Here is a 57,671-nt window from a genome sequence, read left to right on the forward strand (position 1 = left end):
CAGAATGCTCAAGGCGGTAGCGGGTTGAGACTTGCCAACACTCAGTTACTAACTGATGCCACGGCATCAACGCAGACGTTTCAACTCCAACCTGTCGGTCTGTAACCTTAAGCAGCATTTGAGCGGCACTTACTTCTAGCTGCGCTTGTCTGACTCGAGCCAGTAAATCGGCCTGTCCTTCATCATTCAAAAAACCGATGTCCTCATTTTCAAGCAAATGTTGCGATCGCCCAAACCAATACTGAAAATCGTCTAAAAGAGGCTCCAATACGGTTTTTAGTAAATCGGTATCAGGTGAGTTTGAATTAAACATGCATCAAAATAGAATTCTTTGATGCCCCAATTTTAACCTAATTTACGTTTCTTAACACTTTACAGCCTAATTTTCAGGTAAGGAAACCATAAGCGATCGAGTTGCGGTACGCGAATTCACGCCAGCTAGGTAAGATAGAGGCTAGTACATGGCACCGTTGTGTCATGCTGATTCAGCATTCAGGCCAATTTCAGTCATTCTAATCTCGTTAATCGATGCCTAAGTCAGACGCTTCACTCTCTCCAGCACCCGCTCAAAAAATCCATTTGCCGCGCACCAGCGAATCAGACACGCTGAAAAAGATTCGCCATACCACGTCTCATGTGATGGCAATGGCAGTGCAGAAGCTGTTCCCAAAGGCGCAAGTGACCATTGGCCCTTGGATTGAAAATGGCTTCTACTACGATTTTGATAGCCCGGAGCCATTTACAGACAAGGATCTGAAGGCGATCAAAAAAGAAATGATCAAGATCATCAACCGCAAACTGCCCGTAGTTCGGGAAGAAGTAAGCCGGGATGAGGCCAGGCAGCGGATTGAGACGATTCAAGAACCTTACAAGCTAGAGATTCTCGCAGATATTAAGACCGAACCCATTACGATTTACCATCTGGGAGATGAATGGTGGGATTTGTGTGGCGGCCCCCATCTGGAAAATACCGCAGAGTTAAATCCAAGCGCGATCGAATTGGAAAGCGTCGCTGGTGCCTATTGGCGTGGCGACGAAACCAAGGCTCAACTTCAGCGAATTTATGGCACGGCTTGGGAAACCCCAGAGCAGCTCGCTGAGTATAAGCGCCGCAGAGAAGAGGCGCTGCGACGGGATCATCGCAAGCTGGGTAAAGAACTAGGATTATTCATTTTCTCGGATCAAGTTGGGCCTGGATTGCCCTTGTGGACTCCTAAGGGAACCGTGTTGCGATCGACCCTGGAAGATTTCCTCAAGCAAGAGCAGGTCAAGCGTGGTTATCAGGGTGTTGTAACTCCCCATATTGCCCGTGTGGATCTATTCAAAACCTCCGGTCACTGGCAGAAATATCAGGAAGATATGTTTCCGCTCATGAGCGAAACGGATGCCGATCGCCTGGGAGAGCAGGGCTTTGTGATGAAGCCAATGAACTGCCCCTTTCACATCCAGATCTATAAGAGCGAGTTGCGTTCCTATCGGGAGTTACCGATCCGGTTGGCGGAGTTTGGGACGGTCTACCGCTACGAACAGTCGGGGGAGTTGGGCGGCCTAACGCGAGTCCGAGGGTTCACAGTCGATGACTCTCACCTGTTTGTGACACCGGAACAACTGGACGACGAGTTTCTCAAGGTGGTAGATCTCATTTTGAGTGTGTTCGACAGCCTGCAACTGAAGAACTTCAAAGCCAGGCTCAGTTTCCGCGATCCCGATTCTGACAAGTATATTGGTTCAGATGAAGCCTGGCAGAAGGCCGAAAACGCCATTCGCCGTGCCGTAGAAACGTTGGGAATGGAGCATTTTGAGGGTATTGGCGAAGCCGCCTTTTACGGACCAAAGCTAGATTTTATTTTCCAAGATGCGCTAGACAGAGAATGGCAGCTAGGAACCGTTCAGGTCGATTACAACCTGCCCGAACGGTTTGACCTGGAATATGTGGCTGAAGACGGTTCCCGCAAACGGCCTGTGATGATTCACCGGGCACCGTTTGGCTCGCTGGAACGCTTAATTGGCATCCTGATCGAGGAGTACGCTGGAGACTTCCCGCTGTGGTTATCGCCAGTGCAAGCTCGATTGTTGCCCGTAACGGAGGAGCAGGTATCCTACGCTGAGGACGTGGCAGGGAAGATGCGATCGCTCGGTCTGCGAGTTGAGGTCGATCGCAGCGGCGAACGGTTAGGCAAACAGATCCGCAATGCCGAGAAGGCGAAAATTCCAGTGATGGCCGTTGTGGGCGCAAAAGAGGTTGAGTCAAATGCGCTCAGCATTCGCGTTCGGGCCGCAGGGCAGGACACGCAAGACTTGGGCGCACTATCCGTAGCTGAAGTGCTGGAACGGATGCAGGTTGCCAATCGCGATCGCACTCATTTCAGCAACCAGTAGGTCATCGACGATTCAGTCATCAACAACTCAGTAAAAGGCGGGAGCGACTGACATCACTCCCGCACATCTGGCGCGATCGAATTGACTTAGACAGCGTGCTGCCGATACCAATCGATCGTATTCTTTAGCCCTTGTTTGAAATCGACTTGAGCCGTAAAACCAAAGGTCTGCTTGGCTCGTTCTGTATCCAAGCAACGGCGAGGCTGACCGTTGGGCTGGTCGGTTTCCCAAACAAGTTCCCCCTCATAGTCCATCAACTCGCAGATCAGGGTAATCAAATCCTTGATGGTAATTTCATACCCCGTACCCAGGTTCACCGGTTCAGCATCACTGTAGTGCTGAGTTCCCATCACAATGCCCCTCGCCGCATCTTCGGAGTAGAGGAATTCACGCGTAGGGCTGCCATCACCCCACACTGGAATTTGCTTGTCTCCACGCTGTTGGGCTTCATGCACCTTACGAATCAGGGCAGGAATAACGTGAGAGCTCCGAGGGTCGAAGTTATCTTCCGGGCCGTACAGGTTTACCGGTAGCAAATAGATGCCGTCGAACCCATACTGCTGACGGTAGGCTTGCAACTGAACCAGCAGCGCTTTTTTGGCAACCCCATAGGGCGCGTTGGTCTCCTCAGGATAGCCGTTCCAAATATCGTCCTCTTTGAATGGAACGGGAGTGAATTTGGGGTAGGCACAGATGGTGCCCACACACACAAACTTCTGCACTCCAGCTTCATAAGCGGCATGAATGAGCTGGGTGCCCATCATCAAGTTGTCGTAAAACAACTCGGCTGGCTTTTCACGGTTCAGGCCGATGCCGCCCACGTGAGCTGCCAGGTGAATGACAACATCTTGCTGATCGACCGCTCGCTGGCAACTCTCCATTACCCGTAAGTCGCAATCGCGCGATCGCGGCACGGTAATTTTTTCAGCAGTTGCTCCGGCTTTTTCTAGTTGAGCAATCACTTGCCGCCCCAGAAAACCAGCGCCACCCGTAACTACAATCCGTTTGTTTGAAAGATCTAAGGTTTCCATGCTCGATTATCCCCATCTGAGGCAGCAGAACTACAATGATTCCAAATCAAGCAGATATACCACTTAACGCCTGGCGAATAGTGGCGTGATCCAAAAGAAGCTGGCCTTCAGGGGTCTTGCCAGACTTCAACCCGATCGCCTGTAAATCCGCTTCAACCATCAGTTGAACCAGTTCTTCAAAGGTGACAGACGGTTCCCAACCGAGTTTTTCCCGTGCTTTAGTAGAGTCGCCAATCAGCAAATCAACTTCAGCAGGCCGGAGATAGCGATCGTCGAACTCGACATAATCCTTCCAGTTTAAGTTGACATACTGGAACGCGATTTCCAGGAATTCGTGTACCGAGTAGGTTTCGCCTGTAGAAACGACATAATCATCGGGCGTGTCCTGTTGCAGCATCAGCCACATTGCCCGCACATAATCTTTGGCATAGCCCCAGTCGCGCTTAGAATCGAGGTTACCCAAATACAGCTTCTTCTGCTGACCTGCAACAATCCGAGCCAGTGCCCGAGTAATTTTGCGAGTCACAAACGTTTCACCTCGACGAGGAGACTCGTGGTTAAACAAGATGCCATTGCAGGCAAACATGTTATAGGACTCCCGGTAATTTACCGTTTGCCAGTGAGCGTACACCTTGGCGCAGGCATACGGACTACGAGGATAGAACGGGGTGGTTTCTTTTTGAGGCACTTCCAGCACCTTGCCATACATTTCCGAAGAACCCGCCTGGTAGAAGCGAACCTCAATACCCGTTCTATGCTGATAGTCGCGAATGGCTTCTAGTAGACGCAGAGTGCCCATGCCAACCGCATCAACTGTGTATTCTGGCGAGTCAAAACTGACTCGCACATGGGATTGCGCCCCCAGGTTGTAAATTTCGGTGGGCTTAACCTCTTCTAAAATCCGACGGAGGGTTGTACCGTCCGTTAGATCACCATAGTGAAGAAAGAGCCGCGCATTTTCGTTGTGAGGGTCTTCGTAGATATGATCGATCCGATCAGTATTAAATGTTGAAGTTCGACGAATAATACCGTGGACTTCGTAGCCTTTTTCCAACAAAAACTCACTCAAATAAGAGCCATCTTGACCTGTAATACCAGTGATCAATGCTCGTTTCTGTTGCGTCATCCTTAGTTTTCCTCATGAACTGAAATGGATCGAATCGGTAACACATGCTACCTGAATTGCGACATACAGCCATCGCAATAGTTTGATACCTTGAGCGTGCCCCCAACGCTAAAGTATTTATTCAATTCATACAGAACCTTAACCCGAAAGTTTTTGTAAAAATATCAAGAAGCAATATAGCACTTGCAAAGAGTTCGGATGAGGTTCGAGTTGTCTATTCTCTGGAATAGCTCAAAAGTCCGGTTGCCCCAGCAAACAGGCTCAACACAGTCAACCGCATTTTAAGCAACTCTAAGCCCTAGATGGCTTGAACGCTAATTTGGATATTCCTAACACAGACAAAAACAGCAGAAATTGGACTAAAACGATACTTGGCCCCGAAGCTACGTTCCACAAACCGGAGACGAGCATTCCGAGCAAGCTGCTGCATACGCCTAAACCAACTGAAAGCCAGAGAAAGCGGCTGAAGCGGTAGCTCAACAGTTTAGCCGTGGCAGCAGGAATTACCAAAAAGGCATTGACCAGCAAAATTCCTACAGCCTTGATAGAAACGGCAACAGCCAAAGACAGCAGTACAACAAACAGGTAGCGGTGAAGTTGCACTGGAATCCCTTGAACCTTTGCAACCGCTTGATTCAGGGTCAGCAAAATTTGTTGGGGTAGGGTGGATAGCAGGAATACGGTGCTGGCAACAAGAATGATCAGGGTCAGGATTAGATCGGTATAGCTAACAGCAAGAATATCGCCAAACAAGATTCCCATCAAATTGCCTCGGTAGCCTTGAATGAAGCTAGTCAGGATGACTCCGATCGCCAATGCTCCCGACAACACAATATTCAGGATGCTGTCGCTCCAAAGATCGGTTTGGTCGATCAAATAGAGAACCGCCAAACCAAAGGCTAGTGTAAACGGCAAGAATGTCCAGACAGGAGGGATTTGAAGCAACACGCCGAGGGCAATGCCCACCAGAGCCGCATGACCGACCGCATGGCTAAAAAAGGAGAGTTGCCGCAGCGTTACAAAACATCCCAATAAACCTCCCAGCAAGCCTAAAAGAATACCTGCGGCGATCGCCCGTTGCATAAAGGGAAACTGAAGTAGCTCAAGCAAATTGGCCATAGGAGGGGGGTAATAAATCGAATCAGGATGATTTTAATGTCGGTGTTGATAGCGGCTAAAGGCAGGCCCATAAGCATCTAGCAAGTTTTCAGGCGAAAGCGCCGTTTCCGGTTGACCATGACAAATTAACCGACGGTTCACGCAAAGGACGCGATCGCAATGACGGCTCACCATATCTAAATCGTGGGAGATCTGTAGCACCGTCCATTGCTGCTCATGCTTCAGTTGATGCAGCAACTTGTAAAAATCGGTTTCGCCTTGAATGTCAACCCCTGCAAACGCCTCATCTAGAATTAGCAACCGCCGAGGAGCAACAAGGCAGTAGGCCAACAACACCCGCTTTAACTCGCCACCGCTGAGGTTGCCGATCGCTCGGTGACGCAGGTGATAAGCACTGACCCGTTCTAGCGCCTGGGCGATCGCGGCTGACTTAGCAGGATTTGAATGCCACGGCCATCTGAAGCGCTGTAGCCTTGATTGATCCAGCTTTTGCGGACTCGAATGAAGCAGGTTAGAATCCACCCAGCCCAAACCCACTAACTCACTCACCGCCAGGGGAAAACTGCGTTCAAAAATAAAATTCTGGGGAATGTAGCCGATCTGATGCCGCAACCGCCCCAACCGTTCCAGGGGGCGACCAAAAATCCGTACATGTCCCTCAGCCACCGGAATCAGCCCCAGAATAGCTTGAACTAACGTACTTTTACCCGCGCCATTCGGCCCCACGATCGCTGTATCCGTTCCGGTAAAAACCTCAAAGGAGACGGTTTGGATCGCTGGATACGTGCCCTGATAGACCGTGAGATCTTCGACTTGCAGAACAGGCACATCAGATAGGGGAGCAATGGGTTTCATCTGTATGGTTGGTGCATCTAGGGTCATGGGCACCTACTGGAAGGCAGACTCAAGAGTCTGTAAGTTCGCTTCCATAGCGGTGAAATAGTACTGCGGATCGAGATCGCCTGCTTCCAGCGGATCTAATTCCTTCAGGTCAAGGTTTAAGTCTTGAGACAGGCTCTCTAACAAGCGGTTGTCGGTGCCAGGTTCAGCAAACAGCGCTTTCACGTCATACGCTCGCACGGTGGCAATCGTTTTTTGCAGATCGTCTGGTGTGAGGCTGTCCTCTGGAAGGGCAACGATCGCCACTTGTTGCAGGTTGTAGCGATCGGCCAGGTAAGGATAGGCATCATGGAAACTAATAAAGGTGCGATCGCTAAACGGTTGCAACCGCTGCTGAAACTGGTCGTCCAACGCTTGCAGTTGCTCAATATAGGCAGCCGCATTAGCTTCATAGGTTTCGCTATTGGCTGGATCGGCAGCGGCAAGGCCATCGCGAATGGTTTCAACTTGCTGAATTGCCAACACTGGGCTAAGCCATACATGCGGATTTTCGGCATGGACGTGGACGTGGCCAGCGGCGGTTTCTGCTGCATGGTCGTGGTCATCATCATGGGCGTGCGCTTCGTCCTCATGATCGTGGTCATCCACGCCAGCCGCAGGAGCAATAACCGGAGCTTCGTCCTCTAAGGGAGTAATGCCAGCGCTAGCGTTAATGATCGTCAGTTCGGGGTTTTGAGCGCTTTCAAGGGTGCTATCTAAAAACTCTTCCATCCCCAGTCCGTTTTGTACCAGCACGTCGGCTTGAGCGATCGCCCGCACATCCGCCGGGGTCGATTGATACTCATGCACTTCGGTTCCAGGCTGAATCAAAATTGAAACATCGGCAGCTTCTCCGGCAACGGCCTTGGTAAACAGATACATCGGCAAAAACGTTGCAATCACCTGCAATTGCTCATCCGACGTTACGGCATCCGCCTCTTGAACTGGGTCAGAACTCGATCCGGTACATCCAGCAACAGCAAAAAATGGCAGCAACAGCAATGTCACCAGCAGTTGGCGTGGGTTGAAATGCATTCCTGGCTTCTCCGTGTCTCTCAGGTGGTCAAGGCAATCGTTCAAAAATGAGAATGACTCTAATCCTCATTTGAGAATGACTCTTATTCTAATACACCTCTTGAGTCAGTCACCTACCCCCAGTGCAGTTGTTTTCAAATTTCCATGACGATTACAGTGCTGTAGCTGCTGAAGTGAGTCTTCTTCGCGGTGTTCGAACGCTCCACACTGCGAACAGATGCCGTGAATAGACTGGGTACCGCTGCAATCATCCATCGGTTTTCTCGATGTACAGTCGGGCACGCTACCGTAAAAATAGAGGTGTGCACCTTAAGATATGCGCGGACTCAATACACCATCATCTTGAGCGGGTGGATGGCAAGGAGCAGAGGTACATTTGTCAAGCCAGCATGGTTGGGTTGAGCGCTTGGAATGTTGCAACGCCACCCCATACACTCAGATGATGAACCGCTTCAAACGTGGAAGACCTCACACCATTTGCTAGTCCCTGGAGAACGCTGAAATGCTCGAATTGTATCGTCAACATGTTGCAGAACGAACCGCTTTGGGGATTCCGCCCTTACCGCTGAATGCCGAACAAACGGCTGCGCTCTGCGATTTGCTTAAGTCGCCTCCGTTGGGCGAGGAAGAGTTCTTAGTGGAACTACTGCGCGATCGCGTTCCTCCGGGGGTCGATCAGGCGGCCTATGTCAAGGCAGGATTTTTGACAGCGATCGCCAAGGGTGAAACGGCCAGCCCATTGATTACCGCCAAACAGGCTGTTGTTCTGCTCGGCACCATGATGGGAGGGTACAACGTTCAGTCGCTCGTCGATCTGCTTCAGGGAGAAGACGCTGACATTGCCCACGCCGCAGCCACCGCACTGGGTAAAACGCTGCTGGTGTATGACGCGTTTCACGATGTAATGGAACTGGCAGAAAGCAATACTTATGCTCAACAGGTGGTTGACGCATGGGTGAATGCTGAGTGGTTTACCAGTCGGCCAACCCTGGCAGAAGCTATTACAGTCACCGTATTCAAAGTGCCGGGAGAAACCAATACCGATGACCTGTCCCCAGCCCCCCATGCCACAACTCGTCCGGATATTCCGCTGCACGCGCTGGCGATGCTAGAGTCGCGGATGCCCGACGGACTTGAGGCGATCGCCCAACTGAAGCAAAAAGGTCATCCCGTTGCCTATGTCGGTGACGTGGTGGGCACAGGCTCCTCGCGTAAATCCGCCATTAACTCAGTGCTGTGGCACATTGGCGACGACATCCCGTTTGTGCCGAACAAGCGCACAGGGGGATACATTCTCGGCAGCAAGATTGCTCCTATCTTCTTCAACACCGCTGAAGACTCTGGTGCCCTGCCAATCGAGTGCGATGTCGCTCCGCTAGAAACGGGAATGGTGATTACCATTTACCCTTACAAAGGCGAAATTACCAACGAAGCAGGTGAGATCATCTCAACCTTTACCCTGAAGCCCGATACGATTTTGGATGAAGTGCGAGCCGGAGGGCGGATTCCGCTGCTAATTGGACGGACGCTAACGGATAAAACACGGGCAGCGCTGAAACTGGAGCCAAGTCCGGTGTTTACGCGTCCCAGTATGCCCACCGATACCGGAAAGGGCTTTACCCTGGCTCAAAAAATGGTGGGGAAAGCCTGTGGCTTACCAGGGGTGCGTCCGGGTACCTCTTGCGAACCGATGATGACGACGGTGGGGTCGCAAGATACGACCGGGCCAATGACCCGCGACGAGCTAAAGGAGCTGGCCTGTCTGGGGTTTAGCACTGACTTAGTGATGCAGAGCTTTTGCCATACGGCAGCCTATCCAAAGCCCGTTGATTTGACGACCCACAAAGAACTGCCAGACTTCTTTGCAGCACGCGGTGGTGTGGCCTTACGTCCGGGTGATGGCATCATTCACTCGTGGCTAAACCGGATGCTGCTGCCCGACACGGTGGGCACGGGCGGTGATTCCCACACCCGCTTTCCGTTGGGGATTTCGTTCCCGGCGGGTTCAGGCTTAGTAGCGTTTGCGGCGGCTTTGGGTGTCATGCCGCTGGATATGCCAGAGTCCGTTTTGGTGCGCTTCAAAGGGGAACTGCAACCGGGAATTACGCTGCGAGATATTGTCAACGCCATTCCCTATGTTGCGATGCAGCAGGGACTGCTGACGGTGGCGAAGCAAAACAAGAAGAACGTCTTCTCTGGACGGATTATGGAAATTGAAGGGTTGCCCGACTTGAAGTTGGAGCAAGCCTTTGAGCTGACCGATGCTACTGCCGAACGCTCTTGTGCCGGATGCACGATCAAACTCAGCGTGGAAACAGTTTCGGAGTATTTGCGATCGAACATTGTTCTGCTTAAGAACATGGCTGCTCGTGGCTACCAGGATGCCCGTACTATCTTGCGCCGCGTCGCCAAGATGGAGGAATGGTTAGCCAATCCCGTGTTGATGGAAGCCGATGCCGATGCGGAATATGCTGAAATCATCGAAATTGACCTCAACCAGATCAAGGAACCGATTGTAGCGGCTCCCAACGATCCAGATAACGTGAAGCTGCTGTCGGATGTGGCGAACGATCGCGTCGATGAGGTCTTCATTGGCTCTTGCATGACGAACATCGGCCACTATCGTGCTGCCGCTAAAGTGCTGGAAGGCCAACCGCCCGTAGATGTTCGCCTGTGGATCTGCCCACCCACCCGCATGGACGAAACTCAACTGCGAAAAGAAGGCGTTTATGACGTGTTTGAAGCGGTAAAAGCCAGAACAGAAATGCCAGGATGTTCCCTATGCATGGGCAACCAGGCGCGAGTGGCCGACGGCGTTACCGTTTTCTCTACATCAACCCGCAACTTCAACAACCGTATGGGAAAAGATGCTCAGGTTTATCTTGGCTCGGCTGAATTAGCAACAGCGTGCGCCTTGCTGGGACGAATTCCGACCATTGAAGAGTACATGGATATTGTGGCAAACAAGCTTAGCCCTCTGGCTTCTGACCTGTATCGCTACCTCAACTTCAACGAAATCCCTGGATTTGAAGAGGAAGGGCGAGTCATTCCACTAGAGGAAATGCCGCGCATTGAGGACATTTTGGGAATGCCAACGGCGGCAGGTCGTTAATTCCATCTTTAATTCGGGCACTCTACAGGCTGGTAGAACACCCTGTGTGTAGTAGAGGCGGGCGATCGTCCGTCTCTACTTTTTTTTGAGGTCTAAGCCAGGTGTGTAGCCGTTTTGCAGGGTTTTAAATGAGGGCTAACGCTCCACGGTGTCGATGGCCGAAACGCAGCCGCTTGACTTCAAACCTATGGTTGGCAACGTTGAATCGACACGTGCGAATTTGAAGCGAATGCTTTAGCGTATTGAATGTATGTCATGCAATGGACAATCGGCGTTTTGTAACCAGAAATGCCGTAAACCGATGGAGTTCTCTAATTGATGTACTCCTGTTATGAGTAGGTAACCCATGTCATCATCCGGCAGAACGTCCGCTGAAGCGATCGCCCCCCACCTGCCTCCCCTGCGAATCTTAGTGGTAGAAGATGATCCAGTGATGCAACTGGGACTGGAGCATTCTCTAGGCGCGTTTCCCCAGTTACAAATTGTGGGTCAAGCCGCAGATGGCTATTCCGGGGTTGATGCGGCTCTTAAGCTTAAGCCCGATTTGGTCATTATGGACATTGGCCTACCGCAGCTAGACGGCATTGCGGCCACTCAGCAAATCAGGACAGCTCTACCCGATGTCCGCATTTTAATGTTGACCTCCCATAAAACAGAGCACGAAACCGTTGCCGCCCTCTCTAGCGGAGCAGATGCCTACTGCATCAAGGGTTCCAATATTGAAAAGCTGCTGGTGGCGATCGCCTGTATCCAGGACGGAGCCGCCTATCTTGCTCCACAAGTCGCTCGTCGTGTGCTCGACCACCTCAAGCCGCGTGCGCCCGTAAAGCCCACAACCAACCTGACCGACCGAGAAATGGAAGTTTTAAAGCTTTTGGTGGAAGGACGTACCAACCCAGAAATTGCATCCATTTTGTATCTCAGCCCCAGCACGGTTAAAGCTCATATTCGCAACATTATGAACAAACTGGCTGTGGATGATCGGGTTCAAGCGGCGGTAGTTGCGTTGCGATCGGGTCTGGTGTGAACCGCCCCTCAAAGCAATGCCCCATTTTGGGATGGTGCCAGCGGCAGCGTAAACCAGAAGGTTGACCCTTGCCCTAACTGGCTGTTGACTCCGATTTGACCACCATGCGCTTCAATAATTTGCCGACAGAGATATAACCCCAATCCCAAACCCGGCATGTACCGTGCCCGTGCGCCGCGTGCATAAAGCGCAAACAGCCGACGGCATTGGTCTGGAGCCAGACCAACTCCGTTATCTTGAACGCTACAGCGCAGCACTTTTTGAGTGCGCGATCGCTGGCGATTGGCCGATAACGGAGAAAACGGATAATGAGTAGTCCCCCTTTCTCCAGGCTTTGCCGTTCGTTGCACAGCGCTAGCCTCCACCAGTTCGGCCTCTAACGTCAGACAAATCTGGTTGGGATTATGTTTAAGCGCATTCGAGATCAGGTTGCAGTACACTCGCCAAATCTGATTGCCATCGACATGCACCAACGGCAAATCGGCATGAACCCAGTTGAACAATTGCACCTGATTTTTTTCTAACAGCGGCTCCAGATTCGCCAGAACCGACTCAACAATGGTGCTGAGTTGCACTGGTTCTGGATGAAAACTATTGAGCGGAAGTTCACTGCTGTGGGCTTCTAGTAACGAGTTGATGAGCGTTGATTGGCGATCGCTCCCTTCTAGCAACCGTTCCAGCACAGAACGATGCACCGTAATTTTTTCGTCTGCACTGTTTAGCAAACTCTTCAGCAACATTGATGCCCCCACAACAGGCGTTTGCAGATCGTGGGAAATTGAATGCAGAAATACCTTGAGCTGCCGTTGTGCCTCAAATTCCGATCGCTTCAAGCGTTCATATAGATGCACAGCCAAATCGCAAATGAGACAGGCCCAAAACAAATATACAAACCGACCGGGAGTATAAATCGACTGTCCCTGGATCTCCGTCAGACCCAGAATGGGATTGACCACGGCATAATATCCGATCGCCCCAATTTGAGAAACCAGATGCAACGGCCAAAACACAGGAATCAGCGTTGCTTGAGCTAAAAACACCAAGATCCAAAGCGTCACTCTGGTATCTGGCAGGTTGAAGAACGTGCCAACGATTTGCGGCACTAAAGTAATAAACAACGAGAAACACAAAAATAGGATGAGCGGGTAACGCCGTCCTACAGCGGTGCGGTAAATGCCAAGGCAAACAGACAGCAGACTCCCCGTAATGATGTTCGTCGCAATCGCTCGGCTACGCAGTTGGTCGGCGACAGCGGCATCTCCAAACCGTCTCAACACACTTTCGTTGAAACTAGCAGGATACAGAAAGAGGGAGTAAATATCCTGAACCACAAAAGTGATAAAGCAAAAGCAGGCAATCCACAAACAAAGGTGTAAGCGATCGAGCATAAACCGATAGCGCCACGCTCGATAGTCAGACGATTCTGACTGCACGCCAAGCCTTAGCAGTGAAGCAATACCCTGGTGAATCAAACGTTCCCATGCGGCGTGACGGCCAGAAATCCATTGCTTAATCTGGAATGCCATTGAGCCAGCCCTGGTGACGTTGCTTCGTTTTTATTACATCACAGCTTTCCAACCCCTGCCCACTGCCCAGATGGATAGCTTGGCGAGGGTCAACAGCACGATAGGCAACTCTCTGACCCAACCGCTACATAAAACAAACCCTGACCGATTTCTCGATCAGGGTTTCTATTTCTAAAAGCTAACCCATTGAAACGGGGTCAGCGGTTTTTATATAAGAGTATCTTCGTCCTTTCTCCCAGACCTGCATAGTCGGAGATCTACCCGATTCTCTTGGGTAACCCCTGGGTAGCTCAGGTCACATAAAATCAGTGGAGGCAGTATAAATCATTGGGGAAATGAATGCAGAAGGTGATGTGTGGCATGGCGATCGCCAGCCTCTTCGCGGCAGCCGTTGGGCTAAACGCAAATCCAGGATTGGCTCTCCCTGCCAGCCATTATCGAGAATTAGGGCTACGCTATCGGCAGCAAGGTCAGTTCCCAGAAGCGATCGCCGCATTCCAAACCAGCGTTGAGCTAGAGCCAGATAACTTAGCGGGTCGCGTTACCCTGGGTTGGACGTTACATCTGGCCGATCGGGATCGAGAAGCAGCTATCGCCCTCCAGGAAACGCTTCAGCGCGATCCGTTCTATGTTCCTGCGCTTAACGCGGCAGGTATCGTTTACCTGGTCAACGACGATTGGCTGGCCGCCGCACTAACCCACACCTGGGCGATCCTGCTCTCTCCAGATAACGAAATTGCTTACTATAACCTCAGTCTGGCCTGTCAGCAGATGCAACAGACCGATTGCGCGATCGCCACTGCCCAAACCGCCGCAAAGCTAGAGCCAGAGAATCCGCACCCTCTGGTAGCGTTAGCCATCGCGCAGCAGCAACAGGGAACCCATGCGATCGCCCACCGAACTTACCAGCAAGCGGTTGAGCTAGATACCAGATACCGTAACCGCGATTTTTTAAATGGGCTAACGGCATCAGGCTTCAGCCCGCAACAAATTGAACAAGCCAAACAGCTTCTAGACGCATCGCCCTAGCTCTCCTGTAGAGGTTCAACCTATAGAGGTTCAACGATCGTTCATCAATGCCTTACACTTTGCAGTAAATAGTTGTTGCCCTACGCTAAGGCCAATGAATAAGTTATTAGATGAACCTCTGTCACTAGACCTGGCAGCCCAAATCAAAAGCAAGGCGAAGACACCGTTTGAAAATGCCTATAAAGCAGCCCTGGTCACCGAAGGTGCAACCTATGTTCAGGGCTTTTTAGCAATGGCGAGCCAACCTTACCAGCCCATCGAACATGGTTGGCTAGAGCAGGGCGATCGCATTATTGACCCCAGCCTGCCACACTTAGCCAAAAACCCGCAGGAACTTTACTACTTTCCAGCACAGCGTTTAACGGTAAAACAATTAAAAGCAGCGATTGAGGAAGCCAAAGAGGATTACCCGGAAGACAACCCGTTGCCCATCTATGGCGCATCTCCCTATGAGTATTACGGGGATGTCATGCTAGGGGGCAAAGACTATCTCGATGCCCACCAGGCCGCAACAGCCCAATGCCAGGAACTGGTTCAGCGCCATGCCGAACAGAACTAAATACACATCCAATCGGCACCCTCGTTACAACCGCTCTGCGGTGGCAAATCCCATAAACCCTACTAAAGAGTGAGCGCGCATCTGTTAAATCGCTGTAGGATGAAAACATTTCATACCGGACAAATCAGTAATTATCGTGAGCTTCTTTGGCTCAGTTGAACGCATCGACCCATTCATTCTGCAATATTGAGGCAATTATGGAGACGCTAGCGTTTATTCACGCCCATGTGGACTACGAAGACCCCAGCCCCTCTCCAGAACTTCGGTCATTCGAACCAGTTCGCTCAACTCTTTCACACTCGACCACAGCCGGACTGATCGGAAGCGCGGCGTTGGCGATCGCCGTCACAGCTCCTAACGCTCAAGCCGTCGTTCAGAGAGGAGATACTTGTGCCGCCGTTGGCAGTGTACAAACGGCACTGCAAGCAAGAGGGTTCAGCACAGGAGGAGTTGACAGTTCCTTTGGTGGACAGACCGAGTTTGCCGTTCTTCAATTTCAGCGAAGCAACAACCTGGGAGCCGATGGCGTTGTAGGTGCGACAACGGCTCAGGCTCTGGGTCTAGATCCAGCGATTAGCTGCGGCACCGCTGCCGCTCCGGTAAGCGATGCCGCTCCGGCTTCAACAACGGCAGCTTACAGAGTTTCATCCAGCAGCGGATTGAATGTGCGATCGGGGCCAGGCTCAGGTTTTGCGGTTACAAGCGGTTTGGCCGATGGAGCCGTTGTGCAAGCCAGTTCTGTCGTTAACAACGGGTATCGTCAGCTCAGCACGGGTGGATGGGTTTCCAGCGAATACCTGGTTTCAACGACTGCGATTGCGCCCGCTACGACGAGCAACAGCGGCATCGGCGGCACCTCCACACCTGTGGCTACCGCAGCCTATCGCGTATCCTCAGTAAGTGGTCTGAACGTGCGATCGGGGCCGGGTTCGGGCTTCGCGGTTATTGGTGGCTTAGCAGATGGAGCCGTTGTGCAAGCTAGTTCTGTTGTCAACAATGGGTATCGCCAACTCAGCACAGGGGGTTGGGTGGCTAGCGAATACCTGGTTTCTGCGGTTGCTGGTGTTCCTGCTACTTCGGCTACCAGTGCTGGAGGGGGTGGCGGCGCACCGGGTAGCGTCGTCCGGGTAAACACGAACAGCGATCCGCTTAACGTTCGTTCTGGCCCAGGATCAGGTTACGAAGTGGTGGGCACCCTTAATGATGGTACCCGTCTTCAAACCACAGGACGAACCATTGCTGAATGGGTAGAACTAAGCAACGGCAGATGGGTCTCGTCCAGTTGGGTCGAACGGCTGTAGTTTCTGATAACGATCTTTTTCACTTTTCAGTAGCACTCTTGAGGCAACCTATTGCCCTGAACAAGCTGCATTTGTTGTGCCTTCGCCTGATTGCCCTGAGCAAGCGGCCTTTGTCAGGTTAGCAAGGTGGGCAGGCTGGCAAGCCGCATCTGCCCAATAGCCAGGTTACGACCAGCGTAGTTGCTGGTCTTGTTCGTGTACAACTCGTTCAACATCACCTCGGCGATACATCCACGTTTCGCGGTTGCCCCGGCCAACATGGCGAGATTGGACACCTGCCGCTTCAAGGCGCGATCGCCCCTCTGTAGAAGAACACCCCAGCAGTGTCGCAGCAACCCGCAACGGCATCCACTGTCGGGCAAACGTCGCCAGTAACACCGGGTCAGGTTCCTTCAATAGTTCAGTTAGCAGCCTCTCGGTCAGCAACCAGCACGCCAGCGTATCGGCTCCGGCGCGGTGAGATGAACCCACATCAAACTGAAAATGCTTGACCAGATAAGGCAAACGACGCGACGGTAAATCAGGCAACATCAACCGAGATAGCTGAACGGTGCAAAGCTGTTGCTCTACAGGACGCTGAAACGCCGTTCCCAACCGCTGATATTCTGATTGCAAAAATGAATCGTCAAACTCAACGTTATGCGCTGTTAAAACGCCTGTATTCAACAACGGCAAATAAGCGGGCAAGATATCCGCTGCCGTTGGAGCCGCATCCACCATCCACTGAGCAATACCAGTAAACCGACTGATGTTGCTCGGTATTGCAACCTGAGGATTGATCAGATCCGTCCGTTGAAGTGCAATGCCATCGGCCAGGGTAGCTTGCAGCACCGAAATCTCGATAACGCGATCGCTATCAGCAAATCGACCCGTCGTTTCAACATCAACAACCGTAAACAAACTTTGACTGAGTTTCCGATAGTAGGTCAGTAGCTCAGTAGATAACATCGGCATCAAAAAAGACTAAGAGATAGAGACAAGCATTGGGGCAGTATAACCCAGTCTCTATCGCCTTAGCCTTTAACTCCAGAGGAGTACTCCTCCTCTGGGATGCTAAAAATTATTTGGAAGCAGACGGCTGAGAGCGTTTGATCGGCTTGGGCTTGCTTCCACCTGCAGAACGGGGTCTTGAGTCGTCCCCAGGCTGGTCGTCATTGAACCCTGGATCAACTCTCATCCACACGGGACGAGTTTGATCGTAGGCCATTTGCAACGCTGCTGCGGCAATGGTGTGGGGATCATACTCTTCGCTTAACTGCGCCACAATTGGCAAGAAAGAAGCAATGCGCTCGCCAGCAAGGGTGCCCAGCAGTTGATCTTGCAGCTTTTGCAGGTGACGGGCTTCGATCTGGGCACGGGTCGGGATGTTGCCCCACTCCAATCTCTGGCGAGAGTGGCGCTCAATGTCCTTAACTTTGCGCTTATCTAGCGGGTGAACGAGGGAGATAGCAACCCCTTCTTTACCAGCACGTCCCGTCCGACCAATCCGGTGAACATAGTTCTCGGCGCTGTCAGGCAGATCATAGTTAATCACATGAGTCAGATCCTCGACATGCAGACCACGTGCCGCGATATCGGTTGCTACAACCCAGCGCACCTGCCGCTGCCGGAACCGCAGCAAAAGTCGCTCTCGCTGCGCCTGACTTAAATCGCCATGATATTCATCAACACTGTGTCCGGCGGCCTGTAGCTGACGAGTTAGATCAGCCGCTGCTTTCCGCGTCCGCACAAAGATCAACGCCGACTCTGGATCTTCCATTTCCAGAATAGGCTGCAATGCTCTGGCCTTAGTCCAGCCGCGCGGGACCATGTAGGCAACCTGGTTGATCCGAGTAGGAGCTGCCTTGGGCTGCTCCACCGTCACGGTGACTGGCGATCGCAGGAACTTAGCAGCCAACTCGCGAATGGACGGATCCATCGTAGCCGAGAAGAAAGCCGTTTGCCGCTCACTGGGCGCTTTGCTCAGAATCTTTTCCACATCCTGAATAAAGCCCATGTTCAGCATTTCGTCGGCTTCATCCAGAACTAACCAACCCAATTTGTCTAGCTTCAGGTCGCCCCGCTTCAACAAATCCAGAACCCGACCGGGAGTACCAACAATGATTTGCACGCCCCGACGCAGCCGTTGGATTTGAATATCGATAGACTGACCGCCGTAAATGGGGAGCACCTGCAAACGGCGATCGTCGCTAAAGGAACGAATCGACTGATACACCTGAACCGCCAACTCACGGGTTGGAGTCAGGATCAGCGCTTGAACGTCGTGGCTGTTAAAACTAATTTGTTCTAGCAACGGCAAGGAAAATGCAGCCGTTTTGCCAGTTCCAGTCTGGGCTTGGCCGACCACGTCGCGGCCAGACATCAGATGGGGAATCGCTTGAGCCTGAATCGCAGTTGGCACTGTAAAACCAACTTTCTCTAGATGGCGCACGCGCGCTTCGGACAGACCTAAGCTGTTAAACGAAAGGGTCATCGAGTCTCCTTTATAGTGTGGGTATAGAGACACGACCAAGCGCGCCTCTGAGTTGAGTTGTTTTGTCGGCAACGGAACCATGAAGGTCATACACATCTGCGTCTGCGATCGCCACCGAAACAAGCGACCCTAGACGTGCAGTTCCCCGAACATAAACCAGCCCATCAACATCTGGTGCAAATCGAGCCGACCGTCCAATTAACGTACCGGTTTCTGGCTGTTCTTGTTCAATCAGAACATCTACAACCTTGCCGATTTCTGCTCGATTCTTTCTTAACGAAATAGGCTGCTGCACTTGCATCAATGCATCCCGCCGTTCATCCATCACCGCTTGTGGAAGCTGATCCGGCAGTGAATAGGCAGGTGTCCCCTCCTCCGGGGAAAAAGTGAACACTCCAACATGGTCAAATTCGTGACGCTGCACGAATTGCAGCAGATGCTCAAAATGGGCTTCGGTTTCACCCGGAAAACCAACAATGAACGTAGTGCGTAGCACCGCATCGGGTAACGCTGCTTTAATTCGCTCGACAATACCGTCGTTCACTCGCCCTTGCCAGGGACGGTTCATAGCCCGCAAAATCTCAGGATGAGAATGCTGCAACGGCAAATCAAGATAAGGTAGAACGTTTGGCGTTTCTTGAATCGCTTCAATCACGCTAGGCGTTAGACCGGTCGGATAGGCATAGTGCATCCGAACCCAGGGAACATCCACTTTACCCAAGGCACGCAGCAGTTCAGCCAGCTTTGGAACACCATATAGATCTACGCCATAATTTGTCGTGATCTGCGAAATTAAGATAATTTCTTGCACGCCTTCTGCTGCAAGCTGTTCGGCTTCAGCCACGATCGATTCGATCGATCGCGATCGCTGATTTCCTCTCAGGTGCGGGATGATGCAGAAAGCGCAACGGTAGTCGCAGCCTTCAGCCACTCGCAGATAGGCTACTCCTTCTGTCGTCGTGCGGTAACGAGGGAGTAGTTCATCTGCAATATAGGTTGGTTCTTGAGAAATTTCCTTAACCCGTTCGCCAGCTTCAGCCCGCTGGATAACATCCACAATTTTGTGGTAATCACCTGTGCCGACAACAGCAACCGCTTCTGGCAACTCATCCAGCAGCTCTTGCTGAAAATGCTGAGCCATGCAGCCCGTAATCACAATCTTTTTGTTGGATTCGGCCAGCTCAACGAGCGTGCGAACCGACTCTTCGCGAGCGGCCTGGATGAAGCTACAGGTGTTGACGACAACGTAGTCAGCTAGTTCTTCGTTAGAATCAACCTGATAGCCTGCCTGCACCAGCAGACCCAACATGTGTTCAGTGTCGATGCGATTTTTTTCGCACCCCAAGTGAGAGATAGCGATAGTTGGCTTATGGCCCATGCAGTTTTGTAATAAATGGCAACAGGAAAGAAAGAGTCCTCAAATACCATGTAGCGATCGCGGTAATCAACGGACTAGCACTTTGACTTTCCTAATCCGCAGTAGCCGTAGCTCCGCAGACACCGTTAACTGCAATCGCGTGTGGTTGCTCTCGTTATCTTAACGCACATTTGCATAACATAACTACACATTTTTAAATTCAGTTCAGGTCGCCGCCAACACCGTGGTAGCCGGTTGATTGACAGAACATTTCTCTATCTTCCACAAAGAAGGAAAGCAAAAGGGCGATAAAGGATTCAAAGCCCTTCTCCCGCTCTGGGATGGGAGTTTAAGAGGAGGCTTTTGAGTTCTATTCAGTCAATCAGCCGTGGTAGATAATCAGGCCAGATCGAGGTTTGAGGCAAAATCTTGAACGATCCGTCAACCCTTCAGGCCAGTCCTTAATACAGGCCAGCCCCTTGATAAACCAGTTAAGAGGAAAGCGATCGCGATTTCAATACAGCTTTGGGTAGGTCAACACGGGTTTAGGCACCCATTACTGTTAAAGTAAGCTAAAGAGGCCGGAATTGCCTATTTAGTCAGGCCATTCCAGCCAATTGTGTTCGTAATTACTGAGTCCGAATCTAAGACCCGTGGACTTACAGCAAATCTTTAAAACTGCTAATCCGGTTATTGGTGTCGTTCACTTGCTGCCTCTACCCACTTCTCCACGTTGGGGAGGGAGTTTGAAACTAGTCATTGACAGAGCTGAGCAAGAAGCAACGGCTTTGGCAGCAGGAGGTGTCAACGGCATTATTGTTGAAAATTTTTTTGATGCCCCCTTTGCCAAAGATTCGGTTGATCCTGCCGTGGTTAGCGCCATGAGCCTAGTGGTGCAGCGCTTGATGCAGATGGTGACCCTGCCAGTGGGGATCAACGTCCTGCGGAACGATGCACAGAGCGCAATGGCGATCGCCACCTGTGTTCAGGCTCACTTTATTCGGGTAAACGTTTTGACTGGCGTAATGGCAACCGATCAGGGATTGATTGAAGGGCAGGCTCACCAACTGCTTCGCTATCGTCGCGAGTTAGGAAGTGATGTCAAGATCCTGGCAGATGTCTTGGTCAAGCACGCGCGTCCGCTTGGCTCTCCTAATCTGACCACCGCCGTTCAGGAAACCATTGAGCGGGGGCTGGCAGATGGAGTGATTTTATCGGGTTGGTCAACGGGTAGCCCACCCAGTTTGGAAGATCTAGAACTGGCCAGCGCCGCCGCAACTGGAACACCCGTTTTTATTGGGAGTGGCGCAAACTGGGAAAATATCCCGCGTTTAATCCAGGCTGCTGATGGTGTAATTGTTTCCAGTTCTCTGAAGCGTCGAGGCCGAATCGATCAGCCAATTGATCCGATTCGAGTTAGCCAGTTTGTAGAAGCTATGCAGCGCAGCCTTACCGCAAAATCTCAGGCTGAACCGGTTCAATCAGTGCCGGTGCCGTCATAAATTTTCAATTAGCAGGGAATACTTTATCGTAGTAGCGGGTAGGAACTGAACCAAACCTCAGCTAAATAAATTTAAAGATTCGGCAACCCCAGCCGGAAGGCATGAGTCAAAATAGGTTGAACCTAACCTGTTGTGTGAAGCAATCTTGAAGAGAAATCGTATGAGCAGCCGTCGCCGTCAAACCCCTTGGATGCATCGTTGGTCTCGGCAAATTATTGGGGCGATCGCCATACTTGGAGCCATCAACACGGGCTACATCACCTTGACCAAGTTATTCGGTGGTGAAACAGCTTGTCCTGCGGGCGGCTGTGAACAAGTATTGTCCAGCCCGTATGCTTATGTACTCGGCTTGCCTCTCGCGCTGTTTGGATTACTGGCCTATCTGGGCATGGCCGTGTTTGCTCTGGCTCCACTGGCTGTTAATCCTGATAACAACAAGCCTTTGCGTACCGAGCTAGAAAATTGGACATGGCTGCTGTTGTTCATCGGCTCAACGGCCATGATGGTCTTCAGTGGCTATTTGATGTACATCATGGCCACGCAGTTTGTTGCCGTCTACGGCGCTTCAGGTATTTGCTACTATTGTCTGGCCTCAGCTCTCTTTGCCACCGCTCTGTTTGTTGTCACTGTGCTGGGTCGCACGTGGGATGACGTGGGGCAACTCTTCTTTACAGGAATTATCGTCAGCGTTGTCATTTTGGTAGGCACGCTGGGCGTTTATGCAAACGTCAACTCGCCCAATCAACCCGGAAGCACCAGTGCAGGGCAGGTTGGCCCCCCAATTACGACAACGTCTGGGCAGGCGGAAGTAGCGCTAGCCCAACACCTTCGCGATATTGATGCCAAAATGTATGGTGCTTTCTGGTGCCCTCACTGCCACGATCAAAAGCAGCTTTTTGGGCAGCAAGCGGCTCGACTGATTAATTACATTGAGTGCGATCCCAACGGACAAAATTCTCAGACTTCGCTTTGTCAGGCCAACGCAGAGAATGTCACGGGTTATCCCACCTGGGAAGTTAATGGGCAGTTCTACGCTGGAACCCAGACGTTAGACCAACTGGCCGATTATTCTGGCTATCAAGGGCCGCGCGGATTTAGCAACACGCTCTAAGCCGTTAGTTAAGAGCCGATTAAAACAGGGGACAGCGCCTGCTCCTCCAGCACGATCTGCGGTGTTTATTCATCCAGGTAACACTGGGTTGGCTAGCCAACTTAGTGTGTTGCCGGGATACCTCGATCGCCGAGCTAGATGACCTGATTCAATCGTGAGGGCAGGAATAGGGGAGTATCACACCCTATTGGCGATCGCCGCTCAAATGACAGGCCACTGCTTCTCCACGACATGAATAGAATGCGCGTATAATTTAAACCTTAACTGCATCACTCTCAGTACTGACTTAAGGTAGGACAAGGTCATCGCCAATCAGAATTTGATGTGTTCAACCTGTACTCTGAACTCTTGGCACTCCACTCCCCGCAGAGATAGCAGCATCTCTTCAAAAATTTGCTCATTCTCTGCTCAATGATCTCCTGCTCAGTTGGTTTGTCAGTTCGACTCTTCCAAGGTGCATCTTCCAACATATTCAATGGGTTACCCCAGCAAAGTCACCTCAGCAACGTAGTTGAGCTGAAGTGGCTCTAATGGTGGTGCATAACCTTTACTCTTCAAAAGGTCTAGACGGGCTATGGAACTGTCTTGGAAGCGTATGTATCCTTGGATTAAAGCAACAGAGAGCAATTTAAGCTTGACGGATACGCTGTTCAGACAGACCGTCCAGATGATTGCGTTAATGTATGGAGCAAACTGCTCACTCTGGGTAGGGCTGGAGAACGGCACTCTAGAGTCTGTGGAAGTTTATGCAACGGCAGGAGCAGAAAAGCACCTTAGAGCCGCAGAACCAGATGCACTGGAGCTTGCAGATGAGTATCCGTTACCAGAACTATCTCACCCCATTGCCGTCCAGAAGTCTCGTCCGGCAAGGGTGCCAGGATGGCTGCAAGAGCAGTGGCACACGCCTCATCTCGTCCAACTGGATACTGGCGAGCTGATCGTCCCTGTTCTTAGCAACCTCCAGACCGACCTAAATCATCTTCAGCACCCTATTGCTTTACAGGGTTCTCTGCAATTTGTGCTGATATTGCATCGGGCTGCGCCACTAGCACCAGTGAACAATGTTGCGCGATCGCTCCAGTCCCTTGCTCATATTGCGCCTCAGTTTGCTGAACACCGAATTCAAGGCTGGAGCAACGAAGAACTGGAATCAATTGCTATCCTCTGTCACCAGTTTGGCTTAGCCTACAGCGCCTTGTACTGGCGGCAACAGTTTGAACGGTCCCGGCAGAGGGCTGCACTGGTTGGGCGCATTATTCATCTATTAAATTCCAGCCTGAACCCAGATGAAATTGTCAGGCGTATTGTTGCAGAACTGGGGTTGGGCTTTCAGTGCGATCGCGCTGTTTTGGTGGATCTGCGCGATCAGCATGTCAACGTTTTAGCGCTGTGGGAGCAACCCGAAACCTCTCTACACTCTCTGAATAAGGCACAGGCCGATATTACGGTATGGCAAACGGTACTTGATCTGTTTCTTCAGGGTGGAGCGTCCCATTTGCAGGTGATCTCAACAGATGCTGATACCGATCCGTTACAGGGGTGGCTGGGGCATCTGGGTGCAAAATCAGCGCTGATGGTACCGCTCTCGGTGCAGGAAGAGTTTTTTGGGGTGGTGTGCTTGCTCTCCTACAACCAGCAACGCGTTTACGAACTGGATGATTTGCAAACGGTGAGACAAGTAGCCAACCAGGCAGCGATCGCCCTGACCAACGCGCAGCACTATCAAACGCTCTGGCATAAGCAGGAAGCGCTCAGGCTACAAAACAATTCGCTACAGTTAGAAATTATTCGAGACGAGCTAACTCAGCTAATGAATCGGCGATCGCTGGAGCGAGAACTAGAGCAACTGAGCACCAAAGCCGTCTGGGCGATTCAAACCCCGTTTAGCGTCATTGTGTGTGATATCGACTACTTTAAGCTGGTGAACGATACTTACGGGCATCTGATTGGGGATGAAGTATTGCAAGATTTAGCCCATCGCCTACAGAAACAACTGCGCCGGGAAACTCCGGCCTACCGCTATGGCGGTGAGGAGTTTGTGGTCATTTTGGCAGAAACAGCCTTGACGAAAGCGGTAGACGTAGCCGAACGGCTGCGGCAAGCGATTCGAGCCACACCAATGGTGACGAATGCAGGCGCTCTCGACGTGACCGCTAGTTTTGGAGTAGCGCAACAAAGCTCAATGTGTGATCAACACGCCTGGGATGTGCTGCATCGGGCTGACAAAGCCCTGTACGACGCAAAACGACAGGGGCGCGATCGCGTCATTGCCCTCTAGCTGGACGGCACGCATCAGGAAATCACGTCCTCACTCAGAGTTATATTTTTGATTCAACCGTGTAGTGCAAAGTTTTGGCATGGAAGCGCCAGAAAGTTTGTCAACCAGGCCACTGAAAGGCTATAACTTCTGGCAAACTGAGGATTTACAGACCGCATTCATGGCCTGTAAAGTACTGAGTTGCTTTCAGGTTATTTGCGTTTGTCACTTACCCAAAAGAGCAGCGTCACGGTTTCATTGAGGCAAAGTTTGTATGGCAGTTCACCTTTCACCCGCAATGTTTGCTGCTAAGCCAATTACGTTTGGCACAGATGGTTGGCGGGGTCTCATTGCCGCCGATTTCACCTTCGAGCGGCTAACCCGAGTTGCGCCCCTGGCGGCGTTAGCGTTGGAGCAAACCTTCGGTTCTACTACCGGCAGCCGAACCGTCATCATCGGATACGATCGCCGTTTTCTCTCTCCAGAATTTGCTGGCGCTACCGCAGAAGCGGTCAAAGCCGCCGGATTTGATGTTTTGCTGTCTGAGGGCTACGCGCCAACGCCCGCCTTTAGCTGGGCGGCAAAGCAGCAGAACGCCCTGGGTGCCTTGGTGATTACTGCCAGCCACAACCCTGGAGCCTATTCTGGCTTGAAGGTTAAAGGCGCATTTGGTGGTTCGGTTTCCCCCGAAGTGACCCAGAAAATTGAAGCGATGCTAGAACGAAATGAATCCTGTTCATCCAGTTCTCCGGGCACGCTCAACACCTTTGATCCCTGGCAGAGCTATTGTGAAGGGCTACAGGCCAAAGTGGATATTTCACAACTGCAAGGCGCGATCGCCCAGGGCAAACTAACCGTGTTTGTAGATGTAATGCATGGTGCGGCCGCCAGCGGATTAGAGCGGCTGTTGGGCATTCCCGTCCGGGAACTGAACAGTAACCGCGATCCACTGTTTGAAGACGGTGCCCCCGAACCCCTACCGCGCTACTTAAACAAGCTGTTCGAGCAAATTAAGGCGTATCGACTCGAAAACCCGGATGGCCTGGCGGTTGGCTTAGTATTTGACGGAGACAGCGATCGGATTGCCGCCGTAGACGGACAGGGCAACTTCCTCAGTTCTCAAGTGTTAATTCCGGTGTTGCTGGAACATCTGGCGATACGGCGCGGCTTCACTGGAGAAGTCGTCAAGACTATTAGCGGTTCAAACTTAATTCCACGGGTTGCCAAGCTCCTCAATTTGCCGCTGCACGAAACACCGATTGGCTATAAATATATTGCCGATCGCATGTTGAGTACGCCAGTCCTCTTAGGGGGTGAAGAATCGGGCGGCATTGGCTACGGCAACCATATTCCAGAACGGGATGCGCTGCTATCTGCCCTGTATGTGCTGGAAGCGATCGTTCAGTCGGGAATGGATTTAAGCGATTTGTACCAGCAGTTGCAGGAAAAAACAGACTTTTCTTCCGCTTACGACCGGATTGATTTACCCCTTGCCAGCATGGAGGTGCGATCGCGCCTGCTAGAGCAGCTTCAATCGCAACCGCCCCAGGAAGTAGCAGGACAAGCCGTGGTCGATTGCCTTGCCATCGACGGCTATAAATTTCAACTGGCCGATCAAAGCTGGCTCCTAATTCGCTTTAGCGGGACAGAACCTGTGCTGCGCCTGTATTCTGAAGCAAATTCTCCAGAACGAGTCCAACAAAATCTAACTTGGGCAAAAGATTGGGCAAACTCAATTTAAGTCAGCGCTGAATAGTCGTTACTAGACGAGAGCAGCACACTCTCGTCTTTGTTGTTTAACCTTACTTTTTCCATTCACTAATGGTTACTCTGATTGTTGCAACGAGCAACCCCGGTAAGCTCAAGGAAATGCAAGCCTATCTCACCGATTCCAGTTTGAACTGGGAACTAGCATTAAAGCCAGATTCTCTAGAAATTGAGGAAACCGGAACCACCTTTCTAGATAATGCTCGTCTGAAAGCGTCGCAAGTCGCGCAGGCTATGAATCAATGGGCGATCGCCGATGATTCTGGTTTGGCTGTGGATGCCCTGGGCGGCGCACCCGGCGTTTACTCTGCCCGCTATGGCAAAACCGACCGCGAACGCATCGAACGCTTACTGTTTGAGTTAGGCAACGAACCGAATCGGCAGGCTCAGTTTGTGTGCGCCATTGCGATCGCCCGTCCCGATGGCAAGATTATGCTAGAAACAGAAGGTATTTGCCCCGGTGAAGTGCTGGACACACCGCGAGGCAGGGGAGGGTTTGGCTACGACCCGGTGTTTTATGTGCCCGATCAACAAATGACGTTTGCCGAAATGCCTCCCGAAACAAAGCACGCGGTTAGCCATCGAGGGCGGGCATTTCAAATTTTACTGCCTCAGCTCAAATCATTAGCCGCTGATTGATCCCCAGTTCCCATCTCTGAGCATAGATTCAAGCCTACTCGACCTTGCTCTTGCGGCAATACTTGGCGGCAATACTTGGCGGCAACAGTTGGTTGGGTTCAACCTAGACCCCGTAGGGACATTGCGCTGCAATGCCCCTACCGTGTAGCGCATCCAATCGACCGCCTTGGGGCAAGCGAGCCAGGCCGCAGCATCGTTCCAGTCGCCCGTGTAGAGTCTTAGCCGTGACGCAATGATGAAGCTGCGTGCGGCACGTTAGATTGCTTCCAGGTCTTTTTCGCCCGTCCGAATACGAATCACTTCATCGACAGGCGTGATGAAAATTTTGCCATCTCCAATTTCTCCGGTACGCGCAGCAGACAAGATTTTGTCAACCACCATATCAACTTGATCTTCTTCAACAACAATCTCGACCTTGAGCTTTTGCAAAAACTCAACCGTATATTCTGACCCGCGATAGCGCTCGGTTTGTCCTTTTTGCCGCCCAAACCCTCGCACCTCCGAAACCGTCATTCCCACAATTCCAGCATTAACCAGCGCGATTTTGACTTCGTCGAGCTTAAATGGACGAATAATAGCTTCAACTTTTTTCATCGATGGGGTTACTCCTCATGTGCTCTTTTATCATCTTCTCAGCATGACCTTGTGTAGCACCGCCAAGAAGCAAGGTTTTGTAGGGTTTGTTACTGTCTAAAAACTCCCACACTATTGTGCCACCAGAACTGTCACCTAAGTGAATCAACACGTCAAGAAATGAGTACTTCTGGATCTGCTTCAGCTTTCTCAGGAAATGCTGTGACTTTCCTCAGGCAAAAATCATGTGGATCTTAACGACGTGCAATAGATTGGTGAATAGCGCTTCTCAGGTTTAGCCTTAGCCATTCAAACTAGTGATTGATCGCTTGTTGAGTCAGGCAGCGATCGCCAAATCCAGCGATTCATTCCAATGGTCGGGCAGAAGATTGGTTCAAGCAGATTGGTTCACCAATAGAATGCAAGCCGGAAGCCAATCAAGTAAGCAGAGATCACCTTAAGCATAGGTTGCAGTAGCGTATGGAGGGACGGAAGCCAAGTGGGATGAAACGAGTCAACTCGACCCTGAACCGGGTTCGTCGATGGTGGCGAAGGGGGATCGATCCGTCTTCGTTACAGCTTCGCCTGTCCTTAGGGGTGGCAGTGGTGTTTTTAGCAGGGGTGAGTGGAATTGGCCTTTGGACAACATGGGATATGCGGCAAATGCTGGTGGTTAAGCATGAAAAGCATTTGTCGTTTGTTGCCGATCGCTTGGCGGAAGAGATCGAGCAAACCGCTCTAGCCAATTTTCCGGACGCATCGTTACAACCCATTGTCGATCGCTGGTCTTCCCCAACCTTGTGGATTTGGGTCAAGCAGTCAACGGGGGAAATGGCGGCCTACTCTAGTGCGATCGCGCCATCATCTGACCCGGCCAGCCTGCCCGCCACTTCACAGATGTCGGTTATTCCCAAAATTTACCAGGTGAATGACCAGTACTGGGTCGTTTGTAAGCGCGATTTGCAAGCGAACGGGCAAACGTTGGGACGCTCGATCCTAGCGCTCAATATTACCCACGATTACACCGTTCTATCGACCCTGATCCGCAGCCTCAACCTGGCGATCGCGCTAGCGATCTTTGCCGTACTAGTTGTCATTGTGCCGTTTGTCTGGCGATTACTGTATCCTTTGCGTCAGGCGGGTCAACTTGCCGGAACAGCAACCAGAGACGGCACCGATTTGAGATATTTTGACCCTACCCGCTATCCAAGCGAGGTGAAGGAATTAGTGCAAACATGCAGCCATCTCTCCGATCGCCTGTGGGAAACCGGACAGATGCAGCGCGAATTTACTAACAACATCTCCCACGAATTGCGAACCTCTCTTAGCGTGGTGTATGGCTACCTGCAAAGCACACTGCGGCGTGGTTCTAACCTATCTACGCCTCAGAAAGAATGCTTGGGCATTGCGGTATCAGAAATTGAGCAAACCATTCAACTCTTGCAAGATTTGCTTAACCTCGCCAGAACAGACAGCGGCTCAATTCCCTTCAGCGTAGAGCCGTTAATTCTTAACGAGGTGGTGGCCGAGACCATGAACGCCGTTGAGCAATTGGAGCATCGAGTCGTGCAATTGGACGGGCAATCTGCTCCTATTACAGTGATGGCCGATCGCACCCACCTTGCTCAAGCGTTAGTGAATCTGCTGGACAATGCGGCTCGATTTTCTGCGGCGGAGCAGCCAATTACAGTAAAGCTTTACCAAACGGGAAACCAGGCGGCTATTCAAGTGTGCGATCGCGGCTGTGGCATTCCACCGTCTCAGCAAGTTCATATTTTTGAGCCGTTTTATCGGGTCGATCCATCGCGATCGCGCATCACAGGCGGTGTTGGACTGGGGCTGGCGATCGCCAAATCTCTGGTTAAAGGCATGGGAGGACAACTGACAGTGTGGTCAGAACCAGGCCAAGGTAGCATTTTTACTATAACGCTACCCGCTGCCCCCGCTAAACCGTTGCATCCCAAGGAGTCAGGATTTAAGCACCGCTAGCCCTGCTGGTGCAACCCATCCCTCAAGACCGTTTGGCTGACTGATGCCTGTCCCCTCATCGCCTCAAGGAGGCACTATGACTGCAAATATTTTATTAGTTGAGGATGAAGTGAAACTGGCTCGCTTTGTTGAGCTAGAGCTGAGCTATGAGGGATATACCATTAGTGTGGCGCATGACGGCTTTAGCGGACTAACCATGGCTCGCGAGTCGCCACCAGATTTGGTGATTTTAGATTGGATGATGCCCGGTATGACTGGCATCGAAGTCTGCCGCCGCTTGCGAGCCACAGGCAGTAAAACACCAATTATTTTACTAACGGCAAAGGATGAAGTGAGCGATCGCGTTACCGGGCTAGATGCTGGAGCCGATGACTATGTCGTCAAACCCTTCAGCATCGAAGAACTGCTAGCGCGGGTACGTGCCCATCTACGTCGCACTCAGGAAAGCGATCCAGACGTGCTGCACTTTGAAGACCTCAGCCTCAACCGCCGCACGCGTGAGATCGTGCGGGCAGGGCGATCGATTGAACTGACGGCAAAAGAGTTCGATCTGCTGGACTATCTGTTGAGCCATCCGCGCCAGGTGATTACCCGCGACCAAATTCTAGAGAAAGTTTGGGGGTACGACTTTATGGGCGACTCTAATATTATTGAAGTGTACGTTCGCTATCTGCGCCTTAAGCTGGAAGAGAACGGCGAAAAACGGGTGATTCAAACCGTACGCGGCGTTGGATATGTCTTGCGAGACTAGAAAGCAAGACGTAGAATCAGTACAAACGTACCCTTTAACCTTATGGTTCAATACACACTAACCCAAACCCCGGATGTCGTTTTGACAGTTCCCGGCAAAGATTCTCCTAAAGCTCGCGACAAGGCAATGGAGCAGCTCATTGAGCTGATGGATGCAGGCAAAGTACCAACCGACCTATCCGAAGGATTTAGCCCACAACAGTTTGTGGAAGTGACGGAGCAACCCGCACAAGCGGAGCCTGAAATTGACCCAGAAGATGCCATCTCTCAAGCTGTGCAAACGCTGAGCAACCTTGCCACGCTGAAAATAAAGGTGCAATCGTCTCGGGCAGAAGCGCTGCAAGTGCGCGATCAGGTAGACATGCTGTTTAGCGACGACGCCGTAAACGAGGACGAAATTACCAAACTAAAGGAAGGATTTAAAGTACTGAAAACCTTCGCTCAGGCAAATCTGCGGTATCGAGAAGCTCGTGCCAACGCCGAGCAAGCGCGAGCCATCCTGGATCAGGCCATCGGTTCGGCAGGAGCGAAACCCACTCGCTCTTAAGTGGCACCAGAAGACTGGAACCGTCAATGACTGGAATCGTGAAGGGAATTGGCTTCCAGCACAATGTTGCGCCAAACGTCCATTCTTTAGCCAGACAACCCTGATTTCAACTCAACTTCCAGTTCTTGCAATCGTTGCCTTGCCGCTTCAATGTAGCGCAAGGCAAGCTGCTTATCTTCGACTTCTATATTAGCGATCGCCAACTCCAAGCATTCACAAACCAATTTAATAGCGGTGACCAATGATACTGACATAGAAGCGACTTTCATTAACTTTGTATTAGTCTTACTTCATTAGAATGGACAGTTATTTCGTTTAATTCGCACGTCTTCCTGCTTAATTTTAGTCAGCATGTAAGCGGAGGGTAATGTTACCGATACTACTTTTAACAATCTATTTTTACGTAGTTTTACAGCTAAATTATTTGACGGCTGCTCACAGAAATACAGCAACTTGTTGTGATGGCTGTTGAATGTAAACCTTGTGCTTAAACGCCCTGCCACACAGTATTTCATCTACATATAATCACTGTGGCTCCAAGCAAGACTCGGCTCTTTAATAACCGTTTGTTGTTTGTTAAAGGGTGTTTGAAACGATTCAAGTTCTGCCTTCATCCCCTAAATTCCCTCACCTTTGCAGAGTTTCGCACTATGTTGTGGTGCAAAATCCCTGTCTGGTTCAGCGCTCCCGTCAAAACCAGAGGTGGGAAATTTAAGGGACGGTTCGGATGTCAGTCAGCACTTTTCAAATAATCCTCTAAGAGCAAGCAGTGGGATGATAGTTGAAGCTTGAACCTTGCAGTATCACGAATCAGGAACTTTAACGAGAAATGTCGCAGGCAGACGTTTTGCAGAACTACATCAACGGCGAGTGGCGTGACGCTAACGCTAGTGACTATCTTGACGTTATGAATCCGGCTACGGCAGAACGGCTAGCCCAAGTGCCGCTTTCTTCAGGCCATGATGTTGATCGGGCGGCACAGGCGGCAGCAGCGGCGTTCAAAACCTGGCGACGAACCCCACCCACTCAGCGAGTACAGTATCTATTTCGGCTGAAGGTGCTGCTGGAGGAGCAGTTTGAGGACTTAGCCCGCACGATTACGATGGAGTGTGGCAAGACATTGGCCGAAGCACGGGGCGAATTGCAACGAGCGATCGAAAATGTGGAAATTGCCTGCGGTATCCCCATGATGATGCAGGGCACCAATCTGGAAGACATCGCCACAGGTATTGACGAAATCATGATTCGGCAGCCGTTGGGGGTGGCTGCGACCATTGCTCCGTTCAATTTTCCGGGCATGATTCCTTTCTGGTTCATGCCCTATGCGATCGCCTGTGGCAACACCTACATCGTCAAGCCGTCGGAAAAGGTGCCTTTAACGATGCAAAAGGTGTTCCGGCTAGTTGATCAGTTGGGATTGCCCAAAGGGGTGCTAAATCTGGTGCATGGGTCAAAGGAAGCGGTAGACGCTATTCTCGATCATCCAGCGATTCGAGCCATTAGCTTTGTCGGGTCTACTCCGGTGGCTCGCTACGTTTACAGCCGCGCCGCAGCCAACGGCAAACGAATGCAGTGCCAGGGGGGTGCTAAAAATCCGGTGATTATTTTGCCGGATGCGGATCTGGACACCACCACTCGGATCACGGCAGACAGTGCGTTTGGCTGTGCTGGACAGCGCTGTTTGGCGGCTTCGGTGGCTGTCACGGTTGGAGAGGCGAAACAGCGCTACACAGAGGCGATCGCCCAGGCTGCAACCGATCGTGTAGTGGGCAACGGGTTAGATGAGCAGGTGCAAATGGGGCCAGTAATTACGCCTCAGAGCCGGACGCGAATTGAGCAGTTGATTCAGCAGGGTGCTGATGAGGGGGCACGAGTCTTAGTAGATGGACGATCGCCCAACCTCACTGGATGCGAACAGGGTAATTTTGTACGACCCACCATTTTGCAAGATGTTGATCCGAATAGCGCGATCGCACACACCGAGATTTTTGGCCCGGTGTTGAGTTTAATTCACGTTAAGACCCTTGATGAGGCGATCGCGCTAATCAACAGCGGTCAATTTGGCAATATGGCCTGTTTGTTTACCAGCAGCGGAGCAGCGGCTCGTAAGTTTCGCTACGAAGCCGAAGCGGGCAACATTGGCATCAACATTGGAGTGGCGGCACCAATGGCGTTTTTCCCCTTCAGCGGCTGGAAGGATAGCTTCTTTGGCGATTTGCACGGGCAGGGACAACATGCTGTTGAGTTTTTTACGCAAACTAAGGTGGTTGTAGAACGCTGGCGTGAGGATTGGTCACGCCAGTTTTAAGCGAATCGACTTCATGGTTGCAACAAACAACCTCCGGGCAGTTGCTCGGAGGTTCGATCAGCGAAATGGTTGATTGCAGTTCCAATCTCAACGCTTGAGAGGCAGAGATTGGACCATATCGACTCGTGGACTAATCGGCCTGTTCCCGGCTAGCAGGGCCGATCGAAGCCACCTTGTGACGGAAGGTTAGCTCACCGCCAAACCAGCCACCCAAACCCAGCAAGCTGGCAACAATCACCGAGATAATTAAGCCAGTCGGCAATACGCCACCTTCTTGATTTCCCCATCGCAAGCTAAGGTTGATACCCGTTGCCACGATCGCCGCCACATTAATATACATGTGTGCCCAGCCAGCCTTGCGCTTACGGACACGCTTGATATTGATGAAGTCAAACATGCCAATAACCGCCGCCAACAGGCCAGCCGTAAACCCCAAGCCGATAAGCCAAATGGAAGCGCGTGCCCAAAACGGATCGCGGGTTAGCCAGTAACCAATATCAGACCCAGCCGCGCCAACCAAAAAAGCAACGGGAAAAATAACAATAATGGGATGAATGGGATGTCCGGCGATCGCCACAGAACTGGTAATTCCAGTACTGCGATAATCCGTATCCTTACTCTCTAAAACCCAGGGAATGTTCGGATAAGGAGTCTGGTTACTGCTATTTTGCTCACGCTGGCTTGAATCGGTTGTCTTCATGCATTTTCTCCTGTCGCATTTGCAATACCGTCAATCGATTAATTGGCATCTAACGGCTATTTCATTAGTATTCAGCTTGTTAGATGCCAACATCTCGCTTTGGGAAGAGGTCACATCTGAACCGATTTGTATTCACTTCTTAACCAGGAAATTGTTCGACGTGAGCTTGCGCCTGCATCACTAGCTTGCCTTTCTGGACATCTAGCTTTTGCAACTGTAGCGACATCCCTTGCAGCTCAAAATTGCGTAAGTCCAGCAAATCTTTGGCGCTGTTGAGCAACGCATCGGTTAGCTCCGGTGAAACTTCCTGCCCCTCTGCGTACTGAATATCTTCCAACGCCACGCGGTTTCCGCCTTCTGCAACCCGTGGCACTGCCGTAAACGCAACCTGTCTCTTCTCGTTCTTTTGCGGAATAAACACCTCTGATTCCAAAGCCACCTTGTTATCTTCGGGGATGCGGAATTTGACGTTACGCAAACTTACTTTTAATGATTCTCCATTGATAGTGAGCTGCTGGTCGCGCAGTTTGGCCTGGATATACTCAGCGTTGAAAGCCCGCTCCAGATCGCCTTCTGTCAAAACAACATGAGCAGAAGCATCAGTAGGACGTTTTAGCTCAATGTCGCCAAATGCCGCTTTCAGTGGGTCGATGGCGATCGCATTCGTTTTGAGGGTCAGTTCTTCGGTGCGGAGGTCTTTTTGCATCACCATCCCTCTGCCCTCAATCTCTGCCGATTCCAGTTCTCCTTGAACCAGTTTGCCGGGGTCAGTACGCAAATCAACATCGAGGCTTTCAACCTCATCTAACTGAGAAGACATACCCACTTCTGCGGCCTTGCTCAATGCCTGTTCGCCCATGTCAGGGTTACCGGATGCCATAATAATTGTTCCTAATTTGAGTGGTTTCAAAGGGTGATAAATCTGTGCTAAATGGAAGCCATTAACGCTGGCAAATATCCATTTAGCGATAGAAAAGCGCTCTTACTCTTGATAGAGTGTTAAGACAAGTCTGCTAACTCAGGAATTTGTCTAAGGTCTGCCTTAAGCCATAGGACGAACCGATTATCATCAACTTCTATCTGCTGAATCTGAACCGATACGTCTTTGAAATGGAAAGAACGCAACTGTATGAATTCGCTCATTTTCATTGCGAGTGCCGCAGTCTCCCGTAGCAACAATGCTTTGTTCGGATCGTCATAGCGACTCGACTCAAAAATGATGGTTTGCCCACCGTTCCAGAACCGCATAGCCAGTTCCATTTCGATAGGCTGCACGCTCTCCGGTCGATGCGCCAGCATGGTTACCTTCAAAATAAATCTGCCGTCACCGGGTAAATAACAGGTAACATGCTGCATGCTGAGCGGTAACGTGCGCTCGTCCACCGGGAGGGGTAAATGTTGCAAGCGATCGCGCACAACTTCAGCGTTCATCGTCTGGTTAAGGTCGGCTTCTGTTAGCGTTACCTTAACCGCTACATCTGCTGATTCTGTTAATTCGAGCTTGCCAGTGGCGGCGCTTAGCAGGTCGATCGCCAGCCGATCGACACGAACCTTGAGTTCCGACATGGAAAGGTCTTGCGAAGTCGATAGCCGTTCGCCTTCCAGGGTGACAGAGTCAGTTTTGCCGGTTAACAGTTGCAGCAAATCACCGTTAACCACAACCTGCAAATCATCAGCCCCTTCTAACTGACTTGCCAAACCCATCTTGAGCAAGTTGCTCAAGATGGTATCACCAATTCCTGTTGTTTCTTGTTGCATCACAACACGATTTCTTACGCAAAATTCGCTGTTAAAAATTTAGGAAATAACGAAAAAAGCAGTTGGATAAAACCCTCAATTCCACACACGGCTTCACCATTAAAACCAGCGTTTCAGCAAGTCCCAAACCCCAGAGTATGGACGCTCGGTTTAATTGATTGTGGCTCAAAACCGTTTGCAGGAATGGTTTGAGACGTAGCCATGTGTTACATTCGTTTTTCCAGCAACCAAGAGGGTATTGCCCCTGCAAACGAGGGGAATACAGGCCGTTTTGGCTGTCTTAAGTTTCGGTTCGGCTGAGCGTTGGTCGAAGCTCAAAAGCGAAGAATTTAGGGACTGCTAACCATTGCCGCTTCAACCTCGTCAACCATCTGCAACTTTGCAGTTTTGAACTCTTGAGCAAGCGCTCTTAGCTGTTGGTCGCTAATGTGACGGCGAACCATTGTAAAGACATCACTTTCTTCTTCTTCAACGTGATGCCGAACGGCTTCTTTCAGTTGTCGTAGCGTGTCCCTGAACTCGTTTGAGTTGGGTTTTGCAGCCTGAATATCTTCGAGCAACACTTTCATTTCGCTATGTTCTGCTTTCGCCTCTTCTACCAGGTTTTTAGCGTCCTCGTATTTTTGCAACGCTGGGTAGAAAACGGATTCTTCAGCTTGAGCATGAAGCGTCAGTTCTTTGTAGATGCGATTAAGATACTCGTACACTTCCTCAGCTTCGCTGGCCGATTCGAGCCTGACGAAGTATTCGTCAACCTCGCGATGATCGGCTGTGATCAAGGAAAGAATATCGTCTGATTTTGAGTCTGTCATGTTCTTTCCCCTGTTGAACAGGTACGAAACTAAAGTTGGAAGAATGAGGCAGGATTGTGGTTTGTTGTCCTGCCTCAACCTTATCTGGCGCGTTCACCAATGGTCAACTAATTTAACCGTTGGTTTGGAAGATTACCGCGCCATCTTTGTTTGCAGTTTCTTCTTGGCTTCCTTAAACTGGGTTGCTAACTGCTCCTGCTGCTCGCTAGAGCAATTGTTGCGGATAGCGGCAAACATAGTGCTCTCTTCCTGACGAACATGGTCAAGAGTGATGTCTTTGAGGCGGCTAACCTTGGTCTTAAACTCCGGAGAGCCAGGGTTCGTCGATTTGATATCTTCCAGCATTTGCTTTTGCTGAGCCTGCTCGTCGTATAGCTCCTGGGTGTCGCTTTCTCCGTAGAACGGACGAACAGTGGGGTAGACAACCTGCTCCTCAGCCTCGGCATGAGCCGTTAAATCCTGATAAAGCTGACCAAAATATTCCTGGATTTTTTGAGGGTCGCTGCTGCTCTCAATTTCCTGGAATAGGGTTCTGGCTTTCTGGTGATCCATCCGAATTACGTCCTGGATGTTCATGTCAGACTTATCGGATGACTGCGTGACGGCACTGCCAAACACACCCGTCAGTGCGGCTACTGCATCCTGAACGCGACCCCAAACGCTTTGATCCGGCTCCTGCCCGGTCAATTCGCGGGTACCCATTACTTCCAGAACGCCCTTGAGTTGCTCCTGGTGTGCCCGGTTTTCGAAGTTGACAGTGTTTAAGGGAGCGATCGCTGCCTCAACATCAGCACCAACCACTTGACCCGCCTTGTGAACCAGCAGACCAGACATCACCTGTCCGTGCTTCAGCAATTCGTGTTGCGCTACTTTCTCATATAGGCTTAGCTCAGAGCCTTGCATCAACTGTTGAATTTGCTCAACCATGCGCTGAACATTTTGTTTAGGCTCTGACTGTACCCCATACTGGGTAATGGCTGTGTCTAGCACACCCATGTTTTTTTGATCGTCAGACAGCATATTGTTAAACCGATCGCGAATGTCGGAATCGGTAATTTCCCGAATGAATTGCTGTTCATTCGCAATTAGCAAATTTTGAATGGCGCGCATACTCGCTAACTTTTCAGCGATCGCAGCACGCTTAGTATCTGTAAGATTTGAAACCATGTTTGATGTTCTCCTTCTCAATATCCACACAAAACTTTAAGTGCGAACATCTATTAAACGTGACACGCCAAAAAAATAAGTTCATCATCCTTTTGATGGAGCTAATTTTTGCCAGAAAAGATAATTTTATATCAGCCTTTTGAAAGCAAGATATCCTTAAGCGACTGCCAACAATCTTCTAATCCGATCTGAGGTAAACCGCAAGATCATTCGACAACCAAAGAACAGCTTTTTCGATGTTTTCTTTTAATTTGTTAGAAGCTCTATCTCTCTATAGAGTACAGAAGGCTTTGTAGCAATCAAACGCTTGTTTGATGCGTCTTAATCGGGTACATAAAACAAACAACAATAGTCCCCTTCCATCTTAGAAAAGGTAGGGGACTTCCGATTCGTTTCTGCTGCAAGGGCCCCCAATTTGAGCAATTTGAGGGACTTTGCACCTGTAGTCAGTCAGAATAGGGGAGCGGTTCAAGTGGCAATCGGTACTTTTGAACCATCCGCTAAGCAGCATTCACAAGCAACAGTGACCTAACGTTCAACAAACCGCTAAACAACCCCTAATTCTTGCTGCTTTAACTTATGCGTTTACCACAACGCCACCATTGGGATGCAACACCTGTCCAGCGATGTAGGAAGCATCATCAGACGCTAAAAACACATAGCTAGTGGCCACTTCCCACGGTTGTCCAGGCCGACCCATCGGCACCTGCTTACCAAATTCTGCCACTTGATCGGGTGGAAAAGTTGAAGGAATAAAAGGTGTCCAGATTGGACCAGGAGCAACAGCGTTGACCCGAATTCCCTTCTCAAGCAGAGATTGAGAAATGGAGCGAGTAAAAGCAAGAATTGCCCCCTTTGTGGTTGCATAACTGAGCAGGGCTTCGTTGCCTTTGTAAGCTACAACAGAGGTTGTATTGATGATTGAACTTCCTGCTTTTAAGTGAGGTAAAGCGGCTTTTGCAAAATAGAACATCGAGAAGATGTTAGTCGCAAAAACTGTTCCCAGCCGTTCAGCATCAACCGTTTCGATGCTTTCTTCTTTGTACTGTTCAGCCGCGTTATTGATCAGAATGTCAAGTTTGCCCAACTCTTTTACTGTTTGTTGAACCGCATCCTGGCAGAACTTTTCGCCCTTAATGTCGCCAGCGATCGCCAAACAACGGCGACCCTCGGCTTCCACCAGTCGCTTCGTCTCTTTTGCATCTTCATGCTCGTTCAAATAGACGATCGCTACATCGGCTCCTTCCTTGGCATAAAGCACAGCAACAGAGCGGCCAATACCGCTATCTCCACCTGTAATTAATGCTACTTTGCCTTGAAGCTTACCGCTGGCTTTGTATCCCGAGTAATCGTACTCAGGTTGCGGCTCCATCTTGCTTTCCAGACCTGGCTTTCTGTCTTGCGCCTGGGGCGGAATTTTGTCCGGTGTAACCGTCATAAAATCTCCTGAATAAATTATTTGAACAGTCGAATTGAACAGTCGAACAGCGATAAAGCTCAGTCGGAACCGTAGCCTGCATTAAACAAAGCGGCAGACAGCCTGGGTGACGAATAATTTTTATCGCTTTCGATTGGAATACCAACGCTATCTCCCGCCGCGCGACGGGTCAGGTAACACATCCACCGGAATGACCTGCATCACTGCTACAGACCCGCCTCTAGAAAAGAAAACATTGATTTCACCACACGCGCTAAACCAAACAGCAGAAGGGGATTTAGAGAACGGGTATGGTATCAGGGTGGATTCTGTCGAGGGGAGCGTTTTCCGGCATGGTCAGCTATGTTCAGGTTATCGATCGCTCCAAGGGGCTTTATCGCTCCAAAGGGTGAAAGCAGCAAACCAGTAGTCAACCCCAAGAAATAGATTAATTTTGCCGTTCACGTTCAGTTTCAAGAGAATGGTTAACAGTGCTGACGGTCAGTCCTCCTTTTCCGGCCTGCCGCAGGGGCTAAGCCCCAATTTCTGGCAACGCCGCACCCTGCACCGATTAGGGGCGATCGACAGTCTTAGCATCCAGTGGGTTCATGGGTGGGCCATTCAGCACGTTGCCTGTACAGCTAAAGCGTCCACCGTGACACGGACAATCCCAGCTTTTCTCGGCATTGTTCCAGTTCACAATACAGCCAGCATGAGTACACACTGCCGACACCGCATGAAGTTCACCCACATCATCGCGATAGACCGCCAACTGCTCGTTCTCTAGTTTGATTCGCCGCCCTTCGCCTCTGGGTATTTCATCCAGTGTCTCAACATCCGTCTGGAAGCGATCGCCCACAAAATGAGCCGCCACTTGCAAATTTTGAGACACAAACTGTTGAGCCGATGCCAACGGTTTAATCCGCCCCGGATCGTACAGCTTACCCCAGGGATTCTCGCGTCCCAGAATTTGGTCGGACAGCAGCATACCGGCAATGGTGCCGAAACTGATGCCATTCCCCGAAAATCCGGTTGCTACATATAGATGATCGTGTGCCAGACTCTTACCGATAAACGGCAACCCATCGATCGGTTCATACCACTGAGCCGACCAGCGGTAATCGATTGATTCAACCTCATACCGTTGCCGGACATAGTCTTCCAGTCGCTGGTATCGCTCCAGAGCATCTACATCTTCCCCGGTTTTGTGGTCTTCGCCTCCCACTATCAGCCAGTTTTGCTGGGCATTGGTATAGTTGCGCGTATAGTGGTATGGCTCCATCGTGTCCCAGAATTGTCCGGTTGGGACAGGCGATCGCAACTGTGCCGCCACTACATAGGAACGGTATGGTGTAAGTTTGGTTGTCAGCAGGTACAAATCCTGCATGTTGGCAATGTCGTGAATTGGCGTATGCGTCGCCAAAATTACGTTTCGTGCCGTGACGGTTCCCTGCTCTGTGGTGATTTGGTAAGGAGATGATCCGGTAACATCAAGGACGCGCGATCGCTCAAACACATAGCTACCATCACCATCAACCAACGAAGCCAGAGCCTGAAGGTAACTCACTGCATTAAATTGCGCCTGATTAGGAAACACAACTCCAGCTCTTACCGGAAACGGAAGCGGCACTGCGGTAGAAAATGTGGCATCAACACCCAACCCCCGAGCAGCCTGCGCTTCCGACTCCAGCATGGAATCATCGTCTGATTCAGCATAGAGATATCCAGTTACCCGTTCAAACTGGCAATCAATTTGCGCTTCAGATACAAACTGGGCAATGCGTTCGATCGCCGCCCGACGAGCATCGGCTGCTAAGCGAGCGTCCGACTCACCAAACGTAGAACGCAGGGTTTTATAACCAACATCGGGCACTTCAGAGATATGAGCCGTGGTGTAAGCCGTAACGCCACCAGCAATCGTTAGCGCCTCTACAACGGCAACAGAAAGACCTGCTCGCTTGAGCAACAATGCTGCTGTTAATCCGGTAATTCCACCCCCAGCGATCGCAACATCCACCGTAACAGGACGTGTTAAGGGTGAAAATGCAGTCGTGGTGGCTGTGTCTTGCCAGACTGATTTGGATGTACTCACTGCCACTGAAGTTTAATCCTCTCTTTCAGTCTCTTCTATTTCAAGGTGCGATTATTGCAGCCATATAACATCTGCTTGCAGACACAACATTATGCAAATTTGTACCCAATTTGCAGCGGCGTTTTGCAGTGGCAGACCGTTGCCCCAAAACACCTTCTATTCCGTTTTGAACGAGGATTAACGTTAGTTATGCCCAAAGGAAGTCTCGAATTGGAAATGGATTTGTCATCATAGAATTGTTTCTACCAAGCTGTTTTTGGATTGGTCTAATAGCATTAGGGCAGCTAAAAACAACTTGATTAGTCATCGGCGTTAGATGGGAGTTGAGTATGCCAAATTCTGTTAGAGAACAAATCAAAACAGATTTGAACAAAGCGAAAGATGAAGGACAGTTACGGTCTGAACGAATTCGAGAAATTGTTCGCGCAGCCGTCATGCAATCGCGAGCGGAACTTCGGGAAGGATCGATCGAATTACGCTCAATTATTAAAGAAGCGATCGCTGCCGTTGTAGAAGCGTTCCAAGAACGTGGACACGAGGCAAAAGAGGACATCACCGCTTCAATTGAAGGGGCGATCGAAGGTATGAGCCAAACCCGACGAGAATCCATCGCAAAAATACAGACCGAAATTCAAACCCTTCAAACTCAAGTAGACAGCGAAGAAACCGCGTTGCAAACTGAAATTGACGGTGTTTTAACCGACATTGAAACAACCGGGAAAGGGTCTTCTGCGGACGTAAACGCGACTATTGAAGCGGCTGTTGAATCGGTTAAAGACAGCGAAGAAGTGGCACTAATGCGTAAACGCTACGCCCAACTTCAGGCACAGCTTGCCATTCTACGAGCGAACCTCTCGGCTCGTTACGGCGAACAATACGAAGACGTTACGCGCCACTTAGATGAAGCCAAAACGTGGTACGCGAACGCACGCAGCCGCGCCGAAGCGGAAGAGTCAACCGTGCTGGAGCGCCGACAAACCGAATTTGAACAGAAAATTGGCGAGGCTGGTAGTGCAGTTGCTCGACGAGAACGGCGAGTGAAACAGGTGCTAAAAGAGTTGTGGCATTCCGCCAGCGAAGCGTTCCAGGAGAAAACCAAAACGCCTATGTAGCCAACGGTCTACACTTCTAGATGGGCTGGATGGGCAGCAGCCAAACTGTACGTGGCAATAAGTTTGGTAAGCGTTTGAACTAACATGCATTTTCATTTGCATTCACCACACTTCAAACCATACACCCCACACCCGTCTTGGCGAGACTGTGGCCGACTCGATTGAGAACTGCCATAAGTGCTCAACAAATACCGCTCAACAACAAACAACCGGGATGTCTCAAGCACCCCGGTTGTTTCAAATTTGAGTGTTATCCAGCGACAAACTTGTAGAAAATTACTCGGTTGAATTAGTAGGCTCCTGGTTGGCGCAGACCTTCTTCGTGCTTGGCGATCGCCCACACTGCATGAATACTACCAGGTAGCCATCCCAGCAAGGTCAACAGAACATTGATGATCAGGGTTGTGCTGATACCATACGTTAAGAAAATGCCTACAGGGGGCAACAGAATTGCAAGTAGATATCGCAATATTCTCATATGTTATCTCTCGTCTTTACTAAGCTGACTTTCATTTTATTGTCCCGAATCTGCTTTCAAATAGCCTCCACCCTGGGGATTATTAGCGATCGCCTCACGCATCCCCAACCGTATCAGTTTTAACCATTTGATCGAGGAGCAACAGACTGTTTCAAAAGCCTTAGTTTAACTCCTCTCAAAATCTATCCAGGTAGAGAGGTATAAAGCTACCTACAAAACGAAAATAGGTAAAGTTACCACTTAGACAGAATAAAACTTCGCTGTTTATAAGTTTGAGGAAATCCCTATGCTCGGAATATTGTTTACTACGTTAGCGACAGCTTTGAGCTTGTTGGTTGTGGATTTAGCAGTTCCTGGAGTGGACTTAGCCAATTTCCCAGCCGCGATCATTGCTGCACTATCAATCGGTTTGGTCAACTCGTTTGTGAAGCCAGTTTTATCTGCTCTATCGTTGCCGCTAAACTTTTTAACACTCGGTCTGTTCTCGCTGGTTGTGAACGGCATCTGTTTCTGGCTTGCTTCAGTACTGGTACCTGGATTCGTTGTCAGAGGGCTGGTAGCCTTTATCCTTGGCCCCATCGTCTTATCTTTCGTCAGCACCTTCCTCAACCGGTACTTTGCTGAGAAGAACCCCGATATTAAAATCGAACCGAAAGCAGAATAAGCTATCGTTGACCTCGACGGATTCCAAAACCGTCTTTGGATACCACAAAATCAAGCGGAACGTGATTCACTTCGTCTCGCTTGATTTTTGCTGTTTTAGATAATAGCAGTAGACAACCGAGGGCGACAGGTCAAACGCAGCCGATTTGTAATCCTTTTCAATACCGCCAAAGCGTTCACCATACAGTCAAAATGGGATGTACCCTCTCTTCTTTGCATCTCTACAGGACAGCACGTTACTTTGGCAGATCCCAAACGCGAATGACTCGATCACCACTGCCGCTTAATAGGGTTTGCCAGCCGGGGCTGACGACAAAGTAGTTAATATGGGTGCCGTAGCCCGTGAGGGTATAGCGCAGAGTTGCTGTGGCTGTGTCCCAAATCTTGATGGTTTGGTCGGCACTGCTGCTGATCAGCTGTTGACCATCAGGACTCAGGGCGAGATCGTTGATGAAGCCAGAATGCCCGACAAATTTGCCCAGTTCTTGCCCGGTTGTAACATCCCAAACCTTGATAGTGCGATCGACTCCCCCACTGTAAAGCGTCTGTCCATCCGGGCTGAGGGCGATCGTATTCACAAACCCAGAATTGGTGGCAATGGTTCGTCGCAGTTGCCCCCGAGCCAAATCCCAAATGTGGATCGTAGTATCAGCGCTGCCGCTGATCACGGTTTGTCCATCGGGACTGAACACCAACGCGTTAGGGTTAATAGCTCCAGAATGCCCGGTCAGGACGTTGCGTTCTGCGCCGGTCGCAATGTCCCAAATCCGAACCACCCCATCATCCCCCCCACTCGCTAACAATTTGCCGTTGAAACTGATGCTGAGGGCGTTGATAAAACCAAAGTCACCGTTTAGGGTATGGAGTGGCTCCCCCGTTTCCAGGTTCCAAATCATGATGGTACGATCGGCTCCCCCGCTAACGAGGGTTTGTCCATCTGGGCTGATCGCCAGCGCATTCACAAAACTGGTATGTCCGGTTAAGGTACGGACGACCTGCCCGGTTTCCAGATTCCAAATTTTGATGGTTTTGTCGGCACTGGCACTGATGACAGAGCCACCGTCTGGGGTGATGACTAGTGCATTGATGTAGCTTGTGTGCCCCGTTAGTGTCTGAGTTACCTCGATCGCTTGCTGCACGTCTCCGACACCCTGCGGCTGCATACTGCGAGAAATTTGCCATGCTCCATAGCTGCCCAACCCAATCGCCAGGGCGATCGCACCGCCGAGCAGCCATTTGGTGTTGCGATAAATCGTCGTAGGCAGGTGAGACTGAACGACCGTGGGCGGGTTAGGGTGAAGCAACGCGCCAAACGAGAGCGGCTTCATCAACAGCGCCTGCGATAGGGTTTGTTCTAGTTGAGCCAGCTCTTGCAAAATCTCTTGGGTGTTTGTGGGGCGATCGGCCACTCGTGGCGCAATCAGCTTATCGATGAAATTGGCCAGTGGCGGCGACACCTGGGGCGCAAACTTACGCCAGAGAAACTCATTCGTTTGTGGGTTGTAGATACTGCCGTCGGTGGGCTGCTGCCCGGTTAGCAAATAGACAAAGGTGCAGCCCAAAGCATAGAAGTCTGACTGGGGAACGGCTTGTCCTTTTTCCTGTTCTGGGGGGGTATAGCCTGCGGAACTGATGCGGGTAATGCTTCCTGTCCCGCCTAACTGCGCCAGGTAGGTATAGGTCATTTCCCGCGCCGCACCAAAGTCTACCAACACAAGCTGCCCCGACGATCGCAACATGATATTTTCTGGTTTGATGTCGCGATGAAAATAGTTTTTTTGGTGAACCAGGTTCAAAATTGCGGCAAGCTGCTTCAACCAGTTCAGCGCCTGCTTTTCGCTAATGGGATGGTTGCCTTGCTGCTTCATCCACTCTCGCAGGTTAAGGCCATCGACTTTTTCCATCACAATGCAATGCACAGGCTGGTTGCTCCCCCGAGGCACTAGCTGAAAGTACCCGTTGGGTTCGATTGCTGGCACTCCCGGATGCTGCAACTGGCTCAGAACCATTGCTTCCTGCTGAAACAGTTCGATCGCCTTGGCATGTTGATGGTAGGCTTCCTTCAGCACCTTCAGCAGTTTTGGTGTGCTGCGTTCAAACGCCTCATACACTTTGCCAAAACCGCTCTTGTCGCTCAATAAACGCATAACCCGGTAACGACCTTGCAAAACCAGATCGGAACCGCAACTTTGACAAAAACGGCTGCCGTCGTTTCCTGGATGGTCAGGTTGAAGGCAGTGGGGATTGATACAGAGGCTCATGATGCGTGCTGTGGAGTAGATTTAGCCCTGATGGATCGCTGGCTGAAACCAGATTGTTATTCAGAATTCCCACGATGGTCTTCGTATTCAAAAGCATACCTCTGCTGCTGGTTTTGATTGAGCATCCACTCTCATTTGCCGTTGGGGTTTGTATGGTCTCTCTGTCATTACAGCAAGAAGCCGATCGCATTCAATACCCTGTCTCTTCCCCTAGTGTTCTGTTGCCACCATTGGATTGTATGACCCAAACGCTTAAAACTGGCTTTGGTGCCGCATGGCAGGCGATCGCTCCATCCAGACGCATCGTTGCAAAACTTCAAGTTACGCAAAGAATTGATAGGCTAAGAATTAAACACCTCGGTTTATCGTGTGATGTCTAGTCAAGTGTCCCTCCCACCCTGGCATACCCAAATTGGCTCCCAGCGCGATTGGGTTTGGCGCGGCTGGCAAATCCGTTATACCTACATTCGCGCCGCGCAGCCTTCCCCAGCCCGAGACTTGCCGCCGTTAATTTTCCTGCATGGCTTTGGCTCGGCATTGACGCAATGGCAGGCTAATCTCAGGCCGTTGAGTCAGTTTCATAATGTCTACGCGATCGACTTGCTGGGATTTGGCGCATCCGAAAAAGCAGCGGAATCCTACAATGTGTCGCTTTGGGTCGAGCAGGTTTACGAGTTTTGGCGCACGTTGATTGGCGTGCCTGCGGTATGGGTGGGGCATTCCCTGGGTGCATTGGTAGCACTGACTGCCGCCGCAACCCATCCCGAATTAGTGCAGGGGTTGGTGCTAATTACACTGCCAGCCGCTCGGCAAGAATTGCTGCCGGGGCGGCTACAGGCTATGGTAGGCAAAATTGAAGCCCTGTTTACCACTCCCTTATTGATTCGTCCCTTATTTCACATGGTGCGCCGTCCGTCGATGGTGCGATCGATTCTGCGATTAGCCTATGCCGACAGCAACCGAGTCACCGAAGAGGTGGTGATGAGTTTTGCTACCCCCGGACTCGATCGCGGTGCAGCCAGAGCCTTTTGCCGTTTAGCACAGGCGCGAACCAAAAACGATTTTAGTCCGCTAACGAAAGCGCTGCTGCCTGGCGTGCAGGTACCAATTTTGATGCTGTGGGGTGAGCAAGACCGGGTGATTCCGCTAACCTGGGGAAGGCAACTCTCACCGCTCAACCCGCAAGTTACCCTGGTTGAAATTCCAGAGGCCGGCCATTGTCTCTATGATGAATGTTCCGATCGCGTCAACCAGGAGATTTTGAACTGGTTAGCGGTTCAGGAAGGGGAAACCGATCGCAGCGATCGCACTCCTTAAGCCTGCTCATCGGCGAGCCACGTCCTGCTGGCAAGTGCGATACCATCCATATAATGTAAACAGCAACACATTTGCTATGGAGCCACAGTCTCTGTCTACCGAGGTTATCCTCAGCAACCCGCTTAAAACAATTGCTAATCTTCGGTTGGACTGGAACCCGCAGCCTGGAGCCTATCTCGATTTAGCAGGCAAAACCTATGCTGTTTTAGAACGGCGACACCGTTATCAGTTCAGAGCAGGACGATATCGCTTACACAAAGTAGCACTGTACGTGCAGCAAGCCCAGCGTCCCACCGAGCAGAGCTTCCTGAACGGACGTTGGATTATCGGGGATGCTAACTGCCGCTACAACGCTCAATCTGAGCTGATTCGTTGTGCTGTCAATCCCGAAGGGCCGTGTGATCAGTGTCGGTTGTACGAGGAAATCGGGGATCGGGCATAGGGATCGCTTGATTCTCCTACAAATTCGGTGCTGGAGCCGTCTGCTTTCCAGTGTTTACCTGAATGGTTTTACCTGAATAGTTTGCCTGAACGGTCTACCTGAACTATCTCTGAACGGGGATCACCTCTACTGGCTTCCCAAACTCTCGCCTACCTCTAAACGGGTGCCGTTAGCAAAGTCCCAACCAGATTGCGATCGCCGTCCTGCCAGTTGCACCTCTCGCAGTAACAGCAACCCTTCACCCGTCTGCACCACCACACCCTGCTGTTTGAGAATGCCGACCACGCTACCCACCGACATGGAGCGATCGCGCCAGCCAGACCATTCTGCCTCCAGTTCTTGGACATCGGGCGGTAATACAGAGCGCTCAACGCCATCCAGCGGCACGGTAGCGCTGACCTTGAGGACGCTATCTCGAAAGGTGGCAACGCAGTTTGGGTAAAAGCCACGAATTTGATTGTGCAGGGCAAGCGCTGAACGTGACCAGTCAATGACATAATCCTGTTTTTGAATGAGCGGCGCGTAGGTTGCTCGCTCGTTGTCCTGGGGGATAGGCTGGATGGTGCGATCGGCCAAACCCTGTAGCGTTTGAACCAGCAAATCAGCCGCCTGGTCTGCCAGAGACCTGGCTAAATCAAGCGATGTATCCAGAAGGGCGATCGGGGTCGTTGCCTTTAGTAACATCGGCCCTGTATCCATGCCAGCATCCATCAACATGGTGGTGATCCCCGTCTCTGTTTCGCCATGATACAAACTCCACTGAATCGGTGCAGCCCCCCTGTAGTAAGGCAAAAGGGAGCCGTGGGCGTTGATGCAGCCCAAGCGAGGCATGTCTAAAATTGATTGCGACAGAATTTGACCATAGGCAACCACTACAAACGCATCGGCCTCAGACTGGCGCAAGTTCTCCAGGGTTTCTGCATCTTTCTTAACGCTCCGGGGTTGCCACACGGGTAGCGCATGGCTAGAGGCGATCGCTTTGATGGGCGACGGAGATGGTTCCTGCCCCCGCCCGCGCCGTTTGTCGGGCTGGGTGACTACAGCAAGCACATTAATCTCTGGTACGGCGAGCAGTTGCTCCAGGGCAGGAACCGCAAATTGAGGAGTACCGAAAAAAATGATGTTCATGCAGATTCAGCGCTTGCACTTCAAGATTCAGCAATGCGTTCAACCAGCCTCCAGGCGGTTTGCGAAACGTAGCAAATGAGCTGCACTCGCCCCTTACAGTCCCTAACCGTGGGGAACTGCATCCCGTTCTGTTTCAACTCTCCGGCTGAGCGTTCAGGTCGGGGCTTAAAGTAGGGAGCTTATCGCTTGCAGCAAGCTAGAAAAGAGGCGGTTTGAGCGAGACACAGCCCCCTTAACCCATCCTCTAAGGGTCGATCGCAATTTCAACCCGACGATTGCGCTGGCGATTGGCTGGGGTAGTGTTGTCTACTAACGGTTGGCTTTGTCCATACCCAACCGTGACCCAGTGGTACTCGTTCCCCAAAATCCTTGATAAATATTGCTGAACTAGCCGCGCCTGCTCGAAGCTTCGCACGCGATCGACAGCGCCATTGCTTTCGGCTTCGGGTTCCGTATCGGTAAATGCAGCAATGCGAATGGTTGCGCCTGGATAGCGACGCAGATCGCTAATAATACTATCTAAAATCGCCTGACTGCCCGGACGCAATTCTGCACTGTTGGCATCAAATAACGCATCGCTGGGTAGGGTAACCATCAGCGTATCCGAGAGGTCAGTCGGGGCTGGAATCACGGGCGTCGGATTGACCACACCTGCTGCCGGGTCGGGGCTGGCATTTGCAGCGTTGGGATCAAGCTGCTGCTGTAAGACCTGTATTCGAGCTTCCAGGGCAGCGGTCGAACGACTTGTGCCCAGTCGGCTTTCTAACGCAGCGGCGCGATCGCTCAAGGTATCAAGATCGCCCTCTAACCGGCTCAGTTCAGACTGCAAACGCTGCCGTTCGGTATCGTTGAGTGGGGGGGCAGGGGGTACCGAAACGCTGGGTGAGGCAGCAGGAGCCACTTCAGGTGAAGGGACAGGCGAGGGTGCAGCTCGCCACGGTTGCGGCCAGCGACGAACGCTGTTGATCAGCCGATCGGACTGCAACAATGTCCTTTCTAAAAAAGGCGGGTTTTGTACTTGAGCCGGAAAAAATTGGGCGATCGCAATTCCTAACAAAACCGCAAATCCGCCGCTGACCCCTAAAAGCAACAACCGAAAAATAAACACTAACCACGACCGCAAGCGCCCAGATGACAGCTCAACCGTCTGCTGTTCAGGCGTATGCGTGGCTGAGGAGTGAGTCATTAAGCGACCTCCTACGGATGTCCTAACTGATGGTGTTTCTTGCTGTGATGCTAGCTCAACTCTAGGTTCACTTTTCGTGAAGCCTATAAATTCTACAGGACGACGCGATCGCAACGGCAACCGTTGCAGACGAAACCCCGTTGACGCAGTGCCCCGCTCGCCTTGGCTGATCCTGTCTAAACAAACTGCCTATATTAATTTCAACATTAAGTCTGTTGAAGACTAATCTGAGTTTGTGCCCCATTGCGCTTTCAGTTGCTATACCTATAGGCAGGAAGATCTTTTATTGCTATTGCTGTTGAGCAGTGCGTTCAGGCAACTACCGTTGGTTGCAGGCTCAGTTAGGCTGTACCGAGCAACATTCGAGCCGTGAGTCCGCATCACAGGGCGATCTACCGTCTGCCGACCTACCCCTAGTTTTTTAGCCAGACTCACACCCATTTCGCCAGTGTTCTAAGTTTCTTCAGCACATCGTTCTAGCAACTTGAGATGCTATTCGCAGCAAATGGGGCGATCGCAGCGTAAAAGCCTTCTATGGTCGGTTTTGCTTAGCCGTTGTTTTAGCATTCGTTACACTCTCTATGAAGCAGCGATCGGTGCAACTGGATCCACTCAACAGTCCCTATCCAGTTCCGTGGACGTGGGTATTGGCAGCGCTAACTGAAGCCCAGCCAAAAGACAGCCCTAAAATTCGTTATTACCGCAGCCAGTCGTTGCTATCTCCAGACGAGCGATATGCGGCATACAGTCGCATTCAAATTCAGATCGCCCCGGATAATTTTGCCAGCAGAGTCAGCAGCGTTTTGTTTCTAGAGAACCTAAAAACCGGAGATTTGCAAACGATTACCGCATCGTCTCCATTTGCTGACAATCCTTTTATGCCCACCAGCGATGCCCGTCCTGCCGGATCGATCGCCATTCTGATTCCGGTTGCCTGGTCGGAACAGGGCGATCGGGTTCTGGCACGCGAGTTTGAGTCGTTGTTTGGCACCGATATCGCTTCCGATTTTGCCGTAGTGTGGGATCGCCAGCAAAATCGAACCTATACCATTGCCCCAACGCGGGTTCAATATAGCAACGCCATTTTGCTTGGCTGGAGCCAAAACGAACCTGACAAGGTTTTGTTTCGGGCAGGCAATTTGGGGGATGAGAACTGGCCGATCTGCTCAGTGGATGTCAGCGGCCAAACGGCGATCGCTCACCAAGACCAACCAATTACCTTTGGGCACATTGCCAACAACATCTGGGCAGGGCCGCAGGCACACCGCTAGAGCCATAGATAGACCCTATAGAGAATAGAGGGCATAGAGGGCATAGAGGGCATAGAGGGCATAGAGGGCAAGGAATTGGGATTCAGGCTCAGCCCTGACCCACCAACCGTGCGCCCCATTATCAATGCTCAGACACAACAGCTTTCAGTAAACGGCTTCAAGAATGGCGACAGAAGCATTACCATATAAGGTAACGATAGCTTAAGAAACCTTAACAATCTGCTGTGACAACTCAGCCCATTACTCCAACACGATCGCTTCCCATCTTGACTTGGACGTGGAAAGGACATGACATCCGGTACACCGTCATGGGTAGCGGTCGCCCCTTGATTCTGCTCCACGGCTTTGGGGCATCGATCGGCCACTGGCGGCAAAACATTCCAGAACTAGCCGATGGCGGTTATCGCGTCTTTGCGGTAGACCTGCTCGGTTTTGGCAGTTCAGCCAAGCCACCAATAGACTATACCGTGGAGCTGTGGCAAGAACTGCTTCACGACTTTTGGCATGAGCTAGTGCAGACTCCTGCCATCTTTGTTGGTAACTCGATCGGAGCGCTGCTGAGCCTGATGCTGCTGGCAGACCATCCTGAAATTGCAGCGGGTGGGGTGCTGCTCAATGCGGCGGGTGGGCTAAACCACCGTCCCGAAGAGCTAAACTTTCCGCTGAGCCTTGTAATGCAGGGGTTTACAAAAGTGGTTAGCTCTAAACGGCTGGGGCCATTTCTATTTAATCGAATTCGGCAAAAGGCTCGGCTGCGGCGAACGCTGCTTCAGGTGTATGGCGACCCCAACGCCGTCACCGATGAACTGATTGATTTAATCTACGAGCCGTCCTGCGATCCGGGTGCCCAGAAGGTTTTTGCGTCTATTCTTACGGCTCCCCCCGGCCCTTCACCTGCCGAACTTTTGCCCAACATTACTCAACCGCTGCTGGTTCTTTGGGGAGAAGCTGATCCCTGGACCCCCATTAAGGGAGCCGCTATGTATCAAACGCTGGCGGAGCGATCGCCACAGCAGGTCAAATTTGTTTCTATTCCCAACGCCGGACATTGCCCGCATGATGAATGCCCCGAACTGGTGAATCGCTTGATGTTGGACTGGCTACAGGAGCTTGAGGGGTAGAGAATCGGATTTGACCATCCAAAATTCAAACGTTTAGCATCCCGTATTGCCAGTAATCCTATGCCTCTACCGACCGTCATTTTGCCTGGATATCTCGCAGGTGCCAGTCCCTATAGCGAAATGGAAGCTGGCCTGCGAGAGCTTGGCTTTCCAGCCGTGACCGTGCCATTACAGCGACGCACCTGGATACCTACCATTGGCGGACGATCGATGCTGCCGATTTTGCACCAGCTTGACCAAACGGTGAAGCAAATTATGCAAGACACCGGGAGCGATCGCATCAATTTAGTGGCGCATTCTGCCGGGGGATGGATTGCCCGCATTTACCTGGGCGAAATCCCCTACGACGTGCATCCCAGCGATGCCAGCAAAGTTTGTGTGTGGAAAGCCCATCCAGCGATCGCCTCCTTGGTCACCTTGGGCACGCCTCACATCAGCCAGGAACGCTGGACGAAGCGCAACCTTGATTTTGTGAAAAACAACTACCCCGGCGCATTTTACCCGACGGTTCGCTATGTCTGTGTGGCTGGTAAGGCCATCTTCGGCAAACGAGGACTGGGCACCTGGTTTGCCTACAGCAGCTATGAACTCACCTGTGGCCAAGGCTCTTGCTGGGGAGATGGCATTACCCCCGTTGAAGCTGCCCACCTGGATGGTGCCACTAATATTACCCTCGACAATGTTTGCCACTCACCCCGACCCGGCAAACTATGGTATGGCTCCCCCGAACCGCTCAACGCCTGGGCTAGCTACATGGAGTAACGGTCTACACCCTCCAGCGCCCCCGCCTTATAGCCGTTAGTCTTGCTGACCGGGCAACAGCGGACGAACCACAAGGAACCCGGCACCAAAGGCGGTGATCACAATCAGCAAGATGGTGATGGTCAACCACCAGCCGCCCATATCTTTAGCCGCATTGGTTTTGGGTTCAACGCGAAATGGCTTCTCGCCTTGTTCTGTAAATAACTCATCGGTTAGTGAAGGTTCGGGCGATCGCAGCCGTGCCGCAACGCGAGCGGCATCCGTTACATCGTCCGAGGAGGGGCGAGTGACCTCAAGCCGCTTCGGTGCTGGAGTTGAAACCGCTTCAACCACAGATGGGTTAGTCGAAACCTGAGCAGATTCACTAAACTGGCGTAGGCTCATTGCCGTTTGCACCACTCGCTCAATTTCCTGACGCATGTGTTGATTCTGCCGAATCAACTGCTGATTCTGGGCATTCAGCGAGTCCAGCATGGCTTTTGATGCTTGCAACTCGGCAGCCAGCTCTCGATAGACCGAGATGGGCACCGAAGGAGAATAGCCTCCAGGAGAGGATACCGCCCTGGCGGAGTCTGCCGGATGTCGCATCGCTGAATCAGAATTCGGGTTTGATTTCATTGGTTTGGCAGAGAATTGTAGTGAATAACAGCAAGCTTATGGAATATATGCCCAAGAATAATGGATATCAAAACAGACCAGTCGTCATTTTGTCTATAAATTTGCACAAATCACACCAAATTCTTGAGCATTACCGCCATTTCTGATCGAAGACCCTGATCGTAGAACGAAAGGTGCCAATGATCTAAATTTCAATGGCTAAATTTTTGTGGTTGTTTGAGCCGTAGCAAACGGGTTGCTTTGGCTCCCTGTTGCATTGCATTCAGCCCGTTAAGGCATCTTTGGGGTGCGATCGCCCTTTTGCTCCAGTTGGAGCCAACGTCAGGATAAATATACTAGAACAGTGAACTAGCCAGTGGCTAATAGTTGTTTTAATGAGCGAGTCACAATGAGTCAACCGACAACAGGGTTGGGCGCATCAGTTGATGCACCCCAAGCGGCAGAGCCTAAGTATGGCGAACGCCTGATTGCCGAAGGTGAATTAATTACGTTTCCCAATCCCCGAATTGGCCGACGATACACCGTAAACATCACTTTGCCCGAATTTACCTGCAAGTGCCCATTTTCCGGCTATCCCGATTTTGCGACCATCTATCTCAGCTATGTTCCCAACGAGCGGGTGGTAGAACTAAAAGCCATCAAGCTTTATATCAATAGTTATCGCGATCGCTACATTTCCCATGAAGAAGTGATCAACCAAATTCTGGATGATTTTGTGGCAACATGCGATCCGCTAGAGGCCACCATTAAAGGCGACTTTGCACCACGCGGCAATGTGCATACCGTCATTGAGGTTCATCATCAGAAAGGAGCGGCTGAACCGTAAGCTAAACCTGACAATGAGCCGGAAGTAAACCTCAGGTGCCCCAGATCCCCGGCTTCTTCAAGAATTCGGGGATCTTACAGCCATTTTCATTTGCATTCACCACACATCAAACCCTACACCCCACCCATCTTGGCGAGACTGTGGCTGACTCGATTGAGAACTGCTGTAAATTCCTTCGCTGTCACCACCTGCCTATCACCGCTATGATGCAAACAAGTTTGGTGATTGGTTGGAAGGATGTCCATGATTTCGGCATTGGTTTCTAAAACAGTTTGGCAGCGATCGCTCTTGTTTATCCTGGCAGCCGTGATGACGGTTGGCCTATCGGTCGGCTTATCTTCGTGTAGCGAGGCACAACTGCGAACCGAAGCGGCGCAGGTGCCGCGCCTGGTCGTTAGCAGCTTAAGTGACCCCAAAACCTTTAATGCCATCATGTCTGAAGAGCAGAATGATGTGCTGGGTTATATTTACGACAGCCTCTTGTCTCAAAATGGGCTGACCGGAGAACTGGAACCTGGATTAGCCGAATCGTGGGAAATCTCAGACGATCAGCTCAGCATTGTTTTCACCCTGCGCGAGGACTTGAAATGGTCGGATGGTGAGCCGTTTACGGTAGACGACATCCTCTTTACTTACAACCAAATCATCTTCAACGAGCAGATTGCAACCAGCGATCAAGATATTTTTCGCATTGGCGAGGCGGGCGCGTTCCCCCAGGTAACCAGAGTGGACGATCGCCGGGTTCAGTTTCGCTCCCCCGAAGCGTTTGCACCACTGCTGCGCTTTGCCGGAGGAGGTTATATCTTGCCCAAACACATCCTGGAAACCTCTATTTCTACTACCAATTCCCAGGGTCAGCCTCTATTCATTTCCACCTGGGGAACAGACACGCCACCCAACCAAATTATTGGCACAGGTCCCTATCGCCTGGTGGGCTACGAACCGAGCCAGCGCATTATGCTAGAACGCAATCCCTACTATTGGCGTAAGGATGCGGAGGGCAACCAACAGCCCTATATTGAGCAAGTGGTGATTCAAATTGTGGAATCAACCGACAACTCACTGGTGCAATTTCGCTCAGGTAGTTTAGATGTTGAAGGCGTATCCCCCGATTATTTTTCGTTACTCAAGCGCGAAGAGGAACGAGGCAATTTCACCATTTACAGCGGTGGTCCTGCGTTGACCACCTCCTTCCTGACCTTCAATCTCAATACTGGTAGCCGCAATGGTCGGCCACTGATCGATCCAATTAAGTCTCGCTGGTTTAACTCCCTGGAGTTTCGCAAGGCTGTTGCCCATGCGATCGATCGTCAAACCATGATCAACAACATCTATCAGGGCTTGGGCGTACCGCAAATCTCCCCAATGTACATTCAAAGCCCTTATTACGCCTCTCCCGAAGAAGCAGGGATTCCCATATATGACTATGATCCTGAGCAGTCGAAGCAGCTTTTGCAAAGTGCCGGGTTTCAGTACAACGCCGCCGGGCAGCTCACCGATTCAGACGGCAACCGCGTACGGTTTACGCTGATTACCAATGCCGGAAACAAAATTCGAGAAGCTCTGGGGGCCCAAATCAAGCAGGATTTGAGCAAAATTGGTATCCAGGTTGACTTTCAGCCGATCGCCTTCAACACCATCATCAGCAAAATGGATAACACGATCGACTGGGAGGCGTTAATTTTGGGTATTGGCGGAGCCGGAGTGGAGCCAGATGGCGGTAGAAACACCTGGTCGGTTGATGGCAGGCTCCATGTATTTAACCAGGCTCCTGGAGCAGGGCAGCCGCCACTGGAAGGGCGAGAAATTGCCGATTGGGAAGAAGAAATTAGTCGTCTGTATGTGCAGGGCAGTCAGGAACTGGATGAGGAAAGACGCAAGGCAATTTATGCCCAAACCCAACGCCTTGCTCAGGAAAATTTGCCCTTTATCTATCTGGTCAACCCGCTGGCTTTAACGGCACTGCGGAACCGGGTGGAAGGAGTCAAGTATTCTGCCCTGGGCGGCACTCTATGGAATATTTACGAGTTGAGAATTACTGAACAATAGCGACATAATAGCGACAACGCGCCGAGACGAGAGATGGTGTCTTCAGTGCCTCGTACGCGTTTCGCCATTTTTCGACTGTCAGCAGTCATTATTACGACGTGGGTTCTGCCATGACGCATCTGTTCAAGTCTCGGCACTTCGCCTTAAAGCCGCATTTGCGACGTTGGCTTGTGATGGGGCTGGCCGTGGCGATCGCCTTCCTCTCTACTGGCTGTACCGCTCTGGCGCTCAAAACCGAAGCAGCAGCCGTACCCCAACTGGTTCTTGCGACCCTGCAAGACCCCAAAACGTTTAACTATGCGTTGAATCAGGAATTTCCAAGCATCTTTCTGTTTAGCTTTCGGGGGTTGACCCAGGAGGATGGCACCACTGGAGAGCTAAAACCCGACCTGGCTGAATCCTGGGAGATTGCCGCCGACCAGCGCCAAATTACCTTTACCCTGCGTGAGGGACTGAAATGGTCTGATGGAGAGCCGTTAACCGCCGCAGATGTGGTGTTTACCTACCAGGATGTAGTCTTCAATGACAAAATTCCGGCAGATGCCAGAGAAGGGTTGCGCGTTGGCAGTACGGGCGAATTGCCAACGGTACGCCAGCTTGACGATCGCCGAGTCGAGTTCACCTTTCCAGAGCCGTTTGCCCCATTTTTGCGAGCCTCTTCTGGTCCACCCACCAACATTGTGATTTTGCCAAAGCACAAGCTAGCCGAATCGGTGCGATCGCTCGACGGTAACGGTAATCCCCTCTTTCTCTCTACCTGGGGCACCGATACCAATCCCAGCGATATCGTGGTGAATGGGCCATATGCGATCGAAAGCTACCGCTCTGGTGAACGGCTGATCTTTCGGCGCAACCCCCATTACTGGGAACGAGACGAGCAGGGACAACCCTTACCGCACGTTGAACGCATCATCTGGCAAATTACAGAATCGACCGACACCCAATTGCTCAGCTTCCGGTCGGGCGATCTGGATATCATGGGAGATGCTCGTCCTTTGCGGCCAGAATACTTTTCGCTGCTCAAACGCGAAGAAGAACGGGGCAACTTCAAGGTTTTGGTGGGCGGTGCGGCATCGGGAACCCTGTTCATTGCCT

General features: G+C 51.1%; 51 protein-coding genes (2 of these 51 cut by a window edge). 27 read left to right on the top strand and 24 right to left on the bottom strand.

Annotated elements, in window-relative coordinates; all coding sequences use genetic code 11:
- Positions 1–313 carry the 5' portion of a DUF2605 domain-containing protein gene (locus IQ268_RS13760; RefSeq protein ID WP_193879697.1) on the bottom strand. It extends 14 nt beyond the left edge of the window, so only the first 313 of its 327 coding nucleotides appear in the window; it begins with the start codon at positions 311–313; its stop codon lies off the left edge, out of view.
- Between the two features lie 215 nt (positions 314–528).
- On the opposite strand from IQ268_RS13760, the gene thrS reads away from it, so the two are divergent.
- Entirely contained in the window at positions 529–2,379 is a 1,851-nt protein-coding gene (thrS, locus tag IQ268_RS13765; protein ID WP_193879699.1) for a threonine--tRNA ligase, read from the top strand.
- A gap of 86 nt (positions 2,380–2,465) precedes the next feature.
- Here thrS and IQ268_RS13770 read toward each other — a convergent pair whose 3' ends face one another.
- The 5 genes from IQ268_RS13770 to IQ268_RS13790 form a co-directional block, all read right to left on the bottom strand.
- Positions 2,466–3,410: a GDP-L-fucose synthase gene (locus tag IQ268_RS13770; protein ID WP_193879701.1), complete on the bottom strand. Its 945-nt coding sequence runs from the start codon at positions 3,408–3,410 to the stop codon at positions 2,466–2,468.
- 46 nt (positions 3,411–3,456) lie between these two features.
- Positions 3,457–4,536, bottom strand: coding sequence for a GDP-mannose 4,6-dehydratase (gene gmd, locus IQ268_RS13775; protein ID WP_193879703.1), 1,080 nt, complete (start codon positions 4,534–4,536; stop codon positions 3,457–3,459).
- 291 nt (positions 4,537–4,827) lie between these two features.
- The gene (locus IQ268_RS13780) at positions 4,828–5,655 is read right to left on the bottom strand and encodes a metal ABC transporter permease (protein ID WP_193879705.1); all 828 of its coding nucleotides are present in this window, start codon (positions 5,653–5,655) and stop codon (positions 4,828–4,830) included.
- Between the two features lie 33 nt (positions 5,656–5,688).
- Complete coding sequence (locus tag IQ268_RS13785; protein ID WP_228035345.1) at positions 5,689–6,537, bottom strand: metal ABC transporter ATP-binding protein; 849 nt, start codon at positions 6,535–6,537, stop codon at positions 5,689–5,691.
- 6 nt (positions 6,538–6,543) lie between these two features.
- Entirely contained in the window at positions 6,544–7,569 is a 1,026-nt protein-coding gene (locus tag IQ268_RS13790; protein ID WP_193879707.1) for a metal ABC transporter solute-binding protein, Zn/Mn family, read from the bottom strand.
- A gap of 502 nt (positions 7,570–8,071) precedes the next feature.
- Here IQ268_RS13790 and acnB point away from each other — a divergent pair.
- Both acnB and IQ268_RS13800 read left to right on the top strand, forming a co-directional pair.
- Positions 8,072–10,681 carry a bifunctional aconitate hydratase 2/2-methylisocitrate dehydratase gene (gene acnB / locus IQ268_RS13795; protein ID WP_193879709.1) on the top strand — a complete coding sequence of 870 codons (2,610 nt, stop codon included), beginning with the start codon at positions 8,072–8,074 and terminating at the stop codon, positions 10,679–10,681.
- A gap of 346 nt (positions 10,682–11,027) precedes the next feature.
- Entirely contained in the window at positions 11,028–11,708 is a 681-nt protein-coding gene (locus IQ268_RS13800; RefSeq protein WP_193879712.1) for a response regulator transcription factor, read from the top strand.
- A gap of 8 nt (positions 11,709–11,716) precedes the next feature.
- Here IQ268_RS13800 and IQ268_RS13805 read toward each other — a convergent pair whose 3' ends face one another.
- On the bottom strand, positions 11,717–13,234 hold the full coding sequence (locus IQ268_RS13805) for a sensor histidine kinase KdpD (RefSeq protein ID WP_193879714.1): 1,518 nt from the start codon (positions 13,232–13,234) through the stop codon (positions 11,717–11,719).
- A 339-nt stretch (positions 13,235–13,573) separates the two neighbouring features.
- Between IQ268_RS13805 and IQ268_RS13810 the strand changes: the two genes are divergently transcribed.
- The 3 genes from IQ268_RS13810 (at position 13,574) to IQ268_RS13820 (ending at position 16,123) form a co-directional block, all read left to right on the top strand.
- Complete coding sequence (locus IQ268_RS13810) at positions 13,574–14,263, top strand: tetratricopeptide repeat protein (protein ID WP_193879717.1); 690 nt, start codon at positions 13,574–13,576, stop codon at positions 14,261–14,263.
- A gap of 94 nt (positions 14,264–14,357) precedes the next feature.
- Entirely contained in the window at positions 14,358–14,822 is a 465-nt protein-coding gene (locus IQ268_RS13815; protein WP_193879720.1) for a hypothetical protein, read from the top strand.
- Positions 14,823–14,968: 146 nt separating this feature from the next.
- Entirely contained in the window at positions 14,969–16,123 is a 1,155-nt protein-coding gene (locus IQ268_RS13820) for an SH3 domain-containing protein (RefSeq protein WP_193879723.1), read from the top strand.
- 165 nt (positions 16,124–16,288) lie between these two features.
- Here the strand turns inward: IQ268_RS13820 and IQ268_RS13825 are convergent, their stop codons facing one another.
- The 3 genes from IQ268_RS13825 to rimO all read right to left on the bottom strand — a co-directional run bounded on the left by IQ268_RS13825 (position 16,289) and on the right by rimO (position 19,974).
- Positions 16,289–17,071: a PolC-type DNA polymerase III gene (locus IQ268_RS13825; RefSeq protein WP_228035346.1), complete on the bottom strand. Its 783-nt coding sequence runs from the start codon at positions 17,069–17,071 to the stop codon at positions 16,289–16,291.
- Between the two features lie 112 nt (positions 17,072–17,183).
- On the bottom strand, positions 17,184–18,596 hold the full coding sequence (locus tag IQ268_RS13830) for a DEAD/DEAH box helicase (RefSeq protein ID WP_193879729.1): 1,413 nt from the start codon (positions 18,594–18,596) through the stop codon (positions 17,184–17,186).
- A 10-nt stretch (positions 18,597–18,606) separates the two neighbouring features.
- Positions 18,607–19,974, bottom strand: a complete 1,368-nt coding sequence (gene rimO / locus IQ268_RS13835) for a 30S ribosomal protein S12 methylthiotransferase RimO (RefSeq protein ID WP_193879732.1) — start codon at positions 19,972–19,974, stop codon at positions 18,607–18,609.
- 632 nt (positions 19,975–20,606) lie between these two features.
- On the opposite strand from rimO, the gene btpA reads away from it, so the two are divergent.
- The 5 genes from btpA to rdgB all read left to right on the top strand — a co-directional run bounded on the left by btpA (position 20,607) and on the right by rdgB (position 27,229).
- Positions 20,607–21,455: a photosystem I biogenesis protein BtpA gene (gene btpA, locus IQ268_RS13840; protein ID WP_193879735.1), complete on the top strand. Its 849-nt coding sequence runs from the start codon at positions 20,607–20,609 to the stop codon at positions 21,453–21,455.
- A 160-nt stretch (positions 21,456–21,615) separates the two neighbouring features.
- Positions 21,616–22,566 (top strand): vitamin K epoxide reductase family protein, encoded by a 951-nt coding sequence (locus tag IQ268_RS13845; protein ID WP_193879739.1) that lies wholly within the window; start codon positions 21,616–21,618, stop codon positions 22,564–22,566.
- A 595-nt stretch (positions 22,567–23,161) separates the two neighbouring features.
- Positions 23,162–24,844, top strand: coding sequence for a diguanylate cyclase (locus tag IQ268_RS13850; protein ID WP_193879743.1), 1,683 nt, complete (start codon positions 23,162–23,164; stop codon positions 24,842–24,844).
- 253 nt (positions 24,845–25,097) lie between these two features.
- Positions 25,098–26,564, top strand: a complete 1,467-nt coding sequence (locus tag IQ268_RS13855) for a phosphoglucomutase/phosphomannomutase family protein (protein WP_193879746.1) — start codon at positions 25,098–25,100, stop codon at positions 26,562–26,564.
- 80 nt (positions 26,565–26,644) lie between these two features.
- Positions 26,645–27,229 carry an RdgB/HAM1 family non-canonical purine NTP pyrophosphatase gene (rdgB, locus tag IQ268_RS13860; protein WP_193879749.1) on the top strand — a complete coding sequence of 195 codons (585 nt, stop codon included), beginning with the start codon at positions 26,645–26,647 and terminating at the stop codon, positions 27,227–27,229.
- 255 nt (positions 27,230–27,484) lie between these two features.
- On the opposite strand, the gene IQ268_RS13865 is transcribed toward rdgB, so the two are convergent.
- Positions 27,485–27,823, bottom strand: coding sequence for a P-II family nitrogen regulator (locus IQ268_RS13865; RefSeq protein ID WP_193879751.1), 339 nt, complete (start codon positions 27,821–27,823; stop codon positions 27,485–27,487).
- Between the two features lie 483 nt (positions 27,824–28,306).
- On the opposite strand from IQ268_RS13865, the gene IQ268_RS13870 reads away from it, so the two are divergent.
- From IQ268_RS13870 to IQ268_RS13880, 3 genes are all read left to right on the top strand, one after another.
- Positions 28,307–29,791, top strand: coding sequence for a cell wall metabolism sensor histidine kinase WalK (locus IQ268_RS13870; protein ID WP_193879753.1), 1,485 nt, complete (start codon positions 28,307–28,309; stop codon positions 29,789–29,791).
- Positions 29,792–29,867: 76 nt separating this feature from the next.
- On the top strand, positions 29,868–30,542 hold the full coding sequence (locus tag IQ268_RS13875) for a response regulator transcription factor (RefSeq protein ID WP_193879755.1): 675 nt from the start codon (positions 29,868–29,870) through the stop codon (positions 30,540–30,542).
- Between the two features lie 42 nt (positions 30,543–30,584).
- Complete coding sequence (locus IQ268_RS13880; RefSeq protein ID WP_193879757.1) at positions 30,585–31,088, top strand: hypothetical protein; 504 nt, start codon at positions 30,585–30,587, stop codon at positions 31,086–31,088.
- 86 nt (positions 31,089–31,174) lie between these two features.
- Here the strand turns inward: IQ268_RS13880 and IQ268_RS13885 are convergent, their stop codons facing one another.
- Positions 31,175–31,342, bottom strand: a complete 168-nt coding sequence (locus IQ268_RS13885) for a hypothetical protein (protein WP_193879759.1) — start codon at positions 31,340–31,342, stop codon at positions 31,175–31,177.
- Between the two features lie 575 nt (positions 31,343–31,917).
- On the opposite strand from IQ268_RS13885, the gene IQ268_RS13890 reads away from it, so the two are divergent.
- On the top strand, positions 31,918–33,396 hold the full coding sequence (locus tag IQ268_RS13890) for a CoA-acylating methylmalonate-semialdehyde dehydrogenase (protein ID WP_193879761.1): 1,479 nt from the start codon (positions 31,918–31,920) through the stop codon (positions 33,394–33,396).
- Positions 33,397–33,526: 130 nt separating this feature from the next.
- On the opposite strand, the gene IQ268_RS13895 is transcribed toward IQ268_RS13890, so the two are convergent.
- The 6 genes from IQ268_RS13895 to IQ268_RS13920 form a co-directional block, all read right to left on the bottom strand.
- Positions 33,527–34,096 carry a DUF2231 domain-containing protein gene (locus IQ268_RS13895; protein WP_193879764.1) on the bottom strand — a complete coding sequence of 190 codons (570 nt, stop codon included), beginning with the start codon at positions 34,094–34,096 and terminating at the stop codon, positions 33,527–33,529.
- A gap of 139 nt (positions 34,097–34,235) precedes the next feature.
- Positions 34,236–34,976, bottom strand: a complete 741-nt coding sequence (locus tag IQ268_RS13900) for a DUF2993 domain-containing protein (protein WP_193879767.1) — start codon at positions 34,974–34,976, stop codon at positions 34,236–34,238.
- Positions 34,977–35,095: 119 nt separating this feature from the next.
- On the bottom strand, positions 35,096–35,854 hold the full coding sequence (locus IQ268_RS13905; protein ID WP_228035354.1) for a DUF2993 domain-containing protein: 759 nt from the start codon (positions 35,852–35,854) through the stop codon (positions 35,096–35,098).
- Positions 35,855–36,183: 329 nt separating this feature from the next.
- Positions 36,184–36,666: a hemerythrin domain-containing protein gene (locus IQ268_RS13910; protein WP_193879773.1), complete on the bottom strand. Its 483-nt coding sequence runs from the start codon at positions 36,664–36,666 to the stop codon at positions 36,184–36,186.
- A gap of 132 nt (positions 36,667–36,798) precedes the next feature.
- Positions 36,799–37,833: a hemerythrin domain-containing protein gene (locus IQ268_RS13915; protein ID WP_193879776.1), complete on the bottom strand. Its 1,035-nt coding sequence runs from the start codon at positions 37,831–37,833 to the stop codon at positions 36,799–36,801.
- Between the two features lie 577 nt (positions 37,834–38,410).
- On the bottom strand, positions 38,411–39,271 hold the full coding sequence (locus IQ268_RS13920) for an SDR family oxidoreductase (protein ID WP_193879779.1): 861 nt from the start codon (positions 39,269–39,271) through the stop codon (positions 38,411–38,413).
- A gap of 106 nt (positions 39,272–39,377) precedes the next feature.
- On the opposite strand from IQ268_RS13920, the gene IQ268_RS13925 reads away from it, so the two are divergent.
- A complete protein-coding gene (locus IQ268_RS13925) occupies positions 39,378–39,680 on the top strand; it encodes a hypothetical protein (RefSeq protein WP_193879782.1) in 303 nt (100 codons plus the stop codon).
- 141 nt (positions 39,681–39,821) lie between these two features.
- On the opposite strand, the gene IQ268_RS13930 is transcribed toward IQ268_RS13925, so the two are convergent.
- Positions 39,822–41,348 (bottom strand): FAD-dependent oxidoreductase, encoded by a 1,527-nt coding sequence (locus tag IQ268_RS13930; protein ID WP_339383299.1) that lies wholly within the window; start codon positions 41,346–41,348, stop codon positions 39,822–39,824.
- Between the two features lie 323 nt (positions 41,349–41,671).
- Between IQ268_RS13930 and IQ268_RS13935 the strand changes: the two genes are divergently transcribed.
- Complete coding sequence (locus IQ268_RS13935; RefSeq protein ID WP_193879784.1) at positions 41,672–42,454, top strand: histidine kinase; 783 nt, start codon at positions 41,672–41,674, stop codon at positions 42,452–42,454.
- 289 nt (positions 42,455–42,743) lie between these two features.
- On the opposite strand, the gene IQ268_RS13940 is transcribed toward IQ268_RS13935, so the two are convergent.
- Entirely contained in the window at positions 42,744–42,932 is a 189-nt protein-coding gene (locus tag IQ268_RS13940; RefSeq protein ID WP_193879785.1) for a YqaE/Pmp3 family membrane protein, read from the bottom strand.
- 286 nt (positions 42,933–43,218) lie between these two features.
- Between IQ268_RS13940 and IQ268_RS13945 the strand changes: the two genes are divergently transcribed.
- Positions 43,219–43,596, top strand: coding sequence for a phage holin family protein (locus IQ268_RS13945; RefSeq protein ID WP_193879787.1), 378 nt, complete (start codon positions 43,219–43,221; stop codon positions 43,594–43,596).
- A 235-nt stretch (positions 43,597–43,831) separates the two neighbouring features.
- Here the strand turns inward: IQ268_RS13945 and IQ268_RS13950 are convergent, their stop codons facing one another.
- Entirely contained in the window at positions 43,832–45,856 is a 2,025-nt protein-coding gene (locus IQ268_RS13950) for a serine/threonine-protein kinase (protein WP_193879788.1), read from the bottom strand.
- A 74-nt stretch (positions 45,857–45,930) separates the two neighbouring features.
- Here IQ268_RS13950 and IQ268_RS13955 point away from each other — a divergent pair, with 74 nt between their 5' ends.
- From IQ268_RS13955 to IQ268_RS13965, 3 genes are all read left to right on the top strand, one after another.
- Positions 45,931–46,236 carry a hypothetical protein gene (locus IQ268_RS13955; protein WP_193879790.1) on the top strand — a complete coding sequence of 102 codons (306 nt, stop codon included), beginning with the start codon at positions 45,931–45,933 and terminating at the stop codon, positions 46,234–46,236.
- Positions 46,229–47,173, top strand: coding sequence for an alpha/beta fold hydrolase (locus IQ268_RS13960; RefSeq protein ID WP_193879791.1), 945 nt, complete (start codon positions 46,229–46,231; stop codon positions 47,171–47,173). The genes IQ268_RS13955 and IQ268_RS13960 overlap by 8 nt, the downstream gene beginning before the upstream one ends.
- 76 nt (positions 47,174–47,249) lie before the next feature.
- Positions 47,250–47,615, top strand: coding sequence for a DUF6464 family protein (locus IQ268_RS13965; RefSeq protein WP_193879793.1), 366 nt, complete (start codon positions 47,250–47,252; stop codon positions 47,613–47,615).
- 126 nt (positions 47,616–47,741) lie between these two features.
- On the opposite strand, the gene fmt is transcribed toward IQ268_RS13965, so the two are convergent.
- Positions 47,742–48,743 (bottom strand): methionyl-tRNA formyltransferase, encoded by a 1,002-nt coding sequence (fmt, locus tag IQ268_RS13970; RefSeq protein ID WP_193879795.1) that lies wholly within the window; start codon positions 48,741–48,743, stop codon positions 47,742–47,744.
- 244 nt (positions 48,744–48,987) lie between these two features.
- The gene (locus tag IQ268_RS13975) at positions 48,988–49,929 is read right to left on the bottom strand and encodes an OmpA family protein (protein ID WP_193879798.1); all 942 of its coding nucleotides are present in this window, start codon (positions 49,927–49,929) and stop codon (positions 48,988–48,990) included.
- 596 nt (positions 49,930–50,525) lie between these two features.
- Between IQ268_RS13975 and IQ268_RS13980 the strand changes: the two genes are divergently transcribed.
- From IQ268_RS13980 to IQ268_RS13990, 3 genes are all read left to right on the top strand, one after another.
- Positions 50,526–51,200 carry a hypothetical protein gene (locus tag IQ268_RS13980; RefSeq protein ID WP_370584664.1) on the top strand — a complete coding sequence of 225 codons (675 nt, stop codon included), beginning with the start codon at positions 50,526–50,528 and terminating at the stop codon, positions 51,198–51,200.
- Positions 51,201–51,424: 224 nt separating this feature from the next.
- On the top strand, positions 51,425–52,321 hold the full coding sequence (locus IQ268_RS13985; RefSeq protein WP_339383301.1) for an alpha/beta fold hydrolase: 897 nt from the start codon (positions 51,425–51,427) through the stop codon (positions 52,319–52,321).
- Between the two features lie 60 nt (positions 52,322–52,381).
- The gene (locus IQ268_RS13990) at positions 52,382–53,083 is read left to right on the top strand and encodes a triacylglycerol lipase (protein ID WP_193879803.1); all 702 of its coding nucleotides are present in this window, start codon (positions 52,382–52,384) and stop codon (positions 53,081–53,083) included.
- Between the two features lie 36 nt (positions 53,084–53,119).
- On the opposite strand, the gene IQ268_RS13995 is transcribed toward IQ268_RS13990, so the two are convergent.
- A complete protein-coding gene (locus IQ268_RS13995; RefSeq protein ID WP_228035347.1) occupies positions 53,120–53,701 on the bottom strand; it encodes a hypothetical protein in 582 nt (193 codons plus the stop codon).
- Between the two features lie 388 nt (positions 53,702–54,089).
- On the opposite strand from IQ268_RS13995, the gene queF reads away from it, so the two are divergent.
- From queF to IQ268_RS14010, 3 genes are all read left to right on the top strand, one after another.
- A complete protein-coding gene (gene queF / locus IQ268_RS14000) occupies positions 54,090–54,527 on the top strand; it encodes a preQ(1) synthase (protein ID WP_193879806.1) in 438 nt (145 codons plus the stop codon).
- A gap of 243 nt (positions 54,528–54,770) precedes the next feature.
- Positions 54,771–56,576: an ABC transporter substrate-binding protein gene (locus tag IQ268_RS14005; RefSeq protein WP_228035348.1), complete on the top strand. Its 1,806-nt coding sequence runs from the start codon at positions 54,771–54,773 to the stop codon at positions 56,574–56,576.
- 110 nt (positions 56,577–56,686) lie between these two features.
- Positions 56,687–57,671, top strand: partial view of an ABC transporter substrate-binding protein gene (locus IQ268_RS14010; RefSeq protein WP_193879811.1) — the 5' portion only. 848 nt of this gene lie beyond the right edge of the window; 985 of the gene's 1,833 nt are visible here — the first part of the coding sequence; its start codon is at positions 56,687–56,689; its stop codon lies beyond the right edge, outside the window.

This window comes from Oculatella sp. LEGE 06141 (assembly GCF_015207605.1).
Lineage (GTDB): Bacteria > Cyanobacteriota > Cyanobacteriia > Elainellales > Elainellaceae > Oculatella.

What these genes read in the sequence shown, in the direction of transcription:
- thrS (WP_193879699.1), top strand. Translation starts at nt 529, where the DNA reads ATGCCTAAGTCAGACGCTTCACTCTCTCCAGCACCCGCTCAAAAAATC.
- IQ268_RS13770 (WP_193879701.1), bottom strand. Translation starts at nt 3,410, where the DNA reads ATGGAAACCTTAGATCTTTCAAACAAACGGATTGTAGTTACGGGTGGC.
- gmd (WP_193879703.1), bottom strand. Translation starts at nt 4,536, where the DNA reads ATGACGCAACAGAAACGAGCATTGATCACTGGTATTACAGGTCAAGAT.
- IQ268_RS13780 (WP_193879705.1), bottom strand. Translation starts at nt 5,655, where the DNA reads ATGGCCAATTTGCTTGAGCTACTTCAGTTTCCCTTTATGCAACGGGCG.
- IQ268_RS13785 (WP_228035345.1), bottom strand. Translation starts at nt 6,537, where the DNA reads ATGACCCTAGATGCACCAACCATACAGATGAAACCCATTGCTCCCCTA.
- IQ268_RS13790 (WP_193879707.1), bottom strand. Translation starts at nt 7,569, where the DNA reads ATGCATTTCAACCCACGCCAACTGCTGGTGACATTGCTGTTGCTGCCA.
- acnB (WP_193879709.1), top strand. Translation starts at nt 8,072, where the DNA reads ATGCTCGAATTGTATCGTCAACATGTTGCAGAACGAACCGCTTTGGGG.
- IQ268_RS13800 (WP_193879712.1), top strand. Translation starts at nt 11,028, where the DNA reads ATGTCATCATCCGGCAGAACGTCCGCTGAAGCGATCGCCCCCCACCTG.
- IQ268_RS13805 (WP_193879714.1), bottom strand. Translation starts at nt 13,234, where the DNA reads ATGGCATTCCAGATTAAGCAATGGATTTCTGGCCGTCACGCCGCATGG.
- IQ268_RS13810 (WP_193879717.1), top strand. Translation starts at nt 13,574, where the DNA reads ATGCAGAAGGTGATGTGTGGCATGGCGATCGCCAGCCTCTTCGCGGCA.
- IQ268_RS13815 (WP_193879720.1), top strand. Translation starts at nt 14,358, where the DNA reads ATGAATAAGTTATTAGATGAACCTCTGTCACTAGACCTGGCAGCCCAA.
- IQ268_RS13825 (WP_228035346.1), bottom strand. Translation starts at nt 17,071, where the DNA reads ATGTTATCTACTGAGCTACTGACCTACTATCGGAAACTCAGTCAAAGT.
- IQ268_RS13830 (WP_193879729.1), bottom strand. Translation starts at nt 18,596, where the DNA reads ATGACCCTTTCGTTTAACAGCTTAGGTCTGTCCGAAGCGCGCGTGCGC.
- rimO (WP_193879732.1), bottom strand. Translation starts at nt 19,974, where the DNA reads ATGGGCCATAAGCCAACTATCGCTATCTCTCACTTGGGGTGCGAAAAA.
- IQ268_RS13845 (WP_193879739.1), top strand. Translation starts at nt 21,616, where the DNA reads ATGAGCAGCCGTCGCCGTCAAACCCCTTGGATGCATCGTTGGTCTCGG.
- IQ268_RS13850 (WP_193879743.1), top strand. Translation starts at nt 23,162, where the DNA reads ATGTATCCTTGGATTAAAGCAACAGAGAGCAATTTAAGCTTGACGGAT.
- IQ268_RS13855 (WP_193879746.1), top strand. Translation starts at nt 25,098, where the DNA reads ATGGCAGTTCACCTTTCACCCGCAATGTTTGCTGCTAAGCCAATTACG.
- rdgB (WP_193879749.1), top strand. Translation starts at nt 26,645, where the DNA reads ATGGTTACTCTGATTGTTGCAACGAGCAACCCCGGTAAGCTCAAGGAA.
- IQ268_RS13865 (WP_193879751.1), bottom strand. Translation starts at nt 27,823, where the DNA reads ATGAAAAAAGTTGAAGCTATTATTCGTCCATTTAAGCTCGACGAAGTC.
- IQ268_RS13870 (WP_193879753.1), top strand. Translation starts at nt 28,307, where the DNA reads ATGAAACGAGTCAACTCGACCCTGAACCGGGTTCGTCGATGGTGGCGA.
- IQ268_RS13875 (WP_193879755.1), top strand. Translation starts at nt 29,868, where the DNA reads ATGACTGCAAATATTTTATTAGTTGAGGATGAAGTGAAACTGGCTCGC.
- IQ268_RS13880 (WP_193879757.1), top strand. Translation starts at nt 30,585, where the DNA reads ATGGTTCAATACACACTAACCCAAACCCCGGATGTCGTTTTGACAGTT.
- IQ268_RS13885 (WP_193879759.1), bottom strand. Translation starts at nt 31,342, where the DNA reads ATGTCAGTATCATTGGTCACCGCTATTAAATTGGTTTGTGAATGCTTG.
- IQ268_RS13890 (WP_193879761.1), top strand. Translation starts at nt 31,918, where the DNA reads ATGTCGCAGGCAGACGTTTTGCAGAACTACATCAACGGCGAGTGGCGT.
- IQ268_RS13895 (WP_193879764.1), bottom strand. Translation starts at nt 34,096, where the DNA reads ATGAAGACAACCGATTCAAGCCAGCGTGAGCAAAATAGCAGTAACCAG.
- IQ268_RS13900 (WP_193879767.1), bottom strand. Translation starts at nt 34,976, where the DNA reads ATGGCATCCGGTAACCCTGACATGGGCGAACAGGCATTGAGCAAGGCC.
- IQ268_RS13905 (WP_228035354.1), bottom strand. Translation starts at nt 35,854, where the DNA reads ATGCAACAAGAAACAACAGGAATTGGTGATACCATCTTGAGCAACTTG.
- IQ268_RS13910 (WP_193879773.1), bottom strand. Translation starts at nt 36,666, where the DNA reads ATGACAGACTCAAAATCAGACGATATTCTTTCCTTGATCACAGCCGAT.
- IQ268_RS13915 (WP_193879776.1), bottom strand. Translation starts at nt 37,833, where the DNA reads ATGGTTTCAAATCTTACAGATACTAAGCGTGCTGCGATCGCTGAAAAG.
- IQ268_RS13920 (WP_193879779.1), bottom strand. Translation starts at nt 39,271, where the DNA reads ATGACGGTTACACCGGACAAAATTCCGCCCCAGGCGCAAGACAGAAAG.
- IQ268_RS13935 (WP_193879784.1), top strand. Translation starts at nt 41,672, where the DNA reads ATGCCAAATTCTGTTAGAGAACAAATCAAAACAGATTTGAACAAAGCG.
- IQ268_RS13940 (WP_193879785.1), bottom strand. Translation starts at nt 42,932, where the DNA reads ATGAGAATATTGCGATATCTACTTGCAATTCTGTTGCCCCCTGTAGGC.
- IQ268_RS13945 (WP_193879787.1), top strand. Translation starts at nt 43,219, where the DNA reads ATGCTCGGAATATTGTTTACTACGTTAGCGACAGCTTTGAGCTTGTTG.
- IQ268_RS13950 (WP_193879788.1), bottom strand. Translation starts at nt 45,856, where the DNA reads ATGAGCCTCTGTATCAATCCCCACTGCCTTCAACCTGACCATCCAGGA.
- IQ268_RS13955 (WP_193879790.1), top strand. Translation starts at nt 45,931, where the DNA reads ATGGTCTTCGTATTCAAAAGCATACCTCTGCTGCTGGTTTTGATTGAG.
- IQ268_RS13960 (WP_193879791.1), top strand. Translation starts at nt 46,229, where the DNA reads ATGTCTAGTCAAGTGTCCCTCCCACCCTGGCATACCCAAATTGGCTCC.
- IQ268_RS13965 (WP_193879793.1), top strand. Translation starts at nt 47,250, where the DNA reads ATGGAGCCACAGTCTCTGTCTACCGAGGTTATCCTCAGCAACCCGCTT.
- fmt (WP_193879795.1), bottom strand. Translation starts at nt 48,743, where the DNA reads ATGAACATCATTTTTTTCGGTACTCCTCAATTTGCGGTTCCTGCCCTG.
- IQ268_RS13975 (WP_193879798.1), bottom strand. Translation starts at nt 49,929, where the DNA reads ATGACTCACTCCTCAGCCACGCATACGCCTGAACAGCAGACGGTTGAG.
- IQ268_RS13990 (WP_193879803.1), top strand. Translation starts at nt 52,382, where the DNA reads ATGCCTCTACCGACCGTCATTTTGCCTGGATATCTCGCAGGTGCCAGT.
- IQ268_RS13995 (WP_228035347.1), bottom strand. Translation starts at nt 53,701, where the DNA reads ATGAAATCAAACCCGAATTCTGATTCAGCGATGCGACATCCGGCAGAC.
- queF (WP_193879806.1), top strand. Translation starts at nt 54,090, where the DNA reads ATGAGTCAACCGACAACAGGGTTGGGCGCATCAGTTGATGCACCCCAA.
- IQ268_RS14005 (WP_228035348.1), top strand. Translation starts at nt 54,771, where the DNA reads ATGATTTCGGCATTGGTTTCTAAAACAGTTTGGCAGCGATCGCTCTTG.